The sequence below is a fragment of the Nocardiopsis nanhaiensis genome (assembly GCF_054778635.1).
Window position 1 is genome coordinate 1 of sequence record NZ_BAAGZJ010000040.1, and the last position, 56,454, is coordinate 56,454.

The window sequence follows — 56,454 nt, forward strand, 5'->3', positions numbered from 1 at the left end:
GGTGTGCCAGCGCATCCTGGCGCTGAACGCGGCGATCTGGCACAACTGGCTGATCGGTGCCCCGGTCAAGCGGTCACTGGTGGCTTACGACCACTGACCAGGACACATTTTCCCATCAACGATCTAGCCGTGCCAGGTGCCGTCGTGGCAGGGGAGTGGGTCCAGGCTCAGGGCGGCCCACAGCTCCAGCCGGGTCCGGGGGGAGTCCAGGCCCCGGCCCATGACCCGCTCCGCGACGCGCAGGCGCGAACGCAGGGTGTTGCGGTGGACCCCCAGATCACGCGCGGTGGCCCCCACCTGAGCGTTGTTGTCCAGGTAGTGGCGCAGCGTGTGGGCCAGGTCCGTGGAATTGCGCGCGTCGTGCTCGTGCAGGGGGCCTAGGACGGCCTGTTCGAAGGCCCGGATGCTGTCTGCCGGTACCGAGGAGCGCAGCAGCGCCCACGCGTCGGTCTCGTCCACGTGCCGGTAGCCGCCGGTGGCCGCCTGCCGGGCCCGTTCCACCGCTGATACCAGGCCGTCCACGCCGCGGGCCCCGCAGGCCCCGGCCGCGTCGGGACCCTCGGGTTGCGCTGCCAGGGTCTCGAACAACCGCTCGCCGATGTACGGCCGGGGGCTGGCCGGCAGGACGACCAGTAGTGCGTCCTCCAGAGGGGCCAGCCCGACCCGCTGGGCGGCTTCGGTATCGCCCAGCACGTCCACGAGCGTGTCCGCGGTGTGGTCCATGAGCGCATCGGGTGCGGGGCCGCGCAGGCACACCACCTCCCACGGCGGGGTGGGCAGGACCGGTGGGAACCGGGGTCGGCCGGTCGCCGCAGCCAACAGCACGGGTGCTCGTTCGCGGTACAGCGCCCTGCGCGCCTGCCTCGAGTGCAGCAGGTCCACCGCCAGCAGGGAAGATGCGTGGTTGGCCAGCATCCGTACGTGCGGTGTGACCTGAGCGGCGCAGTGCAGGCCCAGCCAGCCGAGCGTGTGTCCGGCGGGGCCCAGGGTCTGGAGGAGGACGGTTGCGTCGCCGTCGGCCAGCAGGGTCATCCCGGGGCGCCGACCTGCCAGGGCCGAGCGCACGCGTGCGTGCCAAGGGGGTTCGGTGTCGGGCACGGCCTCGCTGGTCATGCCGTTGCGGTCCAGAAGGAGGCAAGCGCCGCCGGTGGCCGAGGACAGCTCCCTCAGGACCCCCGCCGGGCCCGAGCGCAGTGCGGCGCGGGCCATGGCGTCCTGTGCGGTGAGCACGAGCTGTTGCTGCCGGGTCCGTTCGGCCGCGTAGTGGTCGGCGACGGTCTCCACGATCGCGATGAAGGGCGTCCTACCCTCGACTCGCAGGATCGGGAAGCCCAGGGTGTCGCCTTCTGTCAACACCTCGGGTGGGATATCGCGAGAGCGGTCGTCGATCGCGAAGGCCAATCCCGCGCACCCGGCCTCGTGGAGTCCGCGGACGTAGGCGCGGCGGGCCCGCTCATCGGATCCCAGGCCCACCCCGACCGTCAACACGAGCTCACCGCCGCGCAGCCACCGCACTGGATCGCGCAGTTCGATGACGTGGGCCCAGCGGATCGTCTGGTCGAGCCCTGAGGCCCCGGCGGCGGCCCGGACCTCCAGGCCGGGATCGGTGGTGATGTCGCGGACGGTGATCGCCACGGGGCTCCCCCTTCTGCGGTCCTGTGCGTCGTGCACATTTGTCACGGCTGGTGGTGTGCGAACCGTCCCGGCGCGTACCGGGCCGTGGTGCCTACCGTCACAGCATCAATCGAAACGGTTGCGGCCAGCGGCAACACCCCTCTCCGGGGGCCCAGGGCGCACCGAACGCGCAACGGAGCACACCATGTCAGAGCGGACTGTCCCCGAGTCCCCGCACCCGGCGCGGGCGGCGATCGCGGCGTTCGTCGGTACCACCATCGAGTGGTTCGACTTCTACATCTATGCCACCGCGGCGAGCCTGGTCTTCGCGACACTGTTCTTCCCCGCGGACGTCGACCCCATGGTCGGGCTGATGGCCTCCTTCGCCACCTTCTCGGTGGGTTTCTTCGCCCGTCCACTGGGGGGCCTGCTGTTCGGCCACTACGGTGACCGGCTCGGCCGAAAGTCGGCTCTGGTCATCACTCTCCTGATGATGGGGGTGGCGACCTTCTGTGTGGGCCTGATGCCCACCTACGAGCAGATCGGCTTCGTCGCGCCGCTGCTGCTGGTGGTGCTGCGCTTCGTGCAGGGCATCGCGGTGGGCGGCGAGTGGGGCGGCGCGGTCCTGATGGCCGTGGAGCACGCGCCGGAGGACCGCAAGACCTTCTACGGCGCCTTCGCCCAGCTCGGCAACCCGGCCGGGGCACTGTTGGCGACCGGTTCCTTCGGGCTGATCGCGGCCTGGGACACCGAGATCCTCTACGACTGGGGGTGGCGACTGCCCTTCCTGGCCTCGGTCCTGCTCGTGGTCATCGGCCTGGTCATCCGCTTCAAGGTGGAGGAGTCCCCGGTCTTCGACGCGGTGCGGGAGGAGGACCGCCCCGAGGGCCTGCCACTGGGCTACGCCCTGCGTACCTCCTGGCGCACCCTGTTGCTGGGGGTGGGTGTACTGCCGGTGGCCGTGGGCGGCTACTACATCGTCACCACGTTCATCCAGGCCTACGGGGTCACCGAAGTCGGTATCAGCGAGCAGGTCATCCTCACCGGCCTGACCATCGCGGCGTTCGTGGAGCTGGTGGTCACCCTCGGGGTGGCGTGGCTGGGCGACCGCTTCGGCACCGTCCGGGTCGTCACGGTCGGCCTGGTGGGAGTGGGTGTGCTGGCCCTGCCCCAGTTCCTGGTGCTGGAGACCGGCAGCACCCTGCTCATCGTGCTGATGCTCTGCGTGATGCGAGTGGCCATGGCCACCGTCTACGGGCCCATCGCCCGGGTGCTCGCGCAGATGTACCCGCCCCAGGCCCGGTACACGAGCATTTCCATCGCCTACCAGGCTGCCGGCGCGATCTTCGGCGGCTTGGCCCCCCTGGCGTGCACTGCCCTACTGGCCGCAACCGGCAGCATCCTGTCCGTGGTCGGGCTCCTGGCGGCCATGGTGGCGCTGAGCATCGTCTGCCTGGCCAAGGCGCCCCGCTACAGGGACGCCGAAGTGCTGACGTCCGTCTGAACCCGAACCCGCGCCGCCGTCCGTCAGGACGGCGGCCCCACCACACGGAGGAGAACCCACCCGTGACCGGTCTGCTCATCCACAACGCAAGCGTCCTGACGATGGACGACACCAACCCCACCGCCAGCGCCGTGGCCGTGCGCGAGGGGCGGGTCCGCCTGGCCGGAAACACGGACGAGGCCCGTGCCGCCGCCGGTCCCGGCGCAGTGGAGGTGGACGCGGGCGGACGCACGGTCCTGCCCGGCTTCATCGATCCGCACAACCACCTGCTGTCCACGGCCGAATCGCTGGCCGCCGTGGACGCGCGCTACCCGAGGGTGGGCAGCGCCGCCGACTTGGTCGAAGCGATCGGCGCCGAAGCCGAGCGCACCCCGCCGGGTCAGTGGATCCGCGCCTTCTCGATGGATGACGCCAAGTACCCGGGCGGGCGGCCCACCCGCCGACACCTGGACGCGGCCACCACCGAGCACCCGGTCATCGTTTACCACGTCTCCGGGCACCAGGCCCTGGTCAACTCGGCCGCTCTGGCCTGGAGCGGCATCGGCGAGGACGTCCCGGATCCGGCCGGGGGTTCCTTCGTCCGCGACGAGGGCGGCAGACTGACCGGGATGGTCCTGGACTCGGCGATGGAGCTGCTGCTGCCGCTGGCCGTGGACATCGGCTGCCACGGGCCCAACTTCCACACTGACCTGCCCGCTGAGCAGCTGCTGGGTTGGCTGTCTGCGGCGGCCGGACCGTACCTGTCGGCGGGGGTGACCACGGTGTGCGACCCACAAGTCTCCGCGCGGGAGCTGCGGGTGTACCGGGCGGCCCGCACAGCAGGGACGCTGCCGCTGCGTACCTTCGGAATGCCGCTCTCGCACCAGCTCGACGCGCTGACCCAGGCCGGACTCGCGAGCCCGTTCGGCGACGACTGGCTGCGTCTGACCGGCATGAAATTCTATTCGGACGGCACCCTGCTGGGCGGCACCGCCAAGTTCAGCGTGCCCTACGGTGAGCGTGGCGAGTTCCCGGGAAGCCTCTACCACCACCCCAACCAGCTGGTGGACCTGGTCACCCGCGCCGCGGCGGAGGGTTGGCAGGTGGCGATCCACACGCAGGGGGACGCGGCGATGGAACACACCTTGGCGGCGATCGGCTCGGCGGCCCGGGTGTCGGGCCCCGACCCGCGCCCGAGGATCGAGCACTGCGGGTACCCCACCCGGGAGCAGGCCAAACGCTTCACCGACTACGGGGTGATCCCGGTCAACCAGCCCAACTTCCTGTACGACAGCGGGGGCGACTTCCTGCGTCGTATGGGTGAGCGCGCGCACCGGCTCCAGCCCATGCGCGAGGAGATCGACTTGGGCCTGCGCCCGGTGCTGTCCAGCGACTCCTTCGTCTCCAGCCTGCGCCCCATGGACACCGTCGCCAACGCCGTGTGCCGCACCACGAGGGAAGGGGACGACATCGGTGTGGAACAGGGTGTCTCCCTGCACGAGGCGCTACGCGCCCACACTCTGGAGGCCGCGCACGCGCTCGGGGTCGAGGACCGGCTGGGTGCCTTGCGCCCCGGGTACTTGGCCGATCTGGTGGTCCTGGACGCCGATGTCGGGTCCCTGCCGCTGGAACGGCTGCGTGCGGTGAACGCCTGGCTGACCGTCCTGGACGGCGAGGTCGCCTACCGGGCGGAGGGAACGGAGAGCTCGGTGCCGTAGGAAGCGGGTCCGGAAGGGCCGGGGTGCCGCGGCGCTTCGGAAGGGATCGGGGCGGGAGGCCGGAACGCGGACGTCCCCGCCCGCGGGTGCGGGCGGGGACGCCGGAGGATCGGGCGCTACGGCCCTGGTGGGGGTGGGGTCGGCTAGCTGGTCGTCAGGCTGAGGTTCCAGGAGTTCACCATGGGGTTGACCTCCTGGTAGAACGTCGTGCCGCCGGCGGCGCAGCTTCCGGAACCGCCCGAGGTGACGCCCTGGGCCTGGTCACCGGCGATGAAGGAGCCGCCGGAGTCGCCGGGCTCGGCGCACACGTTGGTGCGGGTCATGTCGTTGACGGTGCCCTCGGGGTAGCTCACCGACTGGCCGCGGGCCTCGATGGTCCCGCAGTGCCACCCGGTGGTGGAGCCGGAGCGGCACACGGCCGAACCGACCGGAGCCTGGCTGTGGCCGTTGACCTCGGCGTAGCCGCCGGTGTTGTAGCGGCTCACCAGGTTGGTGAGGGTGAAGTTGGCCGTACCCCGGACGAAGGCGGCGTCGTTGCCCGGGAAGACCGAGTTCTCGAACACGCCCGAGCCGTTGCCGATGGACACCGAGGCGCCGGGGGCGCCGCAGTGGCCCGCGGTCACGAAGCCGGGCTGGCCGGAGGCGTTGGTGGCGGCGAAGCCGACGGAGCAGCGGCTGCCGGTACCGATGGTGTAGGCGAGGCCGCCGATGATGTCGGCGTAGACCCGGGGCTGTTCGCTGGTGGTGGTCACGTCGACGGAGGCGGAGTCCACACCCGCGTCGGCGAGCAGGGCGTCCACGTCGGCACCGGAGCCCTCGAGGACCTCCAGGACGACCGTGTCGGCGTCCACGTCCGGGTACCAGCCGACCACGCCCGGCTCCGCGGCGGCCTCGTTGAGGTCCTGGACGATGGCGTCGAGGCCCTCGGTGCCGTGGGAGACCAGTTCGGCCGCGGCGCCGACGGCCTCCACGGCCTCGACCGATGCGGGGTCGGTCACCAGAACGGTGAGTTCGAGGGTGTCGGTGTCAAAGGTGGAGCCGCCGTAGGCGCCTCCGGCGGCCTCGGCCGCGGCCTCGTCGATATCTGAGGCCGTGTCCTGGGCGGTGAGCAGCTCGTCGGCCTCGGACGAGGTCAGACCGAAGTCGCGCTCGAGCGCCTCCTCCATCGAGGACGCGTCAGAGTCTGTTGCGGGGGACTGGGGGAGGGGGCCGGAAGCCGCAAGAGCTCCCGGGGCGGCGGCCAGTGCCATGCCGAAGGCAAGGGCTCCTGCGCCGATAGCGGAGACAACGGGGGAGGGTCGCATGGTCCCTACTCTCCTGGGGGGGATTAACGGGGGATCAGGGGCCGAGATGGATTCGGCTCCCTGGCGCTTACCGAGACATTCGGTAAACAACGACCAACATAGATGCACATTTTGATGAGCGGAAGGCCGAAAATGCCGGGCAGCATTCAGATCGGCATGGGTTCATCCCATGGTCGGTCACATCTTCGTCGCTGAGCGTGTCGGTGCGGCTGTCCACCTGGGTGTACCGGAGTCGTGGCGTCACGGACCGAAGCAGGATGCGAAGCGCAAGGAGGGTTCTGTGGCCGCATCCGGACAGCGGTACTCAGTACCATCCGTGGTGACCCGGACACGCAGCCGTAACATCCGTGGCCACGGGCGTGGAGGGCCGGGTGTTGGGTGCAGTGTTCGCCACGGACACGCGAACGCCCCCGCCCGCTGGTGCGGACGGGGGCGCGGGGTGTCTGCGCTGGAGCCGGTTAGCTCGTCACGAGACTGAGGTCCCAGGTGCTCAGCACCGGTGCGACCTCCTGGTAGTACGTGGTGCCGCCGGCGGAGCAGCTGCCGGAGCCGCCGGACGTCATGCCCTGGGCCTGGTCGTCGGCGATGAACGCACCGCCGGAGTCGCCGGGCTCGGCGCACACGTCGGTACGGGTCATGTCGGTGACGGTGCCCTCGGGGTAGCTCACCGTCTCACCGCGGGCCTCGATGGTCCCGCAGTGCCACCCGGTGGTGGAACCGGAACGGCACACGGCCGAACCGATCGGCGCCTCGCTGGAGCCGCCGACGGTCTGGGTGCCGCCCTCGTCGTACATGTTGACCGTGTTGGTGACGTCCCAGTTGGAGGTGGCCTCCACGTAGGCGGCGTCGTCACCCGGGAAGACGGACTCCGCGAAGACGCCGGAACCGGAACCGTCCTCGCTCTCGGCGGACGTGCCGGTCGTGCCGCAGTGGCCGGCCGTCACGAACCCTTCGCCGCCCGAGCTGTCGGTGACCGCGAACCCGATGGAGCAGCGTCCGCCGCCCATGAAGTAGGCGTCACCGCCGACGATGTCCGCGTACAGCTCCGGCATCTCGTCGGTCTGCTCGACTTGGACGGTGGAGGCGTCCACGCCCGCGGCCTCGATGAAGCTCTCGGCGCTGGCGGTGTCGGTGGCTTCGATGACGACCGTGTCGCTCGCGACGTCCGGGTACCAGCTGGCGACGCCGACCTGGCCGCCGGCCGCGTCGAGCTCGTCGATGACCGTTTCCAGGCCCTCGGTGCCGTGCGAGACCAGTTCGGCCTCGGCACCGGCGGCCTCGACGTCCGACACCGCGGCGGTGTCCGTCACCAGGACGGTCAGCTCCAGGGTCTCGGTGTCGAACACGGAGCCGGCGTAGGCGGCTCCGGCCGCCTCGGTGGCCTCGGCGTCGAGCCCGAAGGCCTCCTGCTGGGCGTCGAGCAGGTCCTCGGCCTCGAACGGGGTGAGGCCGAGGTCCCGCTCAAGCGCCTCCTCCATGGTGGAGGCGCCGTCCTGGGTGGTGGGCTCGGCGGGCACCGTGGCGGCACCGGCTCCCGGCGCGACGGAGAGCGTCAGCCCGAAGGCCAGCGCTCCCGTGCCGATAGCGGAGATAACGGGGGAGGGTCGCATTGATCCCTACTCTCCTTGGGGAATGGATGGGGGTTGGCCCTTGGGGCCGTCCGGGGGGACGAACCCGGGCCCAGGGTCACGGATGGTCCGGGACCCTCGCCGTTTACTAAGACACTCAGTAAACGATTTCAAACCATAAGTGAACATCTTGGGCAGCGAAAGTCCGCGAAGCTGATAATTCACTCAGGGGTCAACTGGATCATGGGATCAAGGGACTCTTAGCTGTGATTACTCTGGGTGACGTGGTGTCTGACCTTTGCTTTTCGTGAGGGGGTGTATGTGGATCACAAACTCGCCAGTAACGCAAGATTGGCAAAGTGGCCGGATTCGGACACTGGTACTTCGTACCATCCGTGACGAGAGGGACACGTATCCGCAACGTGGGTGGTCACAGGGCTGCCCAGGGTGAAGATCGTGTGCGCATGAAGCACAGGTGTGCGTAATGTGCCTGGCGGGGGGTGGGTGTGTCGTGGCGCCGGAACAAACCCGGACCACAACTCCGTTGGGGGCCGCTAAGGACACGCCCGAGACGAATCTGACCCCGTGCGCACCCCTGTGGGCACACACGGGACGATTCCGAGGTAACTAGCGAGTATCGGCCCCCGTGAAGGGGGTTGAGCCGGGTGCCGTTGGGCCAAGATAAGGGCGAGAGCCCCGAACGGGAGGTAAAGAGCGATGGCAGCGAAGGATGACGGCGGTCAGAAGCACTCGTCACGCCGCGACGAAGAGGTCGAGGAGACCCAGTCCGCGGAGGAGACCCAGGAACGCAACGAACAGTTGGACGAGGACGTCGACGACATCCTGGACGAGATCGACGACGTGCTGGAGAGCAACGCCGAGGACTTCGTGCGGCAGTTCGTGCAGAAGGGCGGACAGTGACCCCCGGGTTCGCTGACAGCGCATCCGGGAGCCCTAGGTCCCGGAGTGCACAGGGTTAGGGTCAACCTCACCGGCCGGGAGGTCCGCCGGCCGACAGACATACCGATGACAGGCGCCCTGGCCGCCCCAGAGAAGGGGTGGGGCGCGAGTGGAGGGAGTCGCGTGTTCGAAGGGTTCGAGGGCAAGGGGATGCCAGCCGCTTTCATGAGTGCGGGCACCTCGTCCTTCACCGAGTTCCTCCGGGCGGTCAACCCCGAGTTGCTGCCCGGACAGCACCTGAGCTCCGGCGGCGGCAGGGGCACCAGCTCCGGCGGCGGGGGCACCGAACATCTCACCCCGGACGCCACGACCATCGTCGCCCTGACCTTTTCCGGGGGCGTCCTACTGGCCGGCGACCGGCGTGCCACCCAGGGCAACGTCATCGCCAACCGCGACATGGACAAGCTCTACCGGACGGACGAGTTCTCCGCGGTGGCCATCGCCGGCTCCGCGGGGATCGGCATCGAGATGGCCAAGCTCTACCAAGTCGAACTGGAGCACTACGAGAAACTCGAGGGCCGCTCCCTCTCCCTTGAAGGTAAGGCGAACAAACTCGCCCAGATGGTTCGTTCGAACCTCGGCATGGCCCTGCAGGGCTTCGTGGTCATCCCCCTCCTCGTCGGCTTCGACGAGAACACCGAACTAGGGAGGGTGTTCAGCTACGACGCGGTGGGCGGGCGCTACGAGGAGCACCACTACCACTCCATCGGCTCCGGTTCGGTCTTCGCCAAGGGCGCCATCAAGAAGCTGTACGGGGACGACCTGGACGAGACCAGCGCGATCAAGGTCGCGCTGGAGTCGCTCTACGACGCCGCCGACGAGGACTCCGCCACGGGCGGCCCGGACCTGCACCGCAAGATCTTCCCCCTCGTCGACGTCATCACGGAGGACGGGCACAGGCGGATCTCCACCGACGAAGTCGCACGACTGGCGACCCAGGTGGTCGAAGGGCGCGCAGTCCACCCCGACGGCCCCAGGGCGCCGCTGAGCTGAAGCGGTCACCACCGCCCCCACAACAGACTTCTCCCTACTAGGTAAGGAACGATCCGCGGTGTCGATGCCGTTCTACGTCGCCCCCGAACAGCAGATGAAGGACAAGGCGGACTACGCGCGCAAGGGCATCGCGCGCGGCCGCAGTGCCGTCGTCCTGCAGTACGAGGGCGGAATCCTGTTGGTGGCGGACAACATGTCCCGCACACTGCACAAGATCAGCGAACTCTACGACCGCATCGGGTTCGCGGCGGTCGGCCGCTACCCGGAGTTCGAGAACCTACGCCTCATGGGCGTCCGTTTCGCCGACGTACGCGGTTACCAGTTCGACCGCCGCGACGTCAGCGGCCGTCAGCTCGCCAACATCTACGCCCAGACCCTGGGCACCGTCTTCAGCGAGAGCCTCAAACCTTGGGAGGTCGAGATCGTCGTCGCCGAGGTCGGCGACACGGCGGCCGGTGACGAGATCTACCGCATCACCTTCGACGGCTCCATCGTCGACGAACAGGGCTTCGTCGCGGTGGGCGGCTCCTCCGAGCACGTCGCCGGGATCCTGAAGGACCGTTTCGCCGCCGACGCCCCCCTCAGCGCGGCCCTGAACGCGGCCACCCACGCGCTCGCCCACGAGAACGGTGAGGAGCGCGAACTGGAGGCCGCCAACCTCGAGGTCGCCGTCCTGGAACGCTCCCGAGAGCACCGCAAGTTCCGCCGTATCCACGGCAACCGCCTGGCCTCCCTCATCGCGGAGGGCAAGGAAGCCGGTCAGGAGTCCTCCGAAAGCGAGGGCGGAGACAGTAACGGGGACCAGGGCGACGAGTGACCTGAAAGCACAACGGTGCGGCGCCACACGGGCGCCGCACCGGCCGGGTGGGTGTGGGCGGCGCGGCCCCGTCGTCCGCACTACGGTGACGGGAAGTTGGTGAGGCCGCGTGGAACGACGGATCTTCGGGCTGGAGAACGAGTACGGGGTCACGTGCACCTTCCGGGGGCAGCGGCGCCTGTCGCCCGACGAGGTCGCCCGCTACCTGTTCCGGAGGGTGGTCTCCTGGGGGCGCAGTAGCAACGTGTTCCTGCGCAACGGTGCCCGCCTCTACCTCGACGTGGGCAGCCACCCCGAGTACGCCACCCCCGAGTGCGACAGCCTCGCGGACCTGGTCGCTCACGACAAGGCCGGCGAGCGGATCCTGGAAGGGCTGCAGGTCGACGCCGAGCAGCGCCTGCACGAGGAGGGCATCGCCGGGGACATCTACCTGTTCAAGAACAACACGGACTCAGCGGGCAACTCCTACGGCTGCCACGAGAACTACCTGGTCGGCCGACACGGCGAGTTCGGCCGTCTCGCCGACGTCCTGATCCCCTTCCTGGTCACCCGCCAGATCATCTGCGGCGCTGGCAAGGTCCTGCAGACACCTCGGGGGGCGCTGTTCTGTGTCAGCCAGCGCGCGGAGCACATCTGGGAGGGCGTCTCCTCGGCGACCACCCGTTCCCGCCCCATCATCAACACCAGGGACGAGCCCCACGCCGACGCCGAGCGGTTCCGGCGACTGCACGTCATCGTGGGCGACTCCAACATGAGTGAGACCACCACCCTCCTCAAGCTGGGCTCGACCGACCTGGTGCTGCGGATGATCGAGGCCGGGGTCGTCATGCGCGACTACACCCTGGAGAACCCGATCCGGGCGATCCGGGAGATCAGCCACGACATGACCGGCCGCCGCAAGGTGCGCCTGGCCAACGGACGCGAGGCCAGCGCGCTGGAGATCCAGCGCGAGTACCTGGAGAAGGTACAGAGCTACGTGGACCGCCACGGGACCGATGCCTCGGGCAAGCGCATCCTGGACCTGTGGCAGCGCACCCTGGAGGCGGTCGAGACCCAGAACCTGGAGACGGTCCAGCGGGAGATCGACTGGGTCGCCAAGTTCCTGCTGCTGGAGCGCTACCGGGACAAGCACGACCTGACGCTCTCCTCACCGAGGGTGGCCCAACTCGACCTCACCTACCACGACATCCACCGCGACCGCGGCCTGTTCTACCTGATGCAGAACCGCGGCCAGATGGACCGGGTGGTCGGTGACCTGAAGATCTTCGAGTCCAAGTCGGTTCCTCCGCAGACCACACGGGCGAGGTTGCGCGGCGAGTTCATCCGCCGCGCCCAGGAGCAGCGCCGGGACTTCACCGTCGACTGGGTCCACCTCAAGCTCAACGACCAGGCACAACGCACCGTGTTGTGCAAGGACCCCTTCAAGTCCGTGGACGAGCGGGTGGAGAAACTGATCGCCGGGATGTGAGCTTCGAATCGCGTGTGCGCGGGCCCCGCGGGCGAGCCGAAGGCGGCTTCCCGCGGGCTTTTCGTATCCGTAGCGCTCCAAGGGGTGGCCACACTCTGACTGTTCGGTAGTGTGACCGTGTCCTGAGCCGGAAATCAGAGGTTGTGACCCATGCACCGACGTGCTGCCGCCATCGCGGTGCCGATGACCGCCATCGCCTTGGCGGCCTCCAGCTGCGCATCGATCCCGGAGGACTGGCGGACCCCCGCCTTCCTCCAATCGGACGACGACGAGCTCGACTCGCGGCTGCCCGACGTCACCGGCGAAGTCGGTGAGGAACCCGAGATCACCATCCCCGACATCGCGCCTCCGGACGAGGAGATCTCGGGGATCGTCAGCCAGGGGTCTGGTGAGGAAGGCCTGGTCGCAGCGGACGACCTGGTCGTCGCCAATGTCGTCCAGTACCAGTGGACGGCCCCCGGCGAGGGTGAACCGGTCGAGGGCCAGTCCAGCTACGAGAGCGGGGCCCCCGACCTCATCCGCATGGACCAGATGCCGGAGTACATCACCGACACCTTGGTCAGCCAGCCGCTCGACAGCCGTGCGGTCTACGTCTTCCCGCCGCTGAGCGAGGAGGAGAAGGCGCAGGCCGAGCAGATGGGCCAGCCCGCGCCGGAGGGTGCCAGCGTCCTGGTCATGGACATGGTGGACAGCTTCAGCCAGGGTGCCGTGGTGCCCGGCGAGCAGACCGAGGACGGCGGCGGCGACCTGCCCACCGTGACGCAGGACGGCCACTCCGAGCCCGTTATCGACGTCCCCGACACCGATGCCCCCGACGATCTCGAGGTGACCCCGCTCATCGAGGGCCAGGGCGGTGAGGTCGAGGAAGAGCAGCAGATCGTCGTCCAGTACACGGGCGTGCGCTGGGAGCCCGAGGAGGAGTCCGGCGAGAACGAGGTCTTCGACTCCTCGTGGGCCCAGGGCGGAGTCCCCTTCGACACCACCATCGGCGGTGGTGCCGTCATCGAGGGCTGGGACGAGGGCATCGTCGGCGAGAACGTCGGCAGCCGCCTGATGCTTGTCGTGCCGCCGGACCTCGCCTACGGGGACGACGCGGAGGAACAGGGCGCTCCAGCGGGCACCCTGGTGTTCGTGGTCGACATCCTCGGTGCCTACGACAACCCGCCGCCGCCCGAGCTCGACGAGGAAGGCAACCCGGAGGCCCCTGAGGAAGGCGCTGACGAGGAGGAGTCGGAGTAGGACCCGCCCCGGTGGGGTGAGCACCGACCCACTCTCCGTAGAAGCCCCGCGGGCGCGTGATCCCCGCGGGGCTTCGCCGTTGCCGGGGCCGTTCCAGGACCGACACACCCGGTACGCGAAGACGTCCCTCCCGGGGCCGGTTCGAGCGTAGAGTCGGTCACCCAGGGTGAGTATGGGTGAGGGGGAGCCATGCCAGGCCAGCGGTACTGCTACGTGTCGGGTCTGCACCTGGGTGTACCGGCGCTCGAGGAGCTCTGCGCCCAAGGGCTGCCGCCGAGCCTGGTGGTCTCCTACCCCGCCGAGCTGGCGCACCGGTCCGGCTACGCAGACTTCGACGCCGTCACCCGGCGCCACGGCATCGCGCACCTGAGGGCCTCCGACATCAATACCGACGAGGTCCGCGACGCCCTCTCGGAGCACCGGATCGACCTGATGGTCGTCGCGGGCTGGTCCCAGCTGGTCGACGACGAGGTGCTGGCGCCGCTTCCGCTCGGCGGTGTCGGCGTGCACCCCGCCCCGCTGCCGGTCGGCCGCGGACGGGCCCCGATCCCGTGGACGATCCTTCGCGACATGCGCTCCAGTGCCGTCACACTCTTCCACCTCGACAGCGAGCCGACGGCCGGCGACATCGTGGACCGGACCTGGTTCGACGTCGCGCCGGACATCAACGCGGCCGGCCTCTACGAGCGGGTCGGGCACCTGCAGTCCGAAATCCTCGTCCGCAACCTGGAGGCGCTGCTGGAAGGGCGGGCGCCCCGCCGTCCGCAGACAGGCCACGTCTCTGTGTGGCCGCGGCGCCGCCCCAGCGACGGACACCTGGACTTCACCGCGGCCGGACGGGACGTGGACCGGATGGTGCGCGCTCTCACGGCCCCGTACCCGGGTGCCTTCGCGATGTTCGGCGCGGCCCGGATCACCTTGTGCTCGGGAACGCTGTCCGAGGAGGTCGAGGGCGCTGACCCCGGCCAGATCGTGTCCGCGGGAACGGGCCGCAAGTGGGGTGTCACCTGCGGGGACGGCAGCGTGTTCGTGCCCGAGACCCTGAGGGTGGACGAGGGTGTGCTGGCCGAACCGGCCTCGCTGGCCATGTTCCGCCCCGGGAGCCGCTTCGACCCGCCCTCCGAACACATGATGGCCGCCACCCGGCGCACCCCCGTCCCGGGAAACGGCGACGCCGAGCACCGCCGCCCCGCTGCCCCGGCTCAGCGGACGGCGCGTCCTGAATCGTCGGTGAGCGCTGTCGGATCGCGCTCGGCACGGTACCGTCGGAGCTGAACCGGCGGTGGGAGGACGCGCCCCTCGCGGCCCCGCCCGGTCGACCCACCCCTGCGGGTGAACACAGCGGGCAACATCAGCGGGCAAGAGGAGTGCGGACCATGTCGCGCAGGAAGACCGAACGGCAACTCAACCTGGTCATCTGCCTGTTGTCGACGAGGCGACACCTCACCGCCCAGGAGATCCGGGCGACGGTCCACGGTTACGCGGAGGCGGAGACCGAGTCGGCCTTCAAGCGCATGTTCGAGCGCGACAAGCGGGAGCTGCGCGACAGCGGCATTCCCGTACAGGTGGGTGGCGGCGACGCGTTCAGCGGCGATGAGGGGTACCGGATCTCCCGCTCGGACTACGAGCTGCCCGAGATCGAGCTCCTGCCCGACGAAGCAGTGGTACTGGGCCTGGCCGCCCGCGCCTGGCGGCACGCCTCACTGGGCAAGGCCGCCGCTGACGCCTTGTTCAAGCTCCGCTCCGCCGGGGTCCCGGTGGACTCCGAAGCGGCACCGGGGCTCACCCCCGCGATGCGTACCGACGAGCCCGCCTTCGGCCCGGTCTGGCAGGCGGTCCGCGACCGGCGCCCGATCTCCTTCGCCTACCGCAAGCCCGGCCAGATCGAGGCCCAGCGGCGCGACATCGAGCCGTGGGGCATCGTCAACCTGCGCGGCCACTGGTACGTAGTGGGCCATGACCGGCTGCGGGACGCACGGAGGGTCTTCCGCCTGGGCCGGATCCAGGGTGAGGTGACCGTCGAGCGCTCCGGCCCGGACGTGACCGTCCCCGAGGGGGTGGACCTGCGTTCGGTGGTCTCCCAACAGAGGGCCGAGCCGGAGCGGACCGCGACCCTGCGCGTGCGCACCGACGCCGCGCACGCCCTGCGCCGCGGCGCGGTGCGGGTGGTCCCCGGTGAGCGTGAGGGTGCCGACTCCGGTTGGGACACCATCACGCTGCCCTACAACTCCGTGCTCGGCTTGGTGCGGCAGGTGGCCTCCCATGGTTCGCGGGCGGTCGTGGTGGAACCGGAGGGGGTGCGCGCGGCTATGGTCTCCCACCTGGAGGGGGCGGCCGAGGCGCAGGTCGAGCGCGACAGCCCCGAGACCGCAGGGGAGAGCGGGGGCGAGGACGCCCCGGCCCGCGGGCCGCGCTCCGCCGACCAGCTGCACCGGCTCCTCATGCTGGTTCCGTACGCGCTCGGGCGCGACGTGCGGGTGCCCGAGGTGGCGCGGCACTTCGGGCTCAGTGAGCGCCAGGTGGTGGCCGACCTCAGGCTGCTGTGGATGTGCGGGTTGCCGGGTTACACCCCCGGCGACCTGATCGACGTGGACCTGGACGCGGCCAAAGCCACCGGCGAGATCATCATCGGCAACGCCGACACCCTGGCCCAGCCGCTGCGGTTGACCGCTGACGAGGCGGCCAGCCTGGTCGTGGGCCTTTCGCTGCTGGAGGCGCTGCCCGAACCGCGGGGGGTGGAGGACAGCGCGCTCAAGCGGGTGGGGGAGAAGCTGCGTACCGCAGCCGGCACGGTGGTCAGCGACCTGGCCGACGCTGTGCAGGTCCGGGTCGAGTCGGACGAGCAGGTCACGCAGACCCAGCGCCGTTGTTCGGAGGCGCTGGAGGCCGGCCAGCGCCTGCACCTGCGCTACCTGTCGGGCTACCTGGACCGGGTGACCGAGCGCGATGTCGATCCGCTGGGGCTGGTGGTCCAGGACGGGCACACCTTCCTGGAGGGTTACTGCCGTCTGCGCGAGGACGTGCGGCTGTTCCGCCTGGACCGGGTCCTGGAGCTGACGGTGCTGCCCTACGCGGCCGAGGTGCCCGAGGGTGTGGGCCGCCGTGACCTGTCGGCCGGGGTGCTGGAGCGCTCCGAACGCGATGCCCTGGTGACCCTGGTCCTGGAGCCCTCCGCGCGCTGGGTCACCGAGGACTACGTGTGTGAGTCGGTCACCGAGCTTCCCGGTGGCGGGGTGCGGGCGACGCTGCGTACGCCGGCCCCGGCCTGGGTGGCGCGGTTGGCCCTGTCCCTGGGGCGGGAGGGGCGCTTGGTGTCCCCGGGCAGCCTCGCCGAAGAGGTGCGGTCCGAGGCGCGTCGGGCCCTGGAGCACTACGGCGCACCTCAAACTTCCGAGAAATTGGTCGAGACCACTTCGTCGCCGGAGTGAGGCTTACCTGTTCATCCGGGGGCGGGGTGTAGGTCATCCGGAACGGGATATGGTGAGAGCGTGATCGCCCTCGCTGTCCTGTTCGGCATGTTTTGCTCCGGAGCGCTCGTCGTCGGTGCCCTCGCCCTGAGGGTGCGCCGCGACGCTTCCGTGCTGTCCGAAGCGGTGACACGGGCGGCGGGCGGGTACCAGGCGAGCAGCGCTGACCTGCGTGAGCGTACTCGAGGCGCGGGAACGGGTACATGAAGGACCCGCGGTCGAATACGCGTACCATCAGAGGCGCTTGGTCGCGCCGCACAGAGAGGTAGAACCATGGGACCGTTCAACGGACCTACCATCGCCATCCTGGTGATCCTGGCCATTCTGCTGTTCGGAGCCAAGAAACTCCCGGACCTGGCCCGTTCCCTGGGGCGGAGCGCTCGTATCCTCAAGGCCGAGAGCAAGGGCCTTGTCGACGACGACAACGAGGCCAAGGACTCCGACGGGGCCGCCGCGCAGAGCGAGCAGCCGCAGGACCAGCAGTCCTCCTCCCAGCCGCAGCAGCCGGGCGCCAACAACCAGCAGCCGGGTTACCCGCAGCTGCCCGCGGGCCAGCGCCTGGTCAACGAGTCCGGTGAGCCCACCAACCAGACCTACAACAAATAGCTCTGGCACGTGGACTGGCGCGGTACCGACCGAGGGGTGCCGCGCCGGACGGCTGCTGTCAGCGGGAGTCCGCGCCGCCCGCGCGGGCCCGAATGGGAAGAGAGTGACCGCACCATGAGGTCCCGAAGCCGATCGGCCAACCCGGACGCCCGGATGCCGCTCATGGACCACCTGCGCGAGCTGCGCAACCGGTTGGCCAAGGTGATGATCATCCTGGGCCTGGGCGCCGTGGTCGGCTTCATCTTCTACGACCAGGTGTGGGATTTCCTCACCGAGCCCTACTGTTCGCTGCCGGCCTCCCAGGTCGTCGACGGCGGCGGGTGCTCCCTCATCGTCACCGGGCCCTTCGACGCGTTCTTCGTCGCCTTCAAGGTGTGGCTGCTCGTCGGTGCCCTGGTCACCGGGCCGTTCTGGCTCTACCAGCTGTGGGCCTTCGTCGCCCCCGCTCTGCACGGCCGCGAGAAGAAGTACGCCTACATCTTCGCCCCGCTGGCCGGGATCCTGTTCGTCGTCGGCTCCGGCCTGGCGTACACGATCACGGCGCTGGCCCTGCAGATGCTGTTCGGGTTCCTGCCAGACGAGGCGGACCCGTTCCTGACCATCGGTGAGTACCTCAACTACATGCTCATCATGATGGTCATGTTCGGCCTCGGCTTCGTTCTGCCGCTGCTGGTGGTCCTGCTCAACATCGTCGGCGTCCTCAGCCACGCCGCCATCGCCAAGTGGCGCCGGGTCATCATCTTCTGCGCCTTCCTGATCGCCGGGATCGTCACCCCGGCCGAGCCCGTCTCGATGCTGGCCCTGGCCGTCCCCCTCGTCGTCCTCTTCGAGATCGCCGAACTCTTCTGCTTCTTCAACGACCGCCGCAAGAAGCGCAAGGACCCCACCAGCGACCTGGACGACGACGAGATCTCCGAGATCGACGACCAGCCCTCCACCTTGGACGAGTTCGAGGGGTCCGAATCGGGCAAGGGCCGCGGCAAAGGCGATTGAGCGTTCACCTGTCAAGCGGCTGTGAGACCGATCCAGGCACGCTAGGGTTCGGGCCAGGGGCAACGCTTGGTTGCCCCTGAGGCCGAAGGGCGGCTCTGACCCCCATACCCCTCGGCCCCTGCAACCAGAAGCGGATATGGGAAGCACGTGATGAGCGAGCAGACTGAGGCCAAGAAGGACCTGCCGCCCGAGGCCATGGGCAACGAGAAATGGCACGACACCACCCATGCCGTATGGATGCGCTCCTCCCTGTCCAAGCCGGACGCCGAGGCGGTCGTGGAGGTCGCCGAGTTCGACGACGGTTTCCGTGCCGTGCGGGACGGGAAGTCGCCGGAGAAGGGCACCCTGTTCTTCACCCCCGCCGAGTGGGAGGCCTTCGTCCTGGGCGCCCGAGACGGCGAGTTCGACATCCCCGAGGAGTACCTCACCGAGGAGGAGATCGCGATCCAGCGCGGCCAGGCCGAGGTCGAGGCCGGTTGGGTACCCTCCCCTCTGAACACTCCCGAGGCCATGGAGGAGTACCATCGCCGCCAGCGTGAGGAAGCCGGGCCGGGGTCCGGGACCGAGGACTCCTGAACCGGCGGCGCGCACACTCGGGCGCGGCGGGTGTGCGGGTGCCTCACCCGTCCCCGTACACCATCCCGACCCCAGCTGTGGGTAGCTAAGGACCGGCATATGCCCCCTCATATCGCCCTTCTGGTCAACCCGGCCTCCGGCCGGCGCCGCGCCTCCGTCATCGCGGTGCGCCTCAAAGAGGCCCTGCGCGGCGCGGGAGCGCGCGTGCACGTCTACACCGGCCGCTCCGCGGCGGACAGTCGGCGCCTGGCCCGGCTGGCCGCCTCCGACGGCCCCGACGCCCTGGTCGCCGTGGGCGGTGACGGCCTCGCCCACCAGGCCCTGCAGGGTGTGGTGGGTTCCGGGGTCCCCCTAGCGGTCATCCCCGCCGGGACCGGCAACGACATCGCGCGCGCCTTCGGCCTCCCACGAGGCTCGGCCAAGTCCGTGGCCACGGCGATCCTGGAGGGGCGCACCCGCCCCAGCGACGTCGTGCGCCTGACCACCGCCGACGGTACCCAGCGCTACTACATGAGCGTTCTGGCCTGCGGCTTCGACGCCAGGGTCAACGAACGGGTGAACAACTTCCGCTTCGGGATCGGCCGGGCCGGCTACCTCGTCGGCCTCCTCGCCGAACTGCGCTCCTTCAGCCCCATCGACTTCGAGATCGACATCGACGACCGGCGCATCGCCGAACCCGGGATGCTGGTCGCGGTCGGCAACACCTCCGCCTACGGGGGCGGCATGCACGTGTGCGCGGAGGCGGTTCCCGACGACGGGCTGCTGGACGTCGTCTTCGTCAAGGAGGGGCCGCTGGGCCGGTTCCTGCGCATGTTCCCCAAGGTCTTCAACGGGAGCCACCTCGACCTCGACGAGGTGGTCCTCGACCGGGGACGCTCCGTCACCATCCGAGGTGAGGCCGGGACCGCCTTCGCCGACGGCGAGCGTATGGGGCCCCCGAGACTGGTGTGCGACGTGGTGCCCAAAGCGGTCGAGATGCTGGAGCTGACCTCATAGGCTGATGGTCCTATGAGTAGTCACTCCGAGCAGTACGCCGCCTTCCGTCGGCGCCAGAGCGCTTCGAGCGCCGCGATCGATGCCTTCCAGGGGCTCTACGGGTTCGAGTTCGACCCCTTCCAGATCAGGGCCTGCAAGGCCCTGGAGGGCGGGCACGGGGTGCTGGTCGCGGCGCCGACCGGTTCCGGTAAGACCGTGGTCGGCGAGTTCGCCGTGCACCGTGCCCTCAGCGAGGGCACCAAGTGCTTCTACACGACGCCGATCAAGGCGCTGTCCAACCAGAAGTACAACGACCTGGTCAAGCGCTACGGCGCTGACCAGGTCGGGCTGCTGACCGGCGACAACAGTGTCAACGGCGAGGCGCCGGTGGTCGTCATGACCACCGAGGTACTGCGCAACATGCTCTACGAGGGCTCGTCCACGCTGGGCGGACTGGCCTACGTGGTCATGGACGAGGTCCACTACCTCGCCGACCGCTTCCGCGGTGCGGTCTGGGAGGAGGTGATCATCCACCTTCCCGAGTCGGTGCGCATGGTCGCCCTGTCCGCGACCGTCAGCAACGCCGAGGAGTTCGGCGAGTGGCTCCAGCAGGTACGCGGCGACACCACGGTCATCGTCGACGAGAAGCGCCCCGTGCCGCTGTGGCAGCACGTGATGGTGGGCAAGCGCATCCACGACCTCTTCGTCGAACCCGAGGAGGAGGCCTCCGCCGCCGAAGAGAGCGGCGGAGGACGCAACCGCCGCAAACGCGATCGGCGCCGGTCGCAGCGCCAGCGTCCGCAGGAGATCGAGGTGGGCGGGCAGAAGCTGCTCATCAACCCCTACCTCAGCCGTACCGCCGAGGACGACGCACGCACCACCCAGCTCGCCAACCGGCGCCGCCACCCGCAGACGCGGGCCCGCGGCAACGTGCGCCCGCGTACCCGGTTCGCACCGCCCACACGCCCGACGATGATCGAGGAGCTGGACGCCGAAGGGCTGCTCCCGGCGATCACCTTCGTCTTCAGCCGCGCCGGGTGCGACGACGCGGTCCGGCAGTGCGTGGCCTCCGGGCTGGTCCTCACCACCCCCGAGGAGGCCGACTACATCCGCGAGTACGCGGAGACGCGCTGCGCGGACATCCCGCGCGCCGACCTCACCGTGCTCGGTTTCGACTCCTGGCTGCGCGCCCTGGAGGCAGGTATCTCCGCGCACCACGCGGGCATGCTGCCCACCTTCAAGGAGGTCGTCGAGCACCTTTTCTCCCAAGGGCTGATCCGCGCGGTCTTCGCCACCGAGACGCTCGCCCTAGGTATCAACATGCCGGCGCGCACCGTGGTGATCGAAAAGCTCGACAAGTGGAACGGCGAGACCCACGCCCCGCTCACCCCCGGCGAGTACACCCAGCTCACCGGCCGGGCCGGGCGGCGCGGTATCGACGTGGAAGGCCACGCCGTCGTCATCTGGCAGGCCGGGACCGACCCCGAGTCGGTGGCCAGCCTCGCGGGCACCCGCACCTACCCGCTGAACTCCAGCTTCCAGCCCTCCTACAACATGGCCGTCAACCTGGTCGGCCAGGTCGGCCGCCAGCGCAGCCGCAACATGCTGGAGGCGTCCTTCGCCCAGTTCCAGGCCGACCGCGCGGTGGTCGGCCTGGTGCGGAAGCTGCGCAAGCACGAGGAAGCGTTGGAGGGCTACGCCCAGGCCGCCGAGTGCCACCTAGGCGACTTCATGGAGTACGCGGCGCTGCGCCGTGACCTGAGCGACCGCGAGGCCGAGCTCTCACGCGACCGCTCGGCCCGGCGCCGCGACGAGGCCCTGGAGAGCATGGAGAAGTTCCGCACGGGCGACATCATCCGCGTCCCCTCGGGCCGCTTCTCCGGGCACGCCGTGGTCCTGGACCCGGGGCTGCGCCACGACCTGCCCGCGCCGCTGGTCCTGACCGTGGACAAACAGGTCAAGCGGCTCAACGCCAGTGACTTCACCGTCCCGGTGAAGCCGTCGGGCCGGATGCGCATCCCCAAGTCCTTCTCCGCGCGCTCTCCCCGCTCTCGCCAGGACCTGGCCTCGACGCTGCGCAACAAGCTCAGGGACCAGGGCGGCGACCCCGCCTACGAGCGCGGCAAGCGCCGGGGCGACCAGGAGGATCCGGAGATCCGGCGGCTGCGCGCCGAACTCAAGGAGCACCCCTGCCACGGCTGCTCCGACCGCGAGGACCACGCCCGCTGGACCGAGCGCTACTTCCGGCTCAAGAAGGAGACGGACGTGCTGCGCCGCCGGGTGGAGGGGCGTTCCCACGTCATCTCCCGCACCTTCGACCGGGTGTGCGGCGTCCTGGAGGACCTGGACTACCTGTCGGGGGACGAGGTCTCCGAGGACGGCGGCAGGCTCGCCAAGATCTACTCCGAACTGGACTTGCTCGTCGCCGAGTGTCTGCGCCGGGGCGTATGGGAGGACCTCAACCCGGTGGACCTGGCCGCCTGCGTCGCCGCACTGGTCTACGAGGCGCGCCGGGGCGACGACGCCTTCCCGCGCGTGCCCGAGGGCGCGGTCGACGAGGCGCTCTCGGAGATGATGCGGCTGTGGGGCGAGCTCAACGAGGTGGAGTCCCGGCACCGCGTCTCCTTCCAACGCCAGCCCGACCTCGGTTTCGTGTGGACCGCGCACCGCTGGGCGCGAGGCGACCGGCTCGACGCGATCCTGCGCCAGTCCGAAATGACCGCGGGCGACTTCGTGCGCACCGCGAAGATGCTGGTGGACATGCTCAGCCAGATCGCCGGGGCGGCGGCCGACCCGCAGGTGCGGAGCAGGGCCCGCAAGGCCGCCGACCTGGTCCGCCGCGGCGTGGTCGCGTACTCGTCGCTCAACTGACCGGCGGCGGGGGAGCGGGGCACCGAGGGCGTGGCCGGGAACGGCCGTCCACGGGCTTGGTGGTGGGGCGCCCGCTCTGAAAGGTTTGCGGTGTGCGCGTCGAAATCCTGGGCCCCCTCGTCCTTCGGGACGGGCAGGGGCAGGCCCTTCCCTCCCTCAGCGGGCGCTCCGCCGTACTGCTGGCCCGCTTGGCGCTCGCGCCCGGGAGGACGGTCACCGCCGACCTGCTCTTGGCGGAGGTCTGGGACGGTGACCCGCCGGGTGGCGGCACCGAGACCCTGGCCCGCCTGGTCTCACGGACCCGGTCGATGCTGCGCGGATACGGCGCGGGGGACCTGGGCCCCAGGGCCGTTCCCGGCGGCTACGTGCTGGACGCGGCCCCCGAGGAGGTCGACCTCCACCGCTTCGAGACGCGGGCGGAGCGCGGCCGCCGCCAGCTCGCCGACCACAACCCGGCCGAGGCCGCCGATACCTTGTCCCGCACCTTGGAGCTCTGGCGCGGGGAACCGCTGGCAGGGATCAACACCCGGTTCGCCGAACACACTCGCCACAGGCTCGCCGAGCTGAAGCTGACCGCCACCGAGGACGTACTGGAAGCCCGGTCACGGCAAGGGGAGGCGGCCGCGCTCCTGACCGAGCTGCGTGGCCTGTGCGAGCACAACCCGCTGCGCGAGCGGCCTCACGGGCTGTTGATGCGTGCCCTGCACGCCGACGGCCGCGACGCTGAGGCGCTCGCCGTGTACGACCGGCTGCGCAACGCCCTAGCTGAGGAACTGGGCGCCGACCCCGCGCCCTGGCTGCGCGGGCTCCACACCGACCTCCTGCGCTCCGCGGACTCCGTAACCGCCACAGGGTCCCCGACGGCCTCCGGGAACCGCATCGCCCCCTACCTCACCCGCTTCCACGGCCGCGGCGACGAGCTCAAGGCCCTGTCGGGGCTGCTCGGCGAGCACCGGCTGGTCACCCTCTTCGGGCCGGGCGGGGTGGGCAAGACCCGGATCGCCGTCGAACTCCTCTCCTCAGGCACCGTTCTCGGCGGTGACCTGAGGCGGGCGTCGTTCGTGGAGCTGGCGCCGCTCTGGGAGGAGCAGGGGATCGTCGACGCGGTGGCCGATGCCGTGGGTGTGGGCGGCTCCTCCCTACTGGAAGGGCCGACCGGCCGGGGACGGTTGTCCCAGCTGGCGTCCGTGCTCTCCGATGGTCCCAGGCTCCTGGTCCTGGACAACTGCGAACACCTGCTCGACGGGGTAGCCGAGACCGTCCAGGAACTGCTCGGCCGCTGCCCCGGGCTGCGCGTGCTCGCCACCAGCCGCGAGCCCTTGGCCGCGGACGGGGAGGCAGTGCTGCGAGTGGACCCCTTGGAGGTCACAGAGAGCCGCAGCTCCGTGGCCGTGCGAATGTTCACCGAGCGGGCCGCACTGGCCGCGCCCGGCACGGAACCGTGCCCGGAGGACTTGCCGGTTGTTGCGCAGATCTGCCGCCGCCTGGACGGGCTGCCCCTGGCCATCGAACTGGCCGCCGCGCGGGTGCGTTCGATGACGGTCCGGGAGATCGCCGACCGCCTGGACGAGCGCTTCGCCCTGCTCTCGGCCGCTCGGCGCACCGTGCCCCAGCGGCACCGGACCCTGCGCGCAGTCCTGGACTGGAGCTGGGACCTGCTCTCAGAACCCGAACAGCGGGTGGCCCGGCGCCTGTCGGTCCTGCCCGGCGGCGCGACCGCCGAGGGAGGCGCTCAAGTGTGCGCACTGGACGACCTGCCCGCCACCGAGGTGCCCTTCCTGCTGGCCTCCTTGGTGGACCGCTCGCTGCTGCGGCCCACGGCTTCCCGCGGCGGTCCCACCCGCTACCGACTGATGGAGACCACCCTGGCCTACGCACGGGAGCGTCTGCGGGAAACGGGGGAGGAAGAACGGGCTTGGGCCACCGCTACCGCACACCTCACCCAGCACGCGCAGAGCGCGGGCCACGGACTGCTCGGCACCGACCAGGGCCGCGCGCTGCGCCTGTTCGACGACGAGCACGACAACCTCTCCGGCCTCCTCACACACGCCACGGAGACGGGGGACCACGCGGCCGCCGCGCGGCTGGCCCGGGCTCTGACCTGGTACTGGGTCATGCGCGGCCGGTTCGAGGAGGGCGCCCGCCGCCTCGACGGAATCGACTTGTCCGCGACTGACACCACGACGCGGACCGTCCTGCTCGTCGCGCGCTCCATGCTTCCGGCCCTCCCTGGTCAGGACCGGTCCGGGGAGGCCGCGGAGATCGTGCCGATGGTCGACGACGACCGGATCATGGCGGCCTTCCCCCCGGTAGTGGTGATCGGCGCCAAACAGGCGGAGTCCTTGGGTGACCACGACGGTCTGGCCGCCATCGCCGAACGTGCCAGCGCCCACCCCCACCCCTGGGTGCGGTCCGCGGGGCTCTGCTACCTGGGTGGCCTCGCCGAGGCCACCGGGGACCCCGACACCGCCGAGGTCCGCGCTGGGGAGGCGGTCACCGCCGCACAAGACGTCGGGGACCAGTGGATGGTCGCCATGATGACGCCCGCGCTGGCCCAACTGCGCTCCCAACGCGGCCACAACGAGCAAGCGGTACGCGATATCGAACAGGCACTGGAGCTGATCGATCCGGAGGGTCCGGCCGGGGACCTGCTCCCCGGCACGCTTATCGCCTTGGGCTACGAGCGGCTGCGGTGCGGAGACCGCGCCCGTGCGGAGCGCACCCTGTTCTCCGCGCTCAACGCTGAGAGCGGTCTCCGGCTGGAGTACCGGATCCTGGGTCTGTGCCGGATGTGCGATGTCGCCCTGGACAACGGGGACGCCGTCCGGGCACGCGCGCTGCTCACCGAAGCGCGCTCGCTGCTGGACCGGGCGTGGATGGACGTGCTGTACCTGCGTATGGAACTGCACATGTCCGAGGGCGCCGTCTGGCTGGCAGAGGGCGACGACGTGCAGGCGGGGGTCGCGCTACGGGAGGCGTGGGAGCTGATCGAGGGCGTCGGGATGGCCTTCCTGAACGCCGGGGTGGCTGAACTCGCCGCCGACCTGCTGCTCCAGCGGGGCCGACCGGAGGAGTCCGCACGTGCCCTGGCCGCAGCCACCCGGCTCCGGGGCCGCCCCGACCTGGGCAGCCCTCGGGTGCGGAGACTGCGCCACGAGCTCCGGGGCGTGCCCGCCGACCCTGGCCCCGAGTGGCGCTTCGAGGGCTGACGGACACGACACCGACATCGTCGTCCGGGGACGTCCGGGACGCCTCCGGTGCTGTCCGCGTTCTGTCCGGCCGCTGTCCGGTCTCCTTGGCACGGTGTTCCCGACCCGAGAAAGGAACACCATGGACACCAGTATCCGGGCCGAAGGCCTGGTCAAGCGGTTCGGCGAGACCCTGGCCCTGGGCGGGGTCGACCTGGCCGCGCCCGCCGGGAGCATCCTGGCGCTGCTCGGCCCCAACGGAGCGGGTAAGACCACGGCCGTGCGAGTCCTCGCGACCCTGGAACGCCCCGACGAGGGCGGCGTGTGGATCGACGGCCACGACGCGCTGCGCGATCCGGTGGCCGTACGCCGCCGCCTCGGACTGACCGGCCAGTACGCCTCGGTCGACGAGAACTTCACCGGGGCCGAGAACCTCGAACTGGTCGGCCGCCTGCTAGGCGCTTCCAGGAGGTCGGCCCGGCGCAGGTCAGCGGAGCTGATCGAGCGCTTCGGGCTCACCGAAGCCGCGCACCGGCCGGTGCGCACCTACTCCGGTGGGATGCGGCGCCGGGTGGACCTGGCCGCCAGCCTCGTCGGTGACCCCACCGTCCTGTGCCTGGACGAACCCACCACCGGCCTCGACCCGCACAGCCGCAACCAGCTCTGGGAGATCGTTCGAGGGCTCTCCAATGCCGGTACGACGGTCCTGCTCACCACCCAGTACCTGGAAGAGGCCGAGCAGCTCGCCGACGACGTGGTGGTCATCGACCACGGCCGAACGGTGGCCGAGGGCACCCCCAAGGAACTCAAGCAGCGCATCGGCAGCCAGACGCTGTACCTGCGCCCGGTCCACCCCGGCGACCTGGTCCGGGCCGAGGAGATCCTCACCGGGCTGCTGGGCGGCTCCGTTCCCGCGCGCGACACCGCCAAAGGAACGCTCACCGCGCCCGTCGACGACCCGGTCCTGCTCTCCACCCTGGTCCGCCGCCTGGACCAGGAGGGCATCGGCACCGACGAACTCGCCCTGCGCCTGCCCAGCCTCGACGACGTCTTCCTCACCCTCACCGGGAGCCCGCGATGACCACCACGACCCGCGAAACCGACCGAACCCGGACCACGCCCACTCGGATCCGGATCAGTCCCGGACAGGGGCTCCGGCACGGCGTCGTGCTGGCCGAGCGCAACGTGCGCTCCCTGCTCAGGTATCCCATCACGCTGGTGGACACCCTCCTCCAGCCGATCCTGTTCCTGCTGCTCTTCGCGACGCTCTTCGGGGGCGCGATCGCCGGGGACCGCGGCGACTACCTGCAGTCCCTCGTGCCGGGGCTCATGGTGATGTCGATCCTTTCCGCCAGTATCGGTACCGGGGTGGCGCTCAACGCCGACATCTCCAAGGGCGTGTTCGACCGCTTCCGCAGCCTGCCCATCGCCCGGTCCGCGCCGCTGGTCGGCACCGTCCTCAGCGACGCGATGCGGTACACGATCGCGCTGACCGTCCTGCTCGTGGTCGGCTTCCTGATGGGTTTCCGCGTACAGACCGACCCGCTCTCCCTGCTCACGGCCTGTGCACTGGCCCTGTTGTTCGGACTGACCATGTGCTGGGCCTCGGTGATCCTCGGGATGCTCGTCAGGGGACCCCAGGCCGCGATGGGGGTGGGACAGGTGGCGATCATCATCCCGACCTTCGGCAGCAACATCTTCGCGGACCCCGCCACGATGCCCCGCTGGATGGAGGCCTGGGCGGCGGTCAACCCGGTCAGCCACATGGCGGACACCATGCGCGCGCTGACCCTTGGCGGAGAGGTCGCCGGACCGCTCACCACCAGCCTGGTGTGGATCGCGGTGCTCAACGCGGTGCTGTTTCCCCTGGCTCTGCGCGCCTACCAGCACCGGATGCGCTGAGGTCGGCCCGGGCCTTGGCCCGTCGGCCGAGCCGCACCAGGCCGCGGGCCACCGCCTCGACCGCCAAGGCTCCGAGCGCGGCCACCAGGTAGCCCGGCCACAGGGCCAGGTACACCGTGGCCGACGCCCCGGGCACGACGGTGGCCGTGTCCAGAACGGCGAGAGCGGCACCGGCCAGAAGAGTGGCCATGGGGAGGACGAACCGCGGCCCGTGCAACAGCAGGGCCGCCACGGCGTGGGTCAGGCCGTGCCCTGCCAGACCCCAGACAGCCAGCCCCACCGGTACCTCGGCCGAAGGGAGCAGAGTCGCGGCCAGGGCGGCGGCCGCGGCGGCGCCGACCACCGCGGCGCTGGTGAGGACACGCCACCGTCCGTAGCGCCGATAACCGGGTTCCTCGCGCCCCGTCCTCAGACGCGCTTCGCCGGACCACACCACGGCCGCGACCAGGAGCAGCACCGGCCACGCGGAGGCGGACACCCCGATCCAGAGGGTTCCCTCGGTGAACCGCTCGCCCCCGATCACCACCTGGTGTGCGGGGGCGAGTGCTTCGGCGGCCACCGCTGCCACGGCGGCCAGCAGGACGAGGACCATCGGTGCCCGGTGGCCGCTGCGGGCCGCGGCGAACCCCACCGACCCGACCATCGTCAGGCCCACCGCACTGGGGAGCAGGGCGGCGAATTCGGCCGCCCCGGTCGGCGGAGGGTAGCCAGCAGCGAGCGCGGCGGCGGCCAGAAGGCCGGAGAACACGACGCCGACTGCCGACGCCAGCGCGATGCCGCCGACGGAGCCGGGCGCGGGCAGTGACGGGGCGGTCGCGTCGGCCTCGGCACTGGATCGACCGGCCCACTTGCGGAACGGGCTCATGGCGCCTCCCCGAGGGCGTCGTGGAAGAGGTCGACGGAGCGGTGGAACGTGTCGTCGACCGCCTCCGCGTTGGCCCAAGGGTCACCGCCGAGCTCCATCCAGAGGAAAACGGGCACCAGCGGCGCGGCACCGGAGTAGGTGGTGGGCAGGTTCGGCACCCCGAGGAGTGCGTGGCCTGCCTCGGGGTGGTCGACGCGTTCGGTACCTCCGGGATCCCCGTGCTCGGCGCGTCGGTCCTCGGCCAGTCCGGTGAGGTCGGGCGGCCAGAGCTGGTCCTGGGCTCCCGTGACCAGCAGGAGTGGGCCGTCGAGCTCCTCGACGGGGAACGTGGCCGCCTCCAGCTCGGCGGGTGAGGCCTGTTCCAGCGCCCCGGCGTAACTCCAGTCGAGGGGCGTGGGGTGGCCGCGCAGCGCACCGAGGGCACCTTCGGGCGGGTTCGGGGACAACTCCAGGTAGGGGAGGTCCTCGCCCCCGCGAGACCAGGAGCCTCCCCCTTCGGGCTGGGTGGCCGTGGGGGACGGGATGCCGAACATGGCCGCTCCGGAGCCGACCACGGACACGGCGGCGCCCACCCTCGGGTCGGACGAGGCGAGCAGCAGCGCGAACTCGCCCCCCTTGGAGGCGCCGATCACGCCGACCCGGTTCCCCGCGACATCCTCGTGGTCGGCCAGGAACCCGAGTGCGTCCTGGCCGTACTCCACGGGGATCGACTCTAGGCTGTCCGGAACCCCGGCCTCGGCGAAGTACGCGAGACTGAGGACGGCGAGGCCCCGGCTGGCCATCAGCTCCGCCAACTGCGGCTGGGCCCGCCCGCCCTCGGATCCGCTTAGGAGCAGCACCCCGGGGTGCGGGCCGCTGTCGGGCGGCAGGTAGAGGTCTCCCACCAGGTCGCCCGCCGTGCCGTCCAGGCGCTCGGTGCGGATCCCGGGGTCGTGGAGGAGACGGACGGTGTCCTCCTCAGCAAGGGTGTGGCCGCCGACGTCCACGCCCACGGTGAGGTTGAGCTCGGTGTCGCCGTCGGACACGGGCGCGGTGCCGTTCGGTGATGCCCCGTCGGTGACCCGCATGGACCACAGGAGGCCCTCCGAGTGCACCCCGTCGTAGGAGCCGGACTCCGGTGCTTGGGCCGCGGGGTCGACGCGTCCCTCGGCGTCGGCCACGAAGACGCCCCAAGCGGCCCAGAGGCGACCCTGGCCGTCGGTGGTGCGAACCCACAGTGTGGCCTCCGTGCCGGGGGTCAGTCCACTGGCGGAGAATTCGGCGGGTTCGTCGACCAGTACGCGATCCGGTCCCGCTGCGAGTTCGGGCTGCTCCCCGGGGGCGGAGGTGCACGCTGAGGCCGTCACGGCCAACGCCAACGCGGCCGTGTAGCCCCGCCACGGGTGTTGCCGCCGTCGTCGCATACCGGCCTCCTCGTCCAGAACGATCCTTCGAGGACCAGTCTGCGCGTTGACGCCGCGTCAAGCGCGAATCCGAAGGGAGGAGTCGGTGACGGTCCCGACCCGACAGGCCGGGCGTGGCGCGTCAGTCGTCGGTACGGCGCTTGCGGCACACCACGATCTCCATGACCGGGCTCTGGAGCGGAACCGCGGTCAGGAGCAACTCGAAGGGGTACATCGCGGCGCCCAGGTACTTGCCGCGCAGCTCGCGCCGGGCGAGGCGCAGCAGGACCTTCGACCACAGGGCCCAGCGCCAGCGGCTGTCGGAGGCGACCGGCGGGGCCATGAAGACGAACGCGGGCCTGCGCCGCACGACCTCGAACCCGGCCCGGTGCAGCAGGTCCTCGATCGCCGTGCGGGAACGGCTCACGTAGTGCTTGCGCCCGGCCCGGTGCTCCGGGACGAAGTTCTCCGTGAAGATGAAGCGCCCTTCTGCGCCGAGGACCCGGTGGATCTCGGTGAGCGCTTGCTCGTAGCGGTCGTCGTCGACGATGTGGAACAGCACGTCGAAGATGGAGACCGCGTCGAAGGCGCCGTCCTCGAAGGGTGTTCCGTCGGAGACGTCCGCGCGCTCGAAGGGGACCTCGGGGAAGCGTTCGCGCAGCTGTTCGACCGCACTGTCGGCGATGTCCATCCCCCGCACCTCGCGGGCGCCCAGATCGCGCCAGGCGTTGACGTAGAAGCCGGTGCCCGAGCCGATGTCGAGGACCGACGCGTTGGGGGTGTCGATGCGGGACCGCCGCACCGTCCTGCGGAACACGCGGGCGCGCACACGGTACATCCACTGGTTGTAGCTGCGCGCCAGCCGCACCATGCCCACGCCGTGCAGGGACCAGTTCTTGCGGAGCCGCTCGTCCCAGTAGCGGCGGGCGTCGAATTCGGCGGCACTCATCGGGGTCGCCCCCTAGCAATAGCTCGGTGTCGGGTGACGGGTCGCTGGGTCGCGACCCTAACAGCCTTGAATGCGTCTAGGGGCCAGACCCTGAAGGCGCCTAGAGGCCAGACGGGTGACGGGAGCCCTCCGGAACCGTGGCACCGGGCCGGTGGGGCCGGTGGTGTCAGCGTCCGAGGGACTCACGGGCTTCGGCGGCGGCGCGGCTGCCCGAACTCAGCGCGCCGTCGAAGTAGCCGTTCCACTCGGTGGCGGTTTCGGTGCTGGCCCAGTGGATGACCCCGGACGGGGCGCGCAGAGCGGGCCCGAAGGGGACGGTCGCCCCCGGCACGAGGTGACCGGAGAAGCAGCCTCGGGTCCACTCCTCGGCCATCCAGTCGAACTCCACGTATTCCTCGGGTTCCCGGGCGCCGTCACCGAAGAGTTCGACGAGCCGTTCCACGACGGTCCTGCGGCGCTCCTCCAGGTCGAAGCGGCGCAGCAGGACGGCGTCGTCCCCGTAGACGAAACCGGTCAGAACCGCGCGCGGTCCGGTCGGCGGGGTGTTGTCGACGGTCTCGGTCAGCACCCCGGAGGCCGAGGTGGAGAGTCCGGACAGGCCCAGCTCGCGCCAGAACGGGGTGGGGTAGACCGCGTGGACTTTCAGGGCCGATCCGACCGGGGTGCGCTGGAGCGCGCCGTCCTTCAGGGGTGGCAGCGGCGGATCGTAGCGGATGCGCGAGGCCAGGGCGGGCGGGACGGCGGCGATGACGCGCGAGGCCGTGTAGGCGTGCGTTCGAGTGGTGATCCGCGCACCCGAGGCGGAGTGTTCGACACCCACCACGGGTTCGCCCAGGCGCAGCACGCCAGGGGGCAGGTCGGCGGCCATGTGCTCGGCGATCACCTGGGCCCCGCCCACGATCCGCGTCTGCTGCGCGCCGCCCTCGTAACCGGTGATCGCCTCGACTCCGCCCGCGCTGGCGATGTAGAAGAGGGTCTCCAACACGGAGGTCTCGGCGGGGCTGCCCGCCAGGAGCCCGCCGGAGATGACCCGGGCGACGTAGCGGGTGACCGGCTCGTCGTATCCGGTCTCCTCGAGCCAGGAGGCGAAGGTTTGCTGGTCCCAGTCCCGCGCCTCGGGGATGTCCCAGGGGCGTTCGCGCGGCACCTGCCGACTCATCGCGTCGACCGTCTCCAGCAGGGCGTCCGCTTCGGGAGGCGCGGCGGTGCGCCGCTCTCCGTCGATGTCGATTACCGGTTCCCCGTGCGCGGGCGTGGAGTAGGTGCCGATGCCGTAGTGCGCCACCACTGTGCTGATCCGCCGCTGGGTCGGTCCGATCCACTGTCCGCCCAGGTCCAACTGGGTGCCGTCGGGCAGGTAGCGGGTGAGGGTGCGCCCGCCCACGCGGGGCCTGGCCTCCAGGAGCTGCACGGACAGTCCGGCCCGGACCAAGTCCTGGGCGGCGCTGAGCCCCGCGAACCCCGCCCCGATCACCACCGCGTCGTGGTGCTGGTGCCGTCCCTCCATGCCCGGACCTCCCCTGTGTCGCGGGGCCCGCTCTCGGGCCCCGTGCTCCCACGCATGATCATCACATGCGGGTCCCCGTCGACCTGCCCGTACACGCGGGTGGGGTGCTCGGGGACCTGGGCGTTCCACAGTGGTTCGTCCTCGGGCTCAGTCGGTGGGCCAGGGGAGCACGGTGAGTTCGGGCCACAACCCCTGCCAGCGTTCGGCTTTGGCCCGGTAGACCGAGCCGGGGGCCAGAACCGGGTTGGGACGCAGCCGAAGGCCGAAGACGTCGGATAGCCCGTGCGGGGCGTAGAACCGCCAGCGGCCGTCGGCCTCCTGGCGGACGGCGAGGCAGCAGGTGGTCGCCGCGAAGGAGTCGATCGCCGACTCGACACTCGTATACGGGGCGCAGGGGATCCCGAACTTCTCCTGGTACCAGAGGTGCACCCTGGCTTCGTTACGGATCTCCACGTTGGCTGGAAGGTCCGCGAACAGGGCGGCCCCGGCACGGATCACGCGGTCCTCCGCATCCCAGGAGAGGTCCTCGGGGTCAAAGTAGAAGAGGTCGTAGTCCCTGATCCCGTGGGTGGGCGGCCGACCGGTGACGACGTTCCACACTGTCTGGAACAGGCACCCGGCGGTCAGGTACCAGCGCGGTACGGCCAGCTCGGCGACCCGGTCGAGGACCTCCACCAGGGTCTTGTTGAGGGCGAGCGCGGCCCCCAACGCGGTGAGTTGTTCGTCCAGGGGAAGGCGGCTGACGGCCGACCACCCCTCCTCGCTGACTGCCTCGGGCACGTGGGTCTCCTGCGGGTCTGATGTGGTCCCGGCGAGGGTACGCCGGGGCGGCGACAGCCGGGAGCCGCGGGACATCAGAGCTGGGCTGAGCGTCCGGCGCTCAACGGACCCCGGTGGACGACGCCGTTCCCGCGGGACGCCATCATGGGATACGCACGGGACCCCGGACGGGGCCTGTAGTCCGCAAGACATCCTGAAACGAGGCATCAGCAGTGCTGCGCACCCTCATGAACGGCAAGATCCACCGTGCCACGGTCACCCAGGCCGACCTGCACTACGTCGGGTCGGTGACGATCGACGCCGACCTGATGGAGGCCGCCGACATCGTCGACGGCGAGCAGGTGCACATCGTCGACATCGACAACGGCAACCGCCTGGTCACCTACGCTCTCGTCGGTGAGCGGGGCACCGGAGTGATCGGGATCAACGGCGCGGCCGCGCGCCTGGTGAGCCCCGGCGACCTGGTCATCATCATCGGCTACGCCCAAGTGGACGAGCGGGAGCGTGCCGAGCACGTCCAGCACATCGTGCACGTGGACCGGGAGAACAGGATCGTCGCGCTGGGCAACGACCCGGCTGAGCCGGTCCCCGGCAGCGGTCTCGTCGCCGGTCGCTGACTGGACCCGTTCTCCTCCCGAACGCCCGTGCTCCGGCACGGGCGTTCGCGTTTGCCGAGGTCCGTGCGGACCTGGGGGTCGAAAGGCGTGCGGGATGCGCGAAAACCCCGCAAGCTGGCCGGTTCCGGCCTGATCGGACACCCGACGGTCGGGTATGCCCTGGGTCGGCATGGACGACAAGGACGAGGAGCGGCGCCAGGTCGCCGAACACATCGAGTGGCAGAAGCAGGGCGCGTGGGTCGTGCTCTGGGGGACCTACACCCGTAGCTTCTGGGCGTTCGCCTGCTGGCCGGTGGTTCCGGAGGGCGGTGTGGTCGTCCACGCCGACGACCCCGACCTCCTCTACGCGGAGATGCGCTACGTGGAGCGCGAGCACGGCTTCCTGCGCTGGCGTTACGGCCGAGGTTGACCGGTGCGGGAGCCATGTTCCGTAAGGCATGGTCCGAAATCCACCGAAGGGCTACGATTCGTCCGTTGGCCGGATGAATCGGGGGTTGGCTGCGTGTCCACGGAAACCACAGGGGGCGAGGCCGTCCTTACCGAGGCCGGGCGGTCCCGCCTGCAACGGCGCACCGTACTGGTCCTCATGCTCGCCCAAGTCGTGGGCGGTATCGGCATGGGCGCCATGCTGGCCGTGGGCGCGCTCATCGCCCTGGACCTGAGCGGGTCGGATACGTGGTCCGGCATGGCCACCACGATGATCACTCTGGGTGCGGCCGTCTTCGCCCTGCCCTTGGCCGCCACCGCGGCCCGGCGCGGCCGCCGCCCCGGGCTCACCCTGGGTTGGCTCCTCGGCGCCCTTGGCGGGCTCGTGGTCATCGCCGCCACGGCCTGGGAGGTGTTCGCCCTCTTCCTGGCCGGGATGGTCCTGGTCGGCGCCGGGACCGCCACGAACCTCCAAGCGCGGCACGCGGCGGCCGATCTGGCCTCTGAGCGCAGCCGTGGCCGCGACCTGTCGATCGTGGTGTGGGCGACCACCGTGGGCGCCGTGGTCGGCCCCAACCTGATCGGTCCGACCGGTGGCCTGGCCGCCGCACTGGGCCTCACCGACCTCCTCGGACCGGTCCTTCTCACCACGGTCGGGTTCCTGGGCGGAGCCGCGCTCATCGGGTTCCTGCTGCGCCCCGATCCGCTGCTCGCCGCCACCGCGGAGGCCGAACCGGCCGAGCGGGCCAAGGGCGGAGCCCCGAAGGCGAAGCTCAGCCTGGCCGACGGGCTCCGTGCGATCGCTGGCAGCCCGGGCGCGCTGCTGGCGGTGGTGGGCATCGTGGCCAGCCACACAGTGATGGTCGCGGTGATGACCATGACCCCGGTGCACATGTCCCACCACGGGGCCGCGCTCACCGTCATCGGTCTGACGATCTCCCTGCACATCGCCGGTATGTACGCGCTCTCCCCGGTCGTGGGCTGGCTCGCCGACCGGGTCGGGCGGGTGTCCGTGCTCCTGGCCGGTCAGGTGGTCCTGCTCCTCGCCACGGCCATCTCGGGCACCGCCGGGCACAACGAGGCCCTGGTGACCACCGGCCTGATCCTGCTCGGCCTGGGCTGGTCCTTCGGGCTGGTCTCCGGGAGCGCCCTGCTGGCGGAGTCACTCACCGCGGAAGCGCGCCCGCGCGCCCAGGGCTTCAGCGACCTCGCGATGAACCTGGGGGGAGCGGCGGCGGGTGCCCTGTCCGGGATGGTCCTGTCCACGGCGGGCTTCGGCGGCCTCAACCTGTTCGCCGCGCTGTTCACGGTCCCGGTGTTCGTACTGGCCGTCCGCGCGCTGCTGTCACGGAGCCGTTCGGGCTGACCGGTGGCAGGGGCCGTCCGGGGCGGGCAAACTCGCCCGGACCTTTACCGGAAACGCCCCGTGAGCATCCTTCGAACCCAACTTTGCGCGGTTAAGGTGCAGTTTTGAGGCGCCTGCCGGCCTCGGTGGGCCAGTTCCGCTGGATGAAGGGGTGTTCTCATTGAGCGAGCGGGATCCCGGGGGAGGGGCCGGTGAGCGGCCGGAAGAGGATCCGGTGAACCACCGTCCTCCGGAGGAGTGGCGTCCGGGTGACCCGGGTGACCCGATCGAGGACGGAGCGATGCCGCCGGGGGAACCGGCGCACGAGTTCCCAACCCAGGAACCGCCGCCCGAACCCCCTTCCAACGGGGCCTACCAGTACGGCGGCCCGGCCCCCGAACCACAGCGGAGCGGCCAGCCCGAAGAGTCCCGGTACACCGGTAACCCGGATCAGCCCGTCTACTCCGGACAGCCAGACCATCCGCTCGGCGGTTCGCCAACCGGGCAACCCGCCGGTCAACCTCCTGGCCAACCGCCCGGCGAACCCCCGCCGGAACCCCCGGGGGGACACCCCACCGGGGCGCCGCCGGAGCCTCTGGACCCGGGCGAGATCTCCTACGGCCCCAGCGGTCCGGAGCAGGCCGGTTACGAGCACGCGGGCTACGCCCCCGGTTACGGCGAGTACCCGGGGGAGCCCGGCGTGCCCCAGACCCCGGGCGGTTACGGAGGGCCGGGGGGATACCAACCGCCGCCGCCCAAGAAGACCCCCTGGGGCAAGATCTTCGGGATCGGCTGCGGTGCCGTGCTGATCCTGCTCCTCCTCGTAGGCGGTTGCGGGGCACTGCTCCACCTGGTCGCCGACGCGGCTCCCCGGCCGCAGAGCGGCCCGGAGAACAGCGCGCCCGAGCAACCGGCCGAGGAGGAGGCCGGGGAGTCGGAAGCCGAGGTGACCGCCACCGGCACCGAGTTCGAGCCCAGCTCCCTCCATACGGACGGCGACTACACCAGCGTCGAGGTGTCGGTGACCAACGCGGGGGAGGCGGCCCTGGACGTCAATCCGCTCTACTTCACCGTCGTGGACGCCGAGGGTGCCGAACACGAACCGGGTGAGGCCATCTCGATGGACGACAACGAGATCGGGGTGCAGATCCTCGAGTCGGGCCAGAGCGCCAGCGGTGCGATCACTGTGGAAGGGGAGATCGAACCCGACCACGTGGTGTTCGAACCGTTCTTCACCGGCCCGGTCGAGGCCCCGGTGAGTTGACCGGTTGACGGCTTCCCGTTGGCGGGAAGCTCTGTCAGGGGGCGAGCGCGGGGTCGCGCAGCCACTCCGACAGGGCCTCCTGGCGTTCGCCGTCGCACTTGAGCGGACACGTGGTGCAGTAGCCGTGCTCGGGGTCGCCCTTGTAGTCGAAGCAGCAGGTACCGCGGACGGCCCAGGTACCCCGCGGGTGACCGGGTGCGAACGGGAAGAGCCGGGGGCGCTTGCGGGTGACCGCGCCCGCCTCTACCACTGCCTCGCCCAGTCGCGTGGCCAGGTCCCAGGCCTGTTCGGCGTCCTGGCCCAGGTAGCGGGCCGGGTTGAGCATGTAGAAGTGCAGGGTGTCGAGCACCCAGCCCCACAGGGTGCGCTTGCCCGCGCGCGAGTGCGCGTGCAGGGTGTCGAGCAGCGGTTCGAAGGTGGCGAACAGCGCCTCGGCGGCGAGCCGCAGCTGCTCGTCCTCGTCCCGGGCGACCACCGTGTCCGAGTGGTCGGCGGCCGGGTCGTCGTCCAGTACCGCGGTGCGCACGTCCACGACGACGGGCCTGCCGAACCTGGATCGGACGGTGTCCCAGGGCAGGTGGAGCGTGTCCGGGGTCAGGAGCGGGGCGCGTCCGGTCAGGTACAGGGAGGCGGCGACCAGGAAGACGGGTTCCCGCAGGGTGACCCGCAGGAAGTTGGTGGCGGCGGGGAGCCGGTGGCCGGGGCCGTGCTCGTTCCGGAGCTTGTCGAACAGGACCGGGAGCCAGTCCTGTTCGGTCATGGAGGTGACGGTGTGCCGTTGGACGCTGTCGGCCGGACTGCCGTGGAGGTCTTCGAGACGGGTGATCTCCGGCAACGGCGCGAACTTGAGCTGCGTGCAGACACTGCGGAGCGCGTCGAGCGGATCTGGTGTCACCGAAAAACCCTTCTTCGCATGGCGGAACCGGCGTCTCCGTGGGGGTGCTGTGGTCGCAGCTACCACCGGGGGACGGGTTCATCTGCGCCTCTTAAGTGAGGCTACCCTAATGAAGGCTGGCCTAGCAATGCGCCACGGGGCGAGTTTGCTGAATCCTGGCCGGTTTGTGTCGGGGAGAAGGGCTGTTCAGGGCGGGTGCGCGGCCCCGGTGACAGTGGGTTCGCGTAGATTGCGGCGGGTGTTCAGCCAGTGTGGGACGGTGCTGGCGTGCTGGAAGTGGCGCCGTTCTCACGGGTGGCCCGGGCGTGTCGGGTCCGTCGGCGAGACTTGCGGTACTGGAGCCGCCACTCGACGAACAGGAGCGGGAGGATCCAGGACAGGAAACTGCTGGCCGGGGCGATCGCCAGTCCCACCTTCGCCATATCGGCCCCATCCTGGACGTCCAGGAACGGCCACAGGCCGAGGATCAGCGTGAACACGATCACCCGGTTGAGGGCTATCGCGTACACCAGGACGAAGCTGCGCAGCATCCACTCGCGGTGCCGGGCGAACCTGCGCTGGCGGGCCATGCGGTAACCGATGAGGGTGAACGTCAGCCAGAGGACGGCCCACACGGTGTTGCTGATCGCGGTGCTTGTGCCGCTGTGGCTGAGCGGGGCGATCATCAGTGCGGGGATGCCCACGAAGGGGACCCCGAGCAGGACGTAGGTGCGTCCGCTCCAGCGGTGGACCCGCGGGTGGTTCGCCCGTAACCAGGGCCAGACCTGGAAGACGACCAGGCAGGTCAGTAACGCTCCGCCGAAGATGTGGGACAGCATCATCGGGTAGTGCCAGGCGATGTCCTCCCGGATCGGGAAGCGGGCAGTATCGGGGTCGAACGTGGTGTACGGCGGGATGCTGAAGGCGAGGAAAGTCAGGCTGAACAGGGCCAGCGGGATGATCCACGGCCGCTGCCACCAGGGAAGGGGCGGGGCTTGGCGTGTGGGGCGGTGGGCGGTTTCGGTGGTGGGGGGCGCCATACGGCCGGTCTCCTTGGCTGGTCGGCGGTGCTCGGTCAGTTACTGAGGCGGCGGAAGCGGCGCAGGGCCAGCGGTACGCACACAACGATCGCGGCGGTCGGGATGAACAGGGCCAGGAACAGGGCGTTCTCCGAGGGCCAGGCGTCCGAGGGCAGGGCCTGGCCGCCGAACAGCTCACGGATGGCGGTGACCACGGCGGACAGCGGGTTCCATTCGGCCACCGGGGCGAGCCAGGACGGCATCGCCGAAGACGGGACGAAGGCCGTGGACAGCATGGTCAGCGGCATGGCCAGCGGATAGACGATCGCGCCCACCGCGTCCGGGTTGGGCAGGAGCAGGCCGAGAAGGACCCCGAACCACACCAGTGCGAAGCGGAAGAGCAGCAGGACACCCGCGGCGGCCAGGATCCCGGGGACACCGTTCTCGAACTGCATGCCCATGAGGGCACCGCAAGCCAGCAGCAGTGCCACCTCGACGCAGGCTCGCGCCATATCGGTCAGGGTGCGGGCACCGAGGATCGCCATCGGTGACATGGGCATGGAGCGGAAGCGGCTCATGACGTCGCGTGTGCTGTCCCGATTGATGCCGGTCGCGGTCCCGGCGATACCGTTCACCATCACCATGGCGAGCATGGCGGGCACTAGGTACGCACGGTAGTTCTCGGTGCCCGCGCCGGACATGAGGTCGCCGAACAGGTAGCCGAACAGCAGGACCATGACCAGCGGCATGCTGAGCGCGATGATCACCTCGAACGGATCACGGGCCATGTGGCGCAGGTTGCGGTGGGTCAGGACCAGGATGTCCGACCACGTCTTGGTCCACCCCGGGGTGGTGTAGCGGGGCGGGAGCGCGCCGGTCAGCTGCGGGCGGGGAGCGGCACCGCCTTCGGCGGTAGGTGTGGTGGCGCTCATCGGGCGGCCCCCTCGGCGGTGGTGGCGGGCTGGGCGTCGGTGGCCGGTGCGCGGGTCGCGGCCCTGTCGGAACCGGAGTCGGCACCGTCACCGGAGTCGGTGGCGGGCGGCTCGGCGGGAGAGCCGGTCAGGCCGAGGAAGACCTCGTCCAGGCTGGGGCGGCGCACACCGATGTCGGCGATCCGGATCCCGGAGCCGTCCAGGGCGCGCACGGCCCCGGTCAGGGCGGCCATCCGGTCCTCGGCGGGCACGCTGATCCGCCGTTCGGCGGCGTGGACGTGCGGGCCGGCGTGCAGCGCGAGGCTCAGCAGATCGGCGACGGCGGTGAGGTCGGCGGGGTCGTGGACGAGTACGTCCAAGCGGTCACCGCCCACTTGCGACTTCAGGGAGTCCGGCGTGCCTTCGGCGATCACCCGGCCGTGGTCGATGACGGCGACCGAGTCGGCGAGCTGGTCGGCCTCCTCCAGGTACTGCGTGGTCAACAGCACGGTGGCCCCGCTGTCGACCAGGGTACGGACCGCGTCCCACACCCGGATGCGGCTGCGCGGGTCCAACCCGGTGGTGGGCTCGTCCAGGAACAGGATGCGGGGCTCCTGGATGAGGCTGACCGCCAGGTCGAGGCGGCGGCGCATCCCTCCGGAATATCCGCTGGCGGGGCGGTCGGCGGCGTCGCCGAGCTCGAATCGCTCCAGGAGCGTCTGGGCGCGCTCGCGTGCGCCGTGCCGGTCGAAGCCGTACAGGCGGCAGAACATCACGAGGTTCTCGCGGGCGGTCAGGAGTTCGTCGACGGAGGCGAACTGCCCGGTCAGCCCGATGACGGACCTGACCTTCTCTGCCTCGGTGAGGATGTCGTGGCCGCCGACGGCGGCGGTTCCCGCGTCGGGTCGCACCAGGGTGGCCAGTGCCCGAACGGCGGTGGTCTTGCCCGCGCCGTTGGGTCCGAGCAGGCCCAGGACGGTGCCGGCGGCGACGGTGAGGTCGAGCCCGTCCAGGGCCCGGGTACCGCCGTAGCGCTTGTGGAGGCCTCTGGCACGGATAGCCGGCGGTGCTGACTCAGTCATACTGCGTTCCCCATAAACTGTGTATGCCATCTACTAATTTGTTTAAGTAATACACAGATCTAGGATGGGTGTCAACCGAGTACCGGGAGCCGGTGGTCCGCACCGGTACCCGGCGTCGAAGAGCAGTACGGACGACTGGTGGGGTATGACGAGCGAGCAACAACCGACGACCGGGCTCAGCCGGGAGATCGAACTCCTGTGGGGACTCAAGGAGGCCGCCAAGCGCGGACCCAAGCCCAAACTCAGCCGGGAGGCGATCGTCGACGCCGCGATCGGGATCGCCGACGCGGAAGGGCTGGACTCCGTCTCCATGCAGCGCGTGGCCAAGCAGCTCGGCTACACCACCATGTCGCTCTACCGGCACGTGGACAGCAAAGAAGACCTGCTCGCCCTCATGAGTGACGCGGCCATGCACCGGCCGCCGCCGGAGCCGTGTGCCGACCGCGACTGGCGAACCGGGGTGGAGCAGTGGTGCCACGAGGCGCTGGCCCAGTACCGCAACCACCCGTGGGTGGCCTACGTCCCGCAGTCCGGCCCGCCCTCCGGCCCCAACGGGCTCAGGTGGATGGAGGCCGGGCTCCGCGAGATCACCGCCTCCGGACTCACCTTCGCCGAGTCACTGGAGATCCTGCTGCTGCTGTCGTACACGCTCCGGGACGTGCTCCGCATGGAGCACGACATGGCGCTGGCCGCCCAGGCGCACGGCACCACCGTGGCGGAGAACGAGGACGGATGGGTGGAGAGCCTGCGCCGGGTCCTCGACCCCGAGGAGTTCCCGACGGTCCTGCGCACCTTCGACGAGGGCACGTTCGATGAGCTGCCCCCCGGCTACTCGCGGCACAGCGGGCCGGCGGCGGGCCTGGACTTCTCCCTCCACCGCATCCTCGACGGGGTCGAGGCCTACGTGCGCTCCCGGCGCGAGGACTGACCCAGCGCCTCGGCGATCGCCGCCACTGTCGCCTTGGCGGCCCGGCCGACCCCGATGATCGTGGCCGAGGCCGGACCGGTCCATTCGCCGTACCCGAGCGGATACAGGCGGGGCTCGGCCGCGGCCCGGTGGCCGTCCATCACGATCCGCCCGTCGGCGCCGCGCACCCCGAGCGGTTCCAGGTGGTCCAGCACCGGCCGGAAACCCGTGCACCAAAGCACGGCGTCACACCCGAACTCGGTGCCGTCCGCCCAGGCCACCCCGTGCCTGGTGAGCCGGTCGAACATCGGCTCAGCTTTCAGCGCACCCCGTTCGCGGGCCTCCCGCACGCTCGGCACCGCCACGATGTCTCCGAGGTCGGCGAGACCCGCGGGCCCCGGTCCACCCGCCTCCCGGGCACGCGTCCGCCGCGTCGCGAGCTCGAACAGCGCGCTTCCGTCCAACTCCTCGGGCAGGAACCGAGGCGGGCGCGGCGTGGCCCACACGGCCTCGGCCACCGGTGAGAGTTCGGCGAGGATCTGGGCCGCCGAGTTGCCGCCGCCCACCACCACGACCCGCATCCCGGCCAGCTGCGCCGGGTTCCGGTAGTCCACGGTGTGGAGCTGGCGGCCCTCGAACACCCCGCGGCCGGGAACGTCCGGAATCCGCGGCGCCCGCCAGGTCCCGGTCGCGCTGATCACGTGCCCGGCCAGCCACGATCCCCGGTCGGACACCACCCGCAGCAGGTCACCGGCGGGCTCCACCCGCCCGACCCGGACCGGTCTGCGCACCGGGAGCTCGTAGCGCTGTTCGTAGGCGGCGAAGTACTCCACCACGTGCCGGGCCGAGGGATACTCCTGGCCGGGCTCCTCGGGCATCCACCAGCCGGGCAGGGGGCTGTGCGCGGCCGTTGAGAAGAGCCGCAGCGAATCCCAGAACGACACCCACGAGCCACCGGGCCCCTCCCCGTCGTCGAGGATGACGAAGTCCAGCCCGCGCCGCCGCAGGAAATACCCGGAGGCCAGCCCGGCCTGCCCGCCGCCGACCACCACCACGTCGTACACGTGCTCGCCCACTCGGCCATCCCCTCACTCCGCTGAGCCCCAGCGGGGCGAGGCTATCCGAACGGGGTGCTCCGGGGCGGGTGCCGCCCGGGAATCAGCGGATCAGGACCAGGTGGTGGCGGCTCAGCACGGCCACCACCTGGGCGCACACCTCCACCTCCACGCCCGCGCGGTCGGCCAGCTCCGCCACGGACAGCTCCCGGTGCTCGGCGATCGCCCCCAACACCGGTTCCGTCACGACGGGCAGCCGGTACCGCTTACCGGCCACCGTGAGCGCCACCCTGGCGTCCTCGCCCGTCCCCTCGTGCTCCAGTGGCGGGGGCAGGATCGGCACGAACTCCACGCGGGCCTCGGCGTGGGGTGTGCCCTCCTCCACCGGCCATGGCAGCGAGAACGACGTACGGCGGGGGAAGCGCGCGTCGCGTTCGGCGAGGAAGGCGTCCAGATCCATCCCCTCGGCCAGCTCCGTGATCCGGGCCACCAGTTCGTGGCGGTGCTTGCGCCGGGCGTCCGGGTCGGCGAACCGGGGCAGGTCCTGCCGGAACGATTCCTCCTCGAAAAGCTTCCGCACCAGTGCGTCCGCCCAGTCGATCCCGGTCGCCCGGGTGAAACCGAAGGTCAGGTGCATACTCACCTCACCGGTACCCGTCACCGTGTGCCACCAGCCGCGCGGCACGTGGATCACCTGCCCGGGACGCAGCACTCCCTCCCACACCGTGTGCAGTTCCCCGTCGGCGTCCCGGGGCGGGGTGTGAGAGTGGTCGGTGTCGTTCTTCATCGGGTGCGGTCGCGTACCCGGGCCGTGCACCTGCCAGTGCTTGGTCCCCTCCACCTGGACGATCACCGTGTCGTGGTCGTCCCAATGGGTGTCGAACCCCCGGGATTCCCCCCAGATCAAGTACAGGTTGGCCTGCGCGCGTTCACGCGTCAGCCGCATCAGGTCGTCGGCGGCCGCGCCGATCGGCGGGTGCATCCGGTCCATCCCGTCCAGCACCAGGCTCGCCCCGGCGCGCAGCTCCCGGTACAGCGACTCCGGGCGCACGATCCGACGGGAGGTCCGCGAGGCCGTCCCCTGCTCGGTATAGCGGTCGACCGGCACCGGCGCCCCGTCCCGGTGCAGCCGCAGCCGCGGCGGCTCGGGGGCACAGGTGGCCAGCATCCGGTTGAGGTCGTCGAAGGTCAGCAGTGAACGCACGGCGTCCGTGCCCAGGTCGGCGAAGACGAACTCCTCCGACAAGCGGGTGGTGAGGGCGTCGCGGCCCACGACGTCGCACAGGTTTCGGGTGAACAGGTGGCCGGGATCGGCGGTCACGGCGGTCCTTTCCGGAACGGACGGGTCGGATGGGCGCGCGGATTCACCCCGCGGAGGGGTGTGGAGATTCGGGGAGCGGGGGACGGAGCGGGTGGGAAGGACCCGCCCGGCCCGGGACGTGGCAGCCGGGACGGGCGGGACCGGATCAGATGAAGTCCGAGCTGGAGTCGGTGCCGTCACTGTCGCCGCCCGCGGTGATGTCGCGGGAGGTCACCTCCGCCAGGTCCTCGACCTCAACCTCGATGGGGTCCATACCGCACCTCGCTTTCTGTGTGCCGTTGTTCCTCATGGCCGGGGCTCGCCCGGGCACCGTCAGCGCCCGGTCAGCCCCGTTCTGTGGGCCGCGAACGCGTGTGCGTCGGCGGCCAGTCCGACAGCTCTGCTCACCGAGCGCGGGCCGTGGCCGACGTCGCGCTCGTAGCGGAGCAGGGCAGGTGGCCGTGCGCGCCCCTCACCGGCGGCGGCCAGCAGAGCCGCGCACATCTTGCGCGGGTGGGCGGCGTCGGTCCGGGTGTCGCCGTGGAACCCGGTGAGCAAGACACTTGGATACTGCAGGCCCGGCGTGCGCAGGGCGCTCTCCAACGCCCGGTGGTAGGGGGAGTAGGACATCAGGGCGGCGAAGTCCTCGGGGTCGGACGCGGTGCCGAACTCCCTCGTCCACATCCGGCCCAGCCCCAGGCGTTCGAAGCGCGCCATGTCCGCGAGCGGGGCCGAGGCGATCACCGCCGAGCACAGGTCCGGGCGGGCGGTGGCGGCGGCCAGGACCAGCAGTCCACCGGCCGAACCGCCGGAAAGGCACAGCTGCCCGCGCCTGCACCACCCTGCGGAGACCAGGGCGTCGGCCGTGGCTACCAGGTCCTCCACGGCGCGCGGCTTGCGCCGGCCCGAACCCTCGAGGTGCCACCGGCGTCCGGCGTCGCCGCCCCCGCGGACGTGGGCCACGGCGTAGCGGCCGCCGGACCGCAACCAGGCCAGAACGGTCGCGCTGAACCCGAACTGGCGCGGGCGCCCGAAGCCGCCGTAGGCGTGCAGGATGGTCGGCCCGGGGCCCGAACCGCCCGAGGCGTCGAAAACGGTGACCGGTACCCGGGTGCCGTCCTCGGACCGGCACCACACCACGGTCCGCTCAACGGAGGGAGAGGGCGGCCGGTCGGGGGTGTCGGCTTCGGTGGCTTCCGGGGCTGGTGGCCACGCGGTGGGCCTTCGCCCGTCAGGGCCCAGACGCAGCACCTTCTGCTGGGTGGCCACGTCCGCGTAGCCGAGGTACAGGGCGCCGTCGGGGGCGGACTCGGGGGTGGACACCATGCCTTCACCGGGCAGTTCCACCGCGTGGCGGCGGGCCCCGGTGGCGGCGTCGTGCACGGCGGCCTCGCTGATGCCCAGCCGGGTCCGGACCACCAGCAGGGCCGGACCCCGCGCGCTCGAGTGGGGGCAGAAGGCGTCCAATGTGGCTCGGGGGGACTCGGGTACGACCTCGCGCCACCGCTCGGGTCCGGGACCGCCGGTGCGCCTGTCGGTGTGCCCGTCCGAGTCTTCGCCGGTCGGCCCGTCCGTGTACTCGGCGGGGTCGACCACGCAGATCCGGCGCCGGGGGGAGTCCAAGGTGGTGCGCAGGTACAGCAGGCCGTCCGGGCCCAACCGTGCCTCGGTCTCGGCCTCCGGGCCCACCTGGACCGGGCGGAACACGGGCCGCTCCGGCGGGTCCTTGTCCAGGTCGGCCAGCCACAGGTCGGTGCGGTGACCGGTGCCGTGGCTCTCGGTCACCAGCAGCCAGCGGTCGCCCAGGACCCGCACACCGGGGACCGTTCCAGGCCCGGTGCAGTCGTGTACGAGAGTCTCGGCGCCGTCGGTGATCCGGCGCAGCCACACGCCTCGTACCCCCTGTGCGCCGTCGCGACGCACGTAGTAGAAGGAACGCCCCTCCCCGGGCAGCCAGGCCACGTGTGAGTAGCGGACCCCCGGCACGGCCGGGCCCACCGGGGCCCCGTCCGCCGCGCGGATCACGCGCAGCCCGCCTCGTTCCACGCCGCCGGAGGAGGTCTGGAGGGCGACGAGGCGTCCGTCGGGGCTGGGTTCCCAGGCGTCCAGGGTGGTGCGTCCGCTCGGGTCGTCGGCGCTGGGATCGTAGACGGTGTGCGGTACCCCTGGGGCCGTGGTGGGGGAGTCCGGGTGCGCGGAGGGGGACTCTGGCGCGGCGGGAGAGCGGTGAGCGGCGACGGGGTCGGTGCGCCACACGACCAGACGCGGGTGCTCGCCCCCGGCGGGGCGCACGGTCGCGAACACGGAGCCGGAGCGGTGGGTGGGTCCGGACCACAGGTCGGTGGCCACCAGGGAGCGGATACGCGCGGCCAGCGGCTCGCGCAGGGGCCAGGAGCCCGCCGCGCGCTCGTACTCGCGGCCGCGCTCCTCGAGCCAGCGGAGGGTCTCGGGCGAGTCGGCCGACTCGAGCCAGCGGTAGGGGTCCGGCACGGGGCAGCCGTGCAGGGTGTCGACGACCGACGTGGGGTCGGGGGCGAGGGCGACTCCGGGGGCTCGGTTGCGCACCTTCACATGTTTGAGCCGCCGCGACACGACGGTCAAGGAAGAGATGCCTGGCCTGCTGCAACAGGAATGTCACCGAAAGGGAAGGTTTGCGGGTGCGGCCAGGGCGGACTGCGCGGGCGGGAACCGGGATCGGGTAGGGACGGGAGAGAAGTTCATCTGAGGGGGAGACCATGGAGAACACCGTGCACGGCACTCCGGCGCCGAGCAGGTCACTGGTCGCAGCGGCCGGTTTCGCGCTGGCCGTTCTGGCGACGGCGCTCGCCGGGGGTGCCGCGGCGGCAGGGTCGAGCGGCGTCTACGCGAGCCTCGAACTTCCTGCCTGGGCCCCGCCCGCCCAACTGTTCAGCCCGGTGTGGATCGCCTTGTACGTGCTCATCGCGGCGGCGGGCTGGCTCGTGTGGCGGGCGTCCGGGATCCAGGGGGCCGGGGCCTTCCTCACCGTCTACGCCGTCCAGCTGGCGCTGAACGCCGCGTGGACCCCGCTCTTCTTCGGGGCGGGCCTGTACGGGGCCGCGCTCATCGACATCGTGCTCTTGGCGGTCGCGGTCGCCGTGACCATCGTGCTGGCCTGGCGGCACAGCCGGACGGCGGCCCTCCTGCTCGCCCCCTACCTGGCGTGGGTCGTCTTCGCCAGTGCGCTCAACGCCGCGATCTGGGTCGGAAACTGAGCCGCTGACCCGAGACGGTGCGTGAGCGGCGGTCAGCGGCGGGAAGCGGTCCGGCCGAAAAGAAGCGCGGGCGGCACCTGGGAGGGGATTCGGGTGCCGCCCGCGCGGGCTCACGACGGGTTCTAGACGTTGTCGGGGTGGCCGATCGCCAGACCGCTGTCCTGGTCGAAGAAGTGCAGCTGGCTGATGTCCACCGACAGGCTGATGGTGCTGCCCGGGCGCACGCTGCTGCGCGGGCTCACGCGGGCGGTGAACTGCGAGCGGCTGTCACCCAGGGGCAGGGCGGCTTCGGCGGCTTCCTCGCCGTCACCGGCCGCGTCCTTGGCGAGCGCGGCCGCGTCCTCGTGGCGCACCGGCGGGGCGTCGATGCCGAAGATCACGTTGATCTCCGTGCCCAGCTCCTCGGTGATGTCGGCGGTGACGTCGATGCGCGGACCGGTGTTGCCGTCGAATTCGGCGTCGTTGAAGTCCGAGGGGCGGATACCGAGGATGACCTTGCGGCCCACGTAGTCGTTCAGGTGCGAGCGCTCGTTGAGGAAGTCGGCGCTGAGCGGGAGCTCGTGGTCGGCGAACTTGAGCACCGCGCCCTCGCCGTCGCGGGAGAGCTCGGCGTCGACGAAGTTCATCGCGGGGGAGCCGATGAACCCGGCCACGAACAGGTTGACGGGGGAGTCGAAGAGGCGCTTGGGGGTGTCGACCTGCTGGAGGCGGCCGTCGCGCAGCACCGCGACCCGGTCGCCGAGGGTCATGGCCTCGATCTGGTCGTGGGTGACGTAGACGGTGGTGACGCCCAAGCGCTCGTGGAGCTGGTTCAGGGAGGCGCGCATCTGCACGCGCAGCTTGGCGTCCAGGTTGGACAGGGGCTCGTCCATGAGGAAGGCGCGCGGCTCGCGGACGATGGCGCGGCCCATCGCCACGCGCTGGCGCTGACCGCCGGAGAGGGCACCGGGCTTGCGCTTGAGGTAGGGCTCAAGGCCGAGCATCTCCGCGGCCTCGCCGACACGGCGGGCGATCTCGCTCTTGGCGACCTTGCGCAGTTTCAGTCCGAAGGCGAGGTTCTGCTCGACGCTCATGTGGGGGTAGAGCGCGTAGTTCTGGAAGACCATCGCGATGTCGCGGTCCTTGGGCGGCCGGTCGTTGACGATCTCGTCACTGATCACCAGGGTGCCGCCGGAGATCTCCTCCAGACCCGCGATCATGCGCAGCGCGGTCGACTTGCCACAGCCGGAGGGGCCGACGAGCACCATGAACTCGCCGTCGTTGATCTGGAGGTTCAGGTCGTCTACGGCTTTGACGTCGCCGCCGTAGATCTTGTCGACGCCTTCGAGGACGATCTCCGCCATGGTTGGGCTCCCGCTCTGGGTCGGTGGTGTGGCGTGACGGTGGGGGATCTCGTGGCCGACGATCCGTCCACCCCGGCCTAACTTTCGAAGTTGATCGAAGTGGGCTGGTTTGTTGATCACATCAGACATGATTGCGATCAGATTGTCCAGAGCGTGTAATGTTTCGATCCGATTGCGGTCATGCACAAACCACCGGAGGTTAACTGGCGTGCTGGCCCCAGGTGCGTTAGCCTGTCCGACGGTTCATCACTTTCTTCCCTCCCATCACTTGACGCGGCAGCCACGACACGGCGGCTGAGTTGAGACAAGGGGTCGGGGAGTCTGGGTAGCCTAACGACCAGTCCAGCACTGGACGGACCGGTTGTGCGGCCCCCGCTCGTCCGATTGGACGCTGCACCACGCGCCAGGTGCAGTTGGGATCGGGTGAGGGGCGGAGTACCGCGACCGGGCGGGGGGTTGGACCCGGAAAAGGCCCGAACATCCAGTAGACAACGGTATTCCGAGCTCGCCGCCTACGGGACGGAGCCGGTCCGAAGGGTGGCTCGGGCCTTTTCCGCGTCCCCCCAATATGCTGACCGCTAGGACCCTCTCGAACCAGCGGAAAGCGAGCACCCCACGTGGTTGCCGAGCACACGGGGTCGGGCACAGCCCCGGCCTCCGACGGACCCCCGCCGAACACCACGGCACCGGAACCGAAGGCGCGGGCCACGACGTGGTCCCCCTTGGCCCCGGGGCACCGCTGGGGCCGCTACGACCTCCTCTGGCGGGTCCTGGCCGCGATCGGCTCGGGCCTGGCCCAGCTCTTCGCACTGCCCCCGTACGGCCTGTGGTGGCTGGGGCCGCTCAGCGCCGCCCTCCTGCTCGTGGCCGTGGGCGGCACGCGGATGCGCCGAGCCGCCTGGCTGGGCGCCCTGTCCGGCGCGACCCTCATGGTCCCGCTGGTCAGCTGGCAGGACATCTTCGGCATCGACGTCTGGCTGGCCATCGCCGGGGCCGAGACCGTCTACTTCATCCCCATGGCCATGGGCCTGGCCATGGTCGTGCGCCTGCCCTACTGGCCGCTGTGGACGGCCGCCCTGTGGGTGGCGCAGGAGGCCCTGCGTGCCCGCTGGCCGCTCGGGGGCTTCCCTTGGGGCAAGCTCGCCTTCGCCCAGCCGGACACGCCCTTCGTCGGCTACGCGGCGCTGGGCTCCTCACCGCTGGTCACCTTCGCGGTCGCCCTCACCGGCGCGATGCTGCTGTGGACGGTCCTGCGCGCCGTACCCGCCAGAGGGAAGGCGAGAGTGCTCCTTCCGGCCGTTGGGCTGGCCACGAGCGCCGCTATCGTCCTGGGCGGCCTCGTGGCGCCCGCGATCGGCCGCCCGGCCCCGCAGGAGGACGTCACGGTCGGCATGGTCCAGGGCAACGTCCCCAACGTGGGCGAGATGTCCGTTCTCGGTGAGCGCATGCAGGTACTGGAGAACCACGCGGCCGGGGTCCACGAACTCGCTGACGCGGTCCGCGGCGGCGAGTACCCCGAACCGGACATGGTGCTGCTGCCGGAGAACGCCAGTGACATCGACCCCTACCGGGAACCCGAGGCCGAGCAGCTCATCAGCGACGCCGCGGCCGACGCGGGCGTCCCCCTGCTGTGGGGGATGAGCCGCTACAACGACGACGGCTCCCGCTACGTGCAGAGCGTGGTCTGGGACCCCGAGACCGGGCCGGGCGACGTCTACGAGAAGCGCTACCTCGTCCCGTTCGGCGAGTACATCCCCGCCCGCGAGTTCTTCACCCAGTTCGTCGCCCGGTTGGAGCAGGTCAGCTCAGACGCCATCCCCGGCACCGAGCCCGGGAACCTCGACATCGCGGACAGCACCCTGGCCGTGGGGATCTGCTTCGACGTGGCCTTCGACCCGCCGGTGCGCGAAGCGGTGGCCGAGGGCGGGCAGGTCATCGTGATCCCCACCAACAACGCTAACTACAACTTCACCGGGCAGACCAACCAGCAGCTGGCCATCACCCAGCTGCGCGCGGTCGAGCACGGTCGGCCCGCCGTGGTGGTCTCCACCAGCGGGGTCAGCGCCGTGGTCGAGCCCGACGGCAGCGTCGTCTACGAGTCGCCCGAGGCCGAACCCGACATCCACGTGGCCGAGGTCACCGCCATGGACGGCCCCACCGTGTCCACCAGGCTCGGCTCGGCCCCAGAGGCCCTGATCGCCGCTCTCGGCCTGGCCGCGGTCGGCGCCTCGATCTACCTGAGCCGGCGGTCCCGCGCGTGAGGAAGGCCTTGGCGGGAACCATGAACACCACGGACACGTTCTCCCCATCAGGGAGCGATTCGCTTTCGGCCCACGACTCTGAGGATGGATCACGATGCCGCTGCTGATTGTGCTGGCGTTGATGGCACTGCCGTTCCTTGAAGTCTGGCTGATGATCTGGATCGGCGGCGAGGTCGGTGTCTTGTGGACCCTCGCCGCGCTCGTCTCACTGATGATCCTGGGCTTCGCTGTCCTGCGCCGCACCGGCCAGGCGCTGCGCAAGGTCATCCAGGACGCCGACGAGGCGATGCGCGGCGGTGAGCAGCCGCGCAAGGGTCTGCTGGATCCGCTGATGCTCATGGCCGGCGGCATCCTGCTGGTCATCCCGGGCTTCATCACCGCGGCACTCGGCGTGCTGCTGGTCACCCCGGTCACCCGCCCCGCCCTGCGCTGGGTCTTCGCTGTTTGGGCCGCCCGCAGGATGCAGAAGATGCAGGAGCGCATGAACGAGGAGTTCGTGGTGCGCGGCGCCACGATCCCCAACCAGGGCCAGGGCCCCTTCGGCCCGGGAGCTCCGGGGGGTCCGGGCGCGCAGGGGAGCCCCTTTGGCCAGAACCCGGGCGGCGCGGACCAGGACCAGCCCACCACCAACCGGGGCCGCGTCATCAAAGGCCAGTTCGAGACCGACGAGGACGACAGGAACTAACCTCCCCGCTCCCGGGGCGGGCGCGCCCCCAAGGAGCAACGAGGCCCGCCGCGAACCACCCCGCGGCGGGCCTCGTCATCGCAGAGCACTTTTCGGCCGTTTCACGGGTACCCTTATATGAAAATCTATATAGTCAGCCCGTGGATGAGCCCTGGAAGATCGAGATCGAACCGGAGGTCCGACAGTGGCTGGAGCTTCTCTCAGATGCGCACTACGACAAGGTCGAGCGGGCGGCCGACATGTTGGCAGGTCGGCCGACCTCCCTCGGTGAACCGTATTCACGTCACCTCGGGGGCAAGCTACGGGAACAGCGTTTCACCATGGACGGCAGCGCGGTGCGCATCACGTACTGGCTTGCCTCCGAGAGACGAATCATCCTGTTGACCGTGTTCCGCAAGACACGCCAGCGAGAGAGAAGTGAGGTAGAGCGGGCTCGACAGGTTCAGAAGGAGTGCGAGGCACAGCACGGCAGTGCCGAGCACGAATACGACCGGGCCGCCTACAGTTCGGAGAACCCGTGAACCACTCACAGTGGCGTACGCGCCGGACCAGAAAGCTGTTGGATGAACAGGTGGAGGAGTCCTCCGCCTATGTCGAAGCGGGATACGCCTTCGCGTTGGGCCAGGCCGTCTACGACCGGCGGACCGAACTCGGGTTGTCGCAGGCGGAGCTGGCCCGGCGCGCGCGGATGACCCAGCCCCAGATCTCCAACATCGAGGGCGGGGACTCTGTGCCGACCCTGCCGTTGCTCACGCGACTTGCCGGTGCCCTGGACGCGTCGATGTCCATCAGCCTTGACGGCGACACCTCGGTGTTCCGCTTCATCTCCCATGACGGTCCCGAACAGGGCGAATCCGGGTCCAGCGGGCGTTTCTCCGCTGCGTAAGACCCCATAGGACGCAGGGGCGGCCTGACGAGGACGACAGGAACTAACCTCCCCGCGGCGGGCCCCGTCATGGTTTACCCCGGGTTGGCGTCGGCACGGTGCGCGGGATAGCTCTGAACTGGCATCCTCGGGGGCCGGGCGCGAGCAACTGGCGCCGACTCTCCCGCCTCGAGCTGACCACACGGGAGGGCATCCGCAACCCCAGGGAGTAAGGCATGAGTGTGCGCATCCCCGAGCCTGTGGCCTCGTTCGTCGGCAGCGTCAACAACCACGACGAACAGGCCTTCTTGGACGCCTTCACCGAGGACGGGGTGGTGGACGACTGGGGGCGCGAATTCCAGGGACGCGAGGCCATCAAGGCGTGGAGTGACGGAGAGTTCATCGGCGCCAAGGGAATCCTGAGCGTCCAGTCGGCGCAGCCCACCGACGAAGGGGTCACGTTGGTGGGTGACTGGCGGTCCAACCACGCCAACGGCCTCAGCTCGTTCGCCTTCACCATCGAAGGGGACCGGATCGCCCGCATGACCATCCGCGAGGGCTGACCGGCCGCCTTCCGGTCAGGTCCGGCCGTGGAGGCGTGCGTGCAGCGCCCTGACCTCGTCGGCCAACGAGTCCACAGGGCCCTCCACCGGGACGTCCGGTGCGACTTCGTTGACGGCCAAGGGGCGGACCGGCCCCGTCGGTACACCCCACTCCCGGAGCCAACCGACCAGCTGGGCCGAGGAGGTCGCGTACACGATCCGGCCCAGCCCCACCCAGGCGTGGGCGGCCGAGCACATGGCGCAGTGCTCTCCCGAGGTGTACAGGGTCGCAGCCGCGCGGTCCTCGGGAGCCATGTTCTGGGCGGCCCAGCGGGCGATCGCGAACTCCGGGTGCCGGGTCGCATCGCCCCCGGCGACGTGGTTGTGGTCCTCGAACAGCACCGCCCCGTCCGCGCCCACCAGCACCGAACCGAAGGGCTCGTCACCCTTGTCCAGAGCCTCCGCCGCCAGTTCCACCGCGCGCCGCAGGTGCCGCATGCCCGTCTCATCCACCATCGTGTGCTTCCTTCGCTTCGAGGTCGGCGCCACCGTATCGCCCCGCGGAAAACCCGTGGCTCGGTCCCACGGGTGCCGTTACGCTGCGGCGCATGGACATGTGTATCCGGGCGTACGCCCCCGATGACCGCGAGGCCGTGGTCGCTCTGTCGCTGCGCGCCTGGGAGCCCGGGTACGCCGCGCTGGAGCGGACCCTCGGCGAGAGCGTCTACGGACACGTCGTCGGGGACTGGCGTCGGGTCCAGTCCCGTGACGTCCAGGCGGACCTGGACGCGGAGGAGGTTCGGGTGTGGGTGGCGGTGACCGGCCGCGTCGCCGGGTTCGTCAGCGTCAGACTCGACCGAGAGGGGAGGATCGGCGAGATCCACATGCTGGGTGTCGATCCCGACCAGCAGGGCGAAGGTTTGGGTTCGGCACTCACGGAATTCGCGGTGGAGCGCATCCGGGAGGAGGGCATGGCCGTCGCCGTGATCAGGACCGGGGGCGACGTCGCCCACGCCTCGGCGCGCGCCGTCTACGAGAAGGCCGGATTCGTCCCCTCCCCTGTGGTCCACTACTACCGGAGCCTTTGACCGGGAAAACCCGTGGCCGGTCCAGACCGGTCGTGGTTAGGCTGCGCTCCATGGACATCAGCATTCGCCCCTACGCCCCGGAGGACCGCGAGGCCGTCATCGCCCTGTCCCTGCGCGCCTGGGAACCCGTGCACGCCTCGCTGGCGAGGGTGCTGGGAGCCCGGATCTACGACCGGACCGTGGGGGACTGGCGCCACTCCCAGTCCCGGGACGTCCAGGCGGACCTGGACGCGGAGGAGGTTCGGGTGTGGGTGGCGGTGACCGGCCGCGTCGCCGGGTTCGCCTCCGTCAGACTCAACCGCGAGGAGCGCACCGGCGAAGTCCACATGCTCGCGGTCGACCCCGACCAGCAGAACCGCGGCGTGGGGTCGAGGCTGACGGAGTTCGCGGAGGAGTACATGCGTGCGGAGGGGATGACGGTCGCCGTGATCGAGACCGGCGGCGACCCCGGCCACGCCGCCGCACGGTCCACCTACGAGAGGGCCGGGTTCACCCAGCTGCCGATCGCCCGGTACTTCAAGGCCCTCTGAGGCCGCCGACCGTCCGGGGAGGAGCGCCGCACCGCGGTCCCTACGACACGACCGTGTCCCAGGCGGCCATGGCGACGTCGATGACGGCGTGTGCCTCCTCGCGAGTACATCCGTCCCGGGCTCGCACGGACAGTCCCTGCAGCACCGTCACGCAGTAGGAGGCCAGTGCGGGGGCGTCGAGTCCGTCAGGCAGGTCGCCGTCCGAGACGCCCCGCTCGATGCGCTCGGTGACCCGGGCAAGGTCCTTCGCCCTGCGGTCGGCGAGGTGGCGTCCGACGTGTTCGTGGCCGCGCCCCAGGTTCGTTCCGGCCAGCACGACCATGCATCCGAGCGGGGTGCCGGGGTCGACGTAGGCGTCAGCGTTCCGCCGCAGCATCGACTCGACGGCGTCGCGGGTCGGGGTCAGTTCGAGCGCGCGCACCGTGGGTGAGGAGTCCGCGGAGTCGTACAGCTCCACCGCCTCCTCGAACAGCGCGTCCTTGGACCCGAAGGCGGCGTAGAGGCTGGTCGGCGTGATGCCCATGGCCGACGTGAGCATGCTCAGCGACGTCCCCTCGTAGCCGTGCTCCCAGAAGAGCTCCATGGCCGTCCGCAGCGCCGCGCTCCGATCGAACCTCCTCGGCCGTCCCGCCATATCTCCCCGCATCCCCTTGTGGTCGCACCCGAGCCGATGCTATCAATTATGTAGTGATCGATACATAAATGCGGGAGGCAGACATGGGTTCACTGGACGGCAGGGTCGCGCTGGTCACCGGAGGCAGCCGAGGGATCGGGGCGGCCACGGCCCTGCACCTGGCGGCCGAGGGAGCAGCGGTCGCGCTGACCCACCGCACCTCAACAGAACAGGCAGCGGAGGTGGTCCGGAACATCCGCGCGGCGGGCGGCACGGCGCTCGCCCTCTCCGCCGACGTCAGCGCCCCCCAGGCGGTCACCGAAGCCGTCGACCGCACGGCAAGCGAACTCGGCGGTCTGGACATCCTGGTCAACAACGCCGGGACCTTCCCCTACGGCGACATCGGCGAGCTCACCCTCGACGATTACGACACCACCATGGCCGTGCACGTCAGAGGGGTGTTCGTCGCCGTCCGGGCCGCCCTGCGGCACATGGGACCGGGCGGTCGCGTCATCACCGTCGGCAGCAGTCTCGTCGAGCGCGTGCCCGGCCCGGGCATCAGCCTGTACTCCATGAGCAAAGCCGCCCTCGTGGGGTTCACCAAGGGGCTTGCCCGCGATCTCGGGCCGCGGGGCATCACCGCAACCCTCGTCCACCCGGGGTCCACCGACACGGACATGAACCCCGCCGACGGCCCCGGCGCCGACGCCGAACGGTCACTGACCGCCCTCGACCGCTACGGAACCCCTGAGGACGTCGCCGCCACCGTCGGCCACCTGGCCGGGCCCTCGGGTGCCTACATCACCGGTACCTCGATCACGGTGGACGGCGGTGTCACCGCGTGAGCGCCCGATCCATGGCCTGGGGCGTCCTGCTCGCTGCGGCCCTGCTGGAAGTGGTGTGGGCCCTCGCCCTCACCCGGCCCCACCCCGGCTGGGTGGCCTTCGGGATCGCGGTGGCGCTGATCAGCCTCGGGATGCTGTCCTTCGCGCTGAAAGAGCTTCCGGTCGGCGGCGCCTACGCCGTGTGGGTGGGGCTGGGCACGGCCGGTGTCACGGTCACCGGCATCCTTCTGTTCGCCGAACCGGCCAGCCCTCTCCGGCTGCTCTTCCTCGCGCTGATCCTCGCCGGGGTCGTCGGGCTGAACCTCCCGGACAAGTCGACGAAGGCCCCCCAGCCGGCGGATTCCGCTGGCTCCACCCGGGAATTCGGAGGTTGAACATGGCCTGGATCGTGCTCCTTGGCGCGGGCCTGTTGGAGATCGTGTGG

Annotated in this window: 52 protein-coding genes and 1 pseudogene (1 of these 53 only partly in view); 35 read left to right on the top strand and 18 right to left on the bottom strand. The window is 70.5% G+C overall.

The window, feature by feature from the left end; all coding sequences use genetic code 11:
• Positions 1–97 (top strand): annotated as a pseudogene (locus ACYVD1_RS19325) (IS982 family transposase); the annotation flags it as partial.
• Between the two features lie 26 nt (positions 98–123).
• On the opposite strand, the gene ACYVD1_RS19330 reads toward ACYVD1_RS19325, so the two are convergent.
• Complete coding sequence (locus ACYVD1_RS19330; protein ID WP_460774615.1) at positions 124–1,635, bottom strand: PucR family transcriptional regulator; 1,512 nt, start codon at positions 1,633–1,635, stop codon at positions 124–126.
• Between the two features lie 184 nt (positions 1,636–1,819).
• Between ACYVD1_RS19330 and ACYVD1_RS19335 the strand changes: the two genes are divergently transcribed.
• Together ACYVD1_RS19335 and ACYVD1_RS19340 are read left to right on the top strand one after the other, a co-directional pair.
• The gene (locus ACYVD1_RS19335) at positions 1,820–3,118 is read left to right on the top strand and encodes an MFS transporter (RefSeq protein ID WP_460774618.1); all 1,299 of its coding nucleotides are present in this window, start codon (positions 1,820–1,822) and stop codon (positions 3,116–3,118) included.
• A 62-nt stretch (positions 3,119–3,180) separates the two neighbouring features.
• Positions 3,181–4,815: an amidohydrolase gene (locus tag ACYVD1_RS19340; RefSeq protein WP_460774621.1), complete on the top strand. Its 1,635-nt coding sequence runs from the start codon at positions 3,181–3,183 to the stop codon at positions 4,813–4,815.
• A gap of 143 nt (positions 4,816–4,958) precedes the next feature.
• Here ACYVD1_RS19340 and ACYVD1_RS19345 read toward each other — a convergent pair whose 3' ends face one another.
• Both ACYVD1_RS19345 and ACYVD1_RS19350 read right to left on the bottom strand, forming a co-directional pair.
• Positions 4,959–6,119: a S1 family peptidase gene (locus tag ACYVD1_RS19345; RefSeq protein WP_460774624.1), complete on the bottom strand. Its 1,161-nt coding sequence runs from the start codon at positions 6,117–6,119 to the stop codon at positions 4,959–4,961.
• 458 nt (positions 6,120–6,577) lie between these two features.
• Positions 6,578–7,729, bottom strand: coding sequence for a S1 family peptidase (locus ACYVD1_RS19350; RefSeq protein WP_460774627.1), 1,152 nt, complete (start codon positions 7,727–7,729; stop codon positions 6,578–6,580).
• A gap of 675 nt (positions 7,730–8,404) precedes the next feature.
• On the opposite strand from ACYVD1_RS19350, the gene ACYVD1_RS19355 reads away from it, so the two are divergent.
• The 16 genes from ACYVD1_RS19355 to ACYVD1_RS19430 all read left to right on the top strand — a co-directional run bounded on the left by ACYVD1_RS19355 (position 8,405) and on the right by ACYVD1_RS19430 (position 27,742).
• Positions 8,405–8,608, top strand: a complete 204-nt coding sequence (locus ACYVD1_RS19355; protein WP_460746143.1) for a ubiquitin-like protein Pup — start codon at positions 8,405–8,407, stop codon at positions 8,606–8,608.
• A gap of 162 nt (positions 8,609–8,770) precedes the next feature.
• The gene (gene prcB, locus ACYVD1_RS19360; protein ID WP_460774629.1) at positions 8,771–9,640 is read left to right on the top strand and encodes a proteasome subunit beta; all 870 of its coding nucleotides are present in this window, start codon (positions 8,771–8,773) and stop codon (positions 9,638–9,640) included.
• Positions 9,641–9,698: 58 nt separating this feature from the next.
• The gene (prcA, locus tag ACYVD1_RS19365) at positions 9,699–10,457 is read left to right on the top strand and encodes a proteasome subunit alpha (protein WP_460774632.1); all 759 of its coding nucleotides are present in this window, start codon (positions 9,699–9,701) and stop codon (positions 10,455–10,457) included.
• Positions 10,458–10,566: 109 nt separating this feature from the next.
• On the top strand, positions 10,567–11,925 hold the full coding sequence (gene pafA / locus ACYVD1_RS19370; RefSeq protein ID WP_460746150.1) for a Pup--protein ligase: 1,359 nt from the start codon (positions 10,567–10,569) through the stop codon (positions 11,923–11,925).
• A 150-nt stretch (positions 11,926–12,075) separates the two neighbouring features.
• The gene (locus ACYVD1_RS19375) at positions 12,076–13,164 is read left to right on the top strand and encodes an FKBP-type peptidyl-prolyl cis-trans isomerase (protein WP_460774635.1); all 1,089 of its coding nucleotides are present in this window, start codon (positions 12,076–12,078) and stop codon (positions 13,162–13,164) included.
• Between the two features lie 189 nt (positions 13,165–13,353).
• Positions 13,354–14,439: a methionyl-tRNA formyltransferase gene (locus ACYVD1_RS19380; RefSeq protein WP_460774638.1), complete on the top strand. Its 1,086-nt coding sequence runs from the start codon at positions 13,354–13,356 to the stop codon at positions 14,437–14,439.
• Positions 14,440–14,540: 101 nt separating this feature from the next.
• Entirely contained in the window at positions 14,541–16,592 is a 2,052-nt protein-coding gene (locus ACYVD1_RS19385) for a helix-turn-helix transcriptional regulator (protein WP_460774641.1), read from the top strand.
• Positions 16,593–16,652: 60 nt separating this feature from the next.
• Positions 16,653–16,838 (top strand): hypothetical protein, encoded by a 186-nt coding sequence (locus ACYVD1_RS19390; RefSeq protein WP_460774644.1) that lies wholly within the window; start codon positions 16,653–16,655, stop codon positions 16,836–16,838.
• A gap of 66 nt (positions 16,839–16,904) precedes the next feature.
• Positions 16,905–17,237, top strand: a complete 333-nt coding sequence (gene tatA / locus ACYVD1_RS19395) for a Sec-independent protein translocase subunit TatA (RefSeq protein ID WP_460774646.1) — start codon at positions 16,905–16,907, stop codon at positions 17,235–17,237.
• A 153-nt stretch (positions 17,238–17,390) separates the two neighbouring features.
• Positions 17,391–18,230, top strand: coding sequence for a twin-arginine translocase subunit TatC (gene tatC / locus ACYVD1_RS19400; protein WP_460774781.1), 840 nt, complete (start codon positions 17,391–17,393; stop codon positions 18,228–18,230).
• Between the two features lie 150 nt (positions 18,231–18,380).
• Positions 18,381–18,806: a DUF397 domain-containing protein gene (locus ACYVD1_RS19405; RefSeq protein ID WP_460746165.1), complete on the top strand. Its 426-nt coding sequence runs from the start codon at positions 18,381–18,383 to the stop codon at positions 18,804–18,806.
• A 99-nt stretch (positions 18,807–18,905) separates the two neighbouring features.
• Positions 18,906–19,802 (top strand): diacylglycerol/lipid kinase family protein, encoded by an 897-nt coding sequence (locus ACYVD1_RS19410; RefSeq protein WP_460774650.1) that lies wholly within the window; start codon positions 18,906–18,908, stop codon positions 19,800–19,802.
• A 12-nt stretch (positions 19,803–19,814) separates the two neighbouring features.
• On the top strand, positions 19,815–22,652 hold the full coding sequence (locus tag ACYVD1_RS19415) for a DEAD/DEAH box helicase (protein ID WP_460774652.1): 2,838 nt from the start codon (positions 19,815–19,817) through the stop codon (positions 22,650–22,652).
• 92 nt (positions 22,653–22,744) lie between these two features.
• Positions 22,745–25,861 (top strand): BTAD domain-containing putative transcriptional regulator, encoded by a 3,117-nt coding sequence (locus tag ACYVD1_RS19420; RefSeq protein ID WP_460774655.1) that lies wholly within the window; start codon positions 22,745–22,747, stop codon positions 25,859–25,861.
• 121 nt (positions 25,862–25,982) lie between these two features.
• Positions 25,983–26,921, top strand: coding sequence for an ATP-binding cassette domain-containing protein (locus tag ACYVD1_RS19425; protein ID WP_460774659.1), 939 nt, complete (start codon positions 25,983–25,985; stop codon positions 26,919–26,921).
• Positions 26,918–27,742, top strand: a complete 825-nt coding sequence (locus tag ACYVD1_RS19430; RefSeq protein ID WP_460774662.1) for an ABC transporter permease — start codon at positions 26,918–26,920, stop codon at positions 27,740–27,742. The genes ACYVD1_RS19425 and ACYVD1_RS19430 overlap by 4 nt, the downstream gene beginning before the upstream one ends.
• Here the strand turns inward: ACYVD1_RS19430 and ACYVD1_RS19435 are convergent.
• The 5 genes from ACYVD1_RS19435 to ACYVD1_RS19455 all read right to left on the bottom strand — a co-directional run bounded on the left by ACYVD1_RS19435 (position 27,687) and on the right by ACYVD1_RS19455 (position 33,225).
• Positions 27,687–28,607 carry a hypothetical protein gene (locus ACYVD1_RS19435; RefSeq protein ID WP_460774666.1) on the bottom strand — a complete coding sequence of 307 codons (921 nt, stop codon included), beginning with the start codon at positions 28,605–28,607 and terminating at the stop codon, positions 27,687–27,689. The genes ACYVD1_RS19430 and ACYVD1_RS19435 overlap by 56 nt on opposite strands.
• Positions 28,604–30,010, bottom strand: a complete 1,407-nt coding sequence (locus tag ACYVD1_RS19440) for an acyl-CoA thioesterase/BAAT N-terminal domain-containing protein (protein ID WP_460774669.1) — start codon at positions 30,008–30,010, stop codon at positions 28,604–28,606. Before ACYVD1_RS19440 ends, ACYVD1_RS19435 begins: the two co-directional genes overlap by 4 nt.
• A gap of 121 nt (positions 30,011–30,131) precedes the next feature.
• Entirely contained in the window at positions 30,132–30,938 is an 807-nt protein-coding gene (locus ACYVD1_RS19445; RefSeq protein ID WP_460774673.1) for a class I SAM-dependent methyltransferase, read from the bottom strand.
• Between the two features lie 166 nt (positions 30,939–31,104).
• On the bottom strand, positions 31,105–32,445 hold the full coding sequence (locus ACYVD1_RS19450) for a flavin monoamine oxidase family protein (protein WP_460774677.1): 1,341 nt from the start codon (positions 32,443–32,445) through the stop codon (positions 31,105–31,107).
• A 147-nt stretch (positions 32,446–32,592) separates the two neighbouring features.
• Complete coding sequence (locus ACYVD1_RS19455) at positions 32,593–33,225, bottom strand: nucleotidyltransferase family protein (protein WP_460774680.1); 633 nt, start codon at positions 33,223–33,225, stop codon at positions 32,593–32,595.
• A 212-nt stretch (positions 33,226–33,437) separates the two neighbouring features.
• Here ACYVD1_RS19455 and panD point away from each other — a divergent pair, with 212 nt between their 5' ends.
• The 4 genes from panD (at position 33,438) to ACYVD1_RS19475 (ending at position 36,877) form a co-directional block, all read left to right on the top strand.
• On the top strand, positions 33,438–33,842 hold the full coding sequence (gene panD / locus ACYVD1_RS19460) for an aspartate 1-decarboxylase (protein ID WP_460746184.1): 405 nt from the start codon (positions 33,438–33,440) through the stop codon (positions 33,840–33,842).
• 169 nt (positions 33,843–34,011) lie between these two features.
• A complete protein-coding gene (locus ACYVD1_RS19465; protein WP_460746185.1) occupies positions 34,012–34,251 on the top strand; it encodes a hypothetical protein in 240 nt (79 codons plus the stop codon).
• A 177-nt stretch (positions 34,252–34,428) separates the two neighbouring features.
• The gene (locus ACYVD1_RS19470; RefSeq protein WP_460774784.1) at positions 34,429–35,634 is read left to right on the top strand and encodes an MFS transporter; all 1,206 of its coding nucleotides are present in this window, start codon (positions 34,429–34,431) and stop codon (positions 35,632–35,634) included.
• Positions 35,635–35,848: 214 nt separating this feature from the next.
• Positions 35,849–36,877 carry a DUF4352 domain-containing protein gene (locus tag ACYVD1_RS19475; RefSeq protein WP_460774682.1) on the top strand — a complete coding sequence of 343 codons (1,029 nt, stop codon included), beginning with the start codon at positions 35,849–35,851 and terminating at the stop codon, positions 36,875–36,877.
• A gap of 34 nt (positions 36,878–36,911) precedes the next feature.
• On the opposite strand, the gene ACYVD1_RS19480 is transcribed toward ACYVD1_RS19475, so the two are convergent.
• The 4 genes from ACYVD1_RS19480 to ACYVD1_RS19495 form a co-directional block, all read right to left on the bottom strand.
• Entirely contained in the window at positions 36,912–37,772 is an 861-nt protein-coding gene (locus ACYVD1_RS19480; protein WP_460774685.1) for a (2Fe-2S)-binding protein, read from the bottom strand.
• Positions 37,773–38,014: 242 nt separating this feature from the next.
• The gene (locus ACYVD1_RS19485) at positions 38,015–38,791 is read right to left on the bottom strand and encodes a DUF2306 domain-containing protein (RefSeq protein WP_460774687.1); all 777 of its coding nucleotides are present in this window, start codon (positions 38,789–38,791) and stop codon (positions 38,015–38,017) included.
• Between the two features lie 35 nt (positions 38,792–38,826).
• Positions 38,827–39,702: an ABC transporter permease gene (locus tag ACYVD1_RS19490; RefSeq protein ID WP_460774690.1), complete on the bottom strand. Its 876-nt coding sequence runs from the start codon at positions 39,700–39,702 to the stop codon at positions 38,827–38,829.
• On the bottom strand, positions 39,699–40,763 hold the full coding sequence (locus tag ACYVD1_RS19495; RefSeq protein ID WP_460774693.1) for an ATP-binding cassette domain-containing protein: 1,065 nt from the start codon (positions 40,761–40,763) through the stop codon (positions 39,699–39,701). Before ACYVD1_RS19495 ends, ACYVD1_RS19490 begins: the two co-directional genes overlap by 4 nt.
• Positions 40,764–40,908: 145 nt before the next feature.
• Here ACYVD1_RS19495 and ACYVD1_RS19500 point away from each other — a divergent pair, with 145 nt between their 5' ends.
• Complete coding sequence (locus ACYVD1_RS19500; RefSeq protein WP_460774698.1) at positions 40,909–41,691, top strand: TetR/AcrR family transcriptional regulator; 783 nt, start codon at positions 40,909–40,911, stop codon at positions 41,689–41,691.
• On the opposite strand, the gene ACYVD1_RS19505 is transcribed toward ACYVD1_RS19500, so the two are convergent.
• The 3 genes from ACYVD1_RS19505 to ACYVD1_RS19515 form a co-directional block, all read right to left on the bottom strand.
• Complete coding sequence (locus ACYVD1_RS19505) at positions 41,664–42,746, bottom strand: ArsO family NAD(P)H-dependent flavin-containing monooxygenase (RefSeq protein ID WP_460774700.1); 1,083 nt, start codon at positions 42,744–42,746, stop codon at positions 41,664–41,666. The genes ACYVD1_RS19500 and ACYVD1_RS19505 overlap by 28 nt on opposite strands.
• An 82-nt stretch (positions 42,747–42,828) precedes the next feature.
• Positions 42,829–44,046 (bottom strand): JmjC domain-containing protein, encoded by a 1,218-nt coding sequence (locus ACYVD1_RS19510; protein WP_460774702.1) that lies wholly within the window; start codon positions 44,044–44,046, stop codon positions 42,829–42,831.
• Positions 44,047–44,358: 312 nt separating this feature from the next.
• Positions 44,359–46,590 carry a prolyl oligopeptidase family serine peptidase gene (locus ACYVD1_RS19515; protein WP_460774706.1) on the bottom strand — a complete coding sequence of 744 codons (2,232 nt, stop codon included), beginning with the start codon at positions 46,588–46,590 and terminating at the stop codon, positions 44,359–44,361.
• Positions 46,591–46,760: 170 nt separating this feature from the next.
• On the opposite strand from ACYVD1_RS19515, the gene ACYVD1_RS19520 reads away from it, so the two are divergent.
• Positions 46,761–47,258 carry a TspO/MBR family protein gene (locus ACYVD1_RS19520; protein ID WP_460774710.1) on the top strand — a complete coding sequence of 166 codons (498 nt, stop codon included), beginning with the start codon at positions 46,761–46,763 and terminating at the stop codon, positions 47,256–47,258.
• A gap of 122 nt (positions 47,259–47,380) precedes the next feature.
• Here the strand turns inward: ACYVD1_RS19520 and ACYVD1_RS19525 are convergent, their stop codons facing one another.
• Positions 47,381–48,601: an ABC transporter ATP-binding protein gene (locus tag ACYVD1_RS19525; protein ID WP_460774714.1), complete on the bottom strand. Its 1,221-nt coding sequence runs from the start codon at positions 48,599–48,601 to the stop codon at positions 47,381–47,383.
• Positions 48,602–49,218: 617 nt separating this feature from the next.
• Here ACYVD1_RS19525 and lnt point away from each other — a divergent pair.
• The 5 genes from lnt (at position 49,219) to ACYVD1_RS19550 (ending at position 52,975) form a co-directional block, all read left to right on the top strand.
• Positions 49,219–50,862, top strand: a complete 1,644-nt coding sequence (lnt, locus tag ACYVD1_RS19530) for an apolipoprotein N-acyltransferase (RefSeq protein ID WP_460774717.1) — start codon at positions 49,219–49,221, stop codon at positions 50,860–50,862.
• A gap of 94 nt (positions 50,863–50,956) precedes the next feature.
• The gene (locus ACYVD1_RS19535; protein ID WP_460774720.1) at positions 50,957–51,547 is read left to right on the top strand and encodes an FxsA family protein; all 591 of its coding nucleotides are present in this window, start codon (positions 50,957–50,959) and stop codon (positions 51,545–51,547) included.
• Positions 51,548–51,687: 140 nt separating this feature from the next.
• On the top strand, positions 51,688–52,068 hold the full coding sequence (locus ACYVD1_RS19540; RefSeq protein WP_460774723.1) for a type II toxin-antitoxin system RelE/ParE family toxin: 381 nt from the start codon (positions 51,688–51,690) through the stop codon (positions 52,066–52,068).
• Positions 52,065–52,433 (top strand): helix-turn-helix domain-containing protein, encoded by a 369-nt coding sequence (locus tag ACYVD1_RS19545; RefSeq protein WP_460774726.1) that lies wholly within the window; start codon positions 52,065–52,067, stop codon positions 52,431–52,433. The genes ACYVD1_RS19540 and ACYVD1_RS19545 overlap by 4 nt, the downstream gene beginning before the upstream one ends.
• 215 nt (positions 52,434–52,648) lie before the next feature.
• A complete protein-coding gene (locus ACYVD1_RS19550; protein ID WP_460774728.1) occupies positions 52,649–52,975 on the top strand; it encodes a nuclear transport factor 2-like protein in 327 nt (108 codons plus the stop codon).
• A gap of 15 nt (positions 52,976–52,990) precedes the next feature.
• Here ACYVD1_RS19550 and ACYVD1_RS19555 read toward each other — a convergent pair whose 3' ends face one another.
• Entirely contained in the window at positions 52,991–53,470 is a 480-nt protein-coding gene (locus ACYVD1_RS19555; RefSeq protein ID WP_460774730.1) for a nucleoside deaminase, read from the bottom strand.
• A gap of 92 nt (positions 53,471–53,562) precedes the next feature.
• Here ACYVD1_RS19555 and ACYVD1_RS19560 point away from each other — a divergent pair, with 92 nt between their 5' ends.
• Entirely contained in the window at positions 53,563–54,042 is a 480-nt protein-coding gene (locus ACYVD1_RS19560) for a GNAT family N-acetyltransferase (protein WP_460774732.1), read from the top strand.
• 50 nt (positions 54,043–54,092) lie between these two features.
• Positions 54,093–54,572 carry a GNAT family N-acetyltransferase gene (locus ACYVD1_RS19565; RefSeq protein ID WP_460774735.1) on the top strand — a complete coding sequence of 160 codons (480 nt, stop codon included), beginning with the start codon at positions 54,093–54,095 and terminating at the stop codon, positions 54,570–54,572.
• A gap of 40 nt (positions 54,573–54,612) precedes the next feature.
• Here the strand turns inward: ACYVD1_RS19565 and ACYVD1_RS19570 are convergent, their stop codons facing one another.
• Positions 54,613–55,206, bottom strand: coding sequence for a TetR/AcrR family transcriptional regulator (locus tag ACYVD1_RS19570; protein ID WP_460774738.1), 594 nt, complete (start codon positions 55,204–55,206; stop codon positions 54,613–54,615).
• 83 nt (positions 55,207–55,289) lie between these two features.
• On the opposite strand from ACYVD1_RS19570, the gene ACYVD1_RS19575 reads away from it, so the two are divergent.
• The 3 genes in view from ACYVD1_RS19575 to ACYVD1_RS19585 are tightly spaced (at most 2 nt apart) and all read left to right on the top strand, a layout consistent with a single transcriptional unit that may run on beyond the window.
• The gene (locus ACYVD1_RS19575) at positions 55,290–56,030 is read left to right on the top strand and encodes an SDR family NAD(P)-dependent oxidoreductase (RefSeq protein WP_460774742.1); all 741 of its coding nucleotides are present in this window, start codon (positions 55,290–55,292) and stop codon (positions 56,028–56,030) included.
• On the top strand, positions 56,027–56,404 hold the full coding sequence (locus tag ACYVD1_RS19580; protein ID WP_460774746.1) for a DMT family transporter: 378 nt from the start codon (positions 56,027–56,029) through the stop codon (positions 56,402–56,404). The genes ACYVD1_RS19575 and ACYVD1_RS19580 overlap by 4 nt, the downstream gene beginning before the upstream one ends.
• 2 nt (positions 56,405–56,406) lie before the next feature.
• Positions 56,407–56,454 carry the beginning of a DMT family transporter gene (locus ACYVD1_RS19585; RefSeq protein ID WP_460774749.1) on the top strand. Its footprint extends 270 nt past the window's final position, so only the first 48 of its 318 coding nucleotides appear in the window; it begins with the start codon at positions 56,407–56,409; the stop codon falls past the right edge of the window.

Excerpts from the sequence above, each read along its gene's own strand:
- ACYVD1_RS19470 (WP_460774784.1), top strand. The coding sequence starts at position 34,429 with ATGCTCGCCCAAGTCGTGGGCGGTATCGGCATGGGCGCCATGCTGGCC.
- tatC (WP_460774781.1), top strand. The coding sequence starts at position 17,391 with ATGCCGCTCATGGACCACCTGCGCGAGCTGCGCAACCGGTTGGCCAAG.
- ACYVD1_RS19555 (WP_460774730.1), bottom strand. The coding sequence starts at position 53,470 with ATGGTGGATGAGACGGGCATGCGGCACCTGCGGCGCGCGGTGGAACTG.
- ACYVD1_RS19345 (WP_460774624.1), bottom strand. The coding sequence starts at position 6,119 with ATGCGACCCTCCCCCGTTGTCTCCGCTATCGGCGCAGGAGCCCTTGCC.
- ACYVD1_RS19535 (WP_460774720.1), top strand. The coding sequence starts at position 50,957 with ATGCCGCTGCTGATTGTGCTGGCGTTGATGGCACTGCCGTTCCTTGAA.
- ACYVD1_RS19500 (WP_460774698.1), top strand. The coding sequence starts at position 40,909 with ATGACGAGCGAGCAACAACCGACGACCGGGCTCAGCCGGGAGATCGAA.
- ACYVD1_RS19405 (WP_460746165.1), top strand. The coding sequence starts at position 18,381 with ATGAGCGAGCAGACTGAGGCCAAGAAGGACCTGCCGCCCGAGGCCATG.
- ACYVD1_RS19550 (WP_460774728.1), top strand. The coding sequence starts at position 52,649 with ATGAGTGTGCGCATCCCCGAGCCTGTGGCCTCGTTCGTCGGCAGCGTC.
- ACYVD1_RS19570 (WP_460774738.1), bottom strand. The coding sequence starts at position 55,206 with ATGGCGGGACGGCCGAGGAGGTTCGATCGGAGCGCGGCGCTGCGGACG.
- ACYVD1_RS19415 (WP_460774652.1), top strand. The coding sequence starts at position 19,815 with ATGAGTAGTCACTCCGAGCAGTACGCCGCCTTCCGTCGGCGCCAGAGC.
- ACYVD1_RS19495 (WP_460774693.1), bottom strand. The coding sequence starts at position 40,763 with ATGACTGAGTCAGCACCGCCGGCTATCCGTGCCAGAGGCCTCCACAAG.
- ACYVD1_RS19525 (WP_460774714.1), bottom strand. The coding sequence starts at position 48,601 with ATGGCGGAGATCGTCCTCGAAGGCGTCGACAAGATCTACGGCGGCGAC.
- ACYVD1_RS19380 (WP_460774638.1), top strand. The coding sequence starts at position 13,354 with ATGCCAGGCCAGCGGTACTGCTACGTGTCGGGTCTGCACCTGGGTGTA.
- ACYVD1_RS19520 (WP_460774710.1), top strand. The coding sequence starts at position 46,761 with ATGGAGAACACCGTGCACGGCACTCCGGCGCCGAGCAGGTCACTGGTC.
- ACYVD1_RS19450 (WP_460774677.1), bottom strand. The coding sequence starts at position 32,445 with ATGGAGGGACGGCACCAGCACCACGACGCGGTGGTGATCGGGGCGGGG.
- ACYVD1_RS19410 (WP_460774650.1), top strand. The coding sequence starts at position 18,906 with ATGCCCCCTCATATCGCCCTTCTGGTCAACCCGGCCTCCGGCCGGCGC.
- ACYVD1_RS19385 (WP_460774641.1), top strand. The coding sequence starts at position 14,541 with ATGTCGCGCAGGAAGACCGAACGGCAACTCAACCTGGTCATCTGCCTG.
- ACYVD1_RS19485 (WP_460774687.1), bottom strand. The coding sequence starts at position 38,791 with ATGGCGCCCCCCACCACCGAAACCGCCCACCGCCCCACACGCCAAGCC.
- ACYVD1_RS19490 (WP_460774690.1), bottom strand. The coding sequence starts at position 39,702 with ATGAGCGCCACCACACCTACCGCCGAAGGCGGTGCCGCTCCCCGCCCG.
- ACYVD1_RS19435 (WP_460774666.1), bottom strand. The coding sequence starts at position 28,607 with ATGAGCCCGTTCCGCAAGTGGGCCGGTCGATCCAGTGCCGAGGCCGAC.
- ACYVD1_RS19565 (WP_460774735.1), top strand. The coding sequence starts at position 54,093 with ATGGACATCAGCATTCGCCCCTACGCCCCGGAGGACCGCGAGGCCGTC.
- ACYVD1_RS19375 (WP_460774635.1), top strand. The coding sequence starts at position 12,076 with ATGCACCGACGTGCTGCCGCCATCGCGGTGCCGATGACCGCCATCGCC.
- ACYVD1_RS19335 (WP_460774618.1), top strand. The coding sequence starts at position 1,820 with ATGTCAGAGCGGACTGTCCCCGAGTCCCCGCACCCGGCGCGGGCGGCG.
- ACYVD1_RS19445 (WP_460774673.1), bottom strand. The coding sequence starts at position 30,938 with ATGAGTGCCGCCGAATTCGACGCCCGCCGCTACTGGGACGAGCGGCTC.
- tatA (WP_460774646.1), top strand. The coding sequence starts at position 16,905 with ATGGGACCGTTCAACGGACCTACCATCGCCATCCTGGTGATCCTGGCC.
- ACYVD1_RS19465 (WP_460746185.1), top strand. The coding sequence starts at position 34,012 with ATGGACGACAAGGACGAGGAGCGGCGCCAGGTCGCCGAACACATCGAG.
- ACYVD1_RS19440 (WP_460774669.1), bottom strand. The coding sequence starts at position 30,010 with ATGCGACGACGGCGGCAACACCCGTGGCGGGGCTACACGGCCGCGTTG.
- ACYVD1_RS19560 (WP_460774732.1), top strand. The coding sequence starts at position 53,563 with ATGGACATGTGTATCCGGGCGTACGCCCCCGATGACCGCGAGGCCGTG.
- ACYVD1_RS19350 (WP_460774627.1), bottom strand. The coding sequence starts at position 7,729 with ATGCGACCCTCCCCCGTTATCTCCGCTATCGGCACGGGAGCGCTGGCC.
- ACYVD1_RS19355 (WP_460746143.1), top strand. The coding sequence starts at position 8,405 with ATGGCAGCGAAGGATGACGGCGGTCAGAAGCACTCGTCACGCCGCGAC.
- ACYVD1_RS19430 (WP_460774662.1), top strand. The coding sequence starts at position 26,918 with ATGACCACCACGACCCGCGAAACCGACCGAACCCGGACCACGCCCACT.
- ACYVD1_RS19425 (WP_460774659.1), top strand. The coding sequence starts at position 25,983 with ATGGACACCAGTATCCGGGCCGAAGGCCTGGTCAAGCGGTTCGGCGAG.
- ACYVD1_RS19575 (WP_460774742.1), top strand. The coding sequence starts at position 55,290 with ATGGGTTCACTGGACGGCAGGGTCGCGCTGGTCACCGGAGGCAGCCGA.